Below are 54,883 nucleotides of genomic sequence, written 5' to 3'. Positions count from 1 at the left end.
AAACGCCCGTTGAACAAGGATTTCGTGCTCAACGCCGAGCGTTATCAAGGCGCCAGCGTGTTGCTGGCCCGCGAGAACTTCGGTTGCGGCTCCAGCCGTGAACACGCGCCGTGGGCGCTGGAAGAATACGGTTTTCGCAGCATCATCGCGCCGAGCTACGCCGACATCTTCTTCAACAACAGCTTCAAGAACGGCTTGCTGCCGATCATCTTGAGCGACGCTGAAGTCGATGAGTTGTTCAAGCAGGTCGAGGCCGAGCCTGGTTATCAATTGCAGGTTGATCTGCAAGCGCAGACCGTGACCCGTCCGGATGGCAAGGTTTACAACTTCGAGATCGACGCGTTCCGCAAGCATTGCCTGTTGAACGGTCTGGACGATATCGGTTTGACCTTGCAGGACGGTGATGCGATTGCGACGTTTGAAGCAAAGCACCGTGTGAGCCAGCCTTGGTTGTTCCGCGACGCATAATTTGCGTATGGCGAATGGCGCCATCGCGAGCAGGCCCGCAAAGGCAACACAAGACTCCAACCAAAAAGGAAGTGACCATGACCAGCACCGCCCAACACACTCAGGTCGTCCAAAAGCAATTCGGTGAGCAGGCCGCAGCCTACCTGAACAGCGCCGTTCACGCTCAAGGCACCGAATTTGCGCTGCTACAGGCTGAACTGGCCGGGCAGGGCGCGGCGCGGGTGCTGGACTTGGGTTGCGGCGCCGGTCATGTGAGTTTTCATGTGGCGCCACTGGTCAGGGAAGTGGTGGCTTACGACCTGTCGCAGCAGATGCTCGATGTGGTCGCCGCTGCGGCCGTGGATCGCGGGTTTGCCAACATTGCCACGGTCAACGGCGCCGCCGAGCGCCTGCCGTTTGCCGATGGTGAGTTCGATTTCGTGTTCAGCCGTTATTCGGCGCATCACTGGAGCGATCTTGGCGTGGCCTTGCGCGAAGTGCGCCGGGTGCTGAAACCGGGTGGCGTGGCGGCGTTCGTCGATGTGTTGTCACCGGGCAGCCCGTTGTTCGACACTTACCTGCAAAGCGTCGAAGTGCTGCGCGACACCAGTCACGTGCGCGATTATTCCGCCGGCGAATGGTTGCGTCAGGTCAGCGAGGCCGGGCTGCATACCCGCAGCACCACCCGTCAGCGCCTGCGTCTGGAGTACAGCAGTTGGGTCGAGCGCATGCGCACACCTGAAGTGATGCGCGCGGCGATCCGCCAGTTGCAGCAGTCGATGGGCAACGAAGTGCGCGAATATTTTGAGATTGATGCCGACGGCTCGTTCAGTACAGATGTAATCGTATTGATGACTGAGCGATAAGAATTTTTCCGGACGCGCCCTGAGTGGCGCACCGACTGAAGACACGAGGAAAGCATGAGCAAGCAGATTCTGATTCTCCCAGGTGATGGCATTGGTCCGGAAATCATGGCCGAAGCGGTCAAGGTGCTGGAACTTGCCAACGACAAGTACAGCCTGGGCTTCGAGCTGAGCCATGACGTGATCGGCGGCGCCGCCATCGACAAACACGGCGTGCCGCTGGCCGACGAAACCCTCGACCGTGCCCGTGCTGCCGACGCCGTGCTGCTGGGCGCCGTCGGTGGCCCGAAATGGGACACCATCGAGCGTGACATCCGCCCTGAGCGCGGTCTGCTGAAAATCCGTGCGCAACTGGGCCTGTTCGGCAACCTGCGTCCGGCGATCCTCTATCCGCAACTGGCCGACGCTTCGAGCCTGAAACCGGAAATCGTTGCCGGTCTGGACATCCTGATCGTGCGTGAGCTGACCGGCGGCATCTACTTCGGCGCGCCGCGTGGCACCCGTACCCTGGAAAACGGCGAGCGTCAGTCCTACGACACGTTGCCGTACAGCGAAAGCGAAATCCGCCGCATCGCCCGCGTCGGTTTCGACATGGCCATGGTTCGCGGCAAGAAGCTGTGCTCGGTGGACAAGGCCAACGTGCTGGCGTCCAGCCAACTGTGGCGTGAAGTGGTCGAGCAGGTCGCCAAGGATTACCCTGAAGTCGAACTGAGCCACATGTACGTCGACAACGCCGCCATGCAACTGGTGCGCGCACCGAAGCAGTTCGACGTGATCGTCACCGACAACCTGTTCGGCGACATCCTGTCCGACGAAGCGTCGATGCTCACCGGCTCCATCGGCATGCTGCCGTCGGCCTCGCTGGACTCGAACAACAAGGGCATGTACGAGCCTTGCCACGGTTCGGCCCCGGACATCGCAGGCCTTGGTATTGCCAACCCGCTGGCGACCATTCTGTCGGTGTCGATGATGCTGCGTTACAGCTTCAATCTGCACGATGCGGCCGATGCCATCGAGAAAGCCGTCAGCGTGGTGCTGGATCAAGGGCTGCGCACCGGTGACATCTATTCGGCCGGTTGCACCAAAGTCGGTACGCAGGAAATGGGCGACGCAGTAGTCGCCGCGCTGCGGAATCTGTAATCTCTCGGGCCCGCTGCGAAATTCAATACAAAGCAGCGGCCCACTTTTCAAGAAGGTGTAGTTGCGATGAAACGTGTAGGTCTGATCGGTTGGCGCGGCATGGTCGGTTCCGTGCTCATGCAGCGGATGCTGGAAGAGCAGGATTTCGATCTTATCGAGCCGGTGTTTTTCACCACTTCCAATGTCGGTGGCCAAGGCCCGTCCGTGGGCAAGGATATTGCTCCGCTCAAGGACGCTTACAGCATTGAAGAGCTGAAAACCCTCGACGTGATCCTGACCTGCCAGGGCGGCGACTACACCAGCGAAGTATTCCCGAAGCTGCGCGAAGCCGGCTGGCAGGGTTACTGGATCGACGCGGCCTCGAGCCTGCGCATGAACGATGACGCCGTCATCATTCTCGATCCGGTCAACCGCAAGGTCATCGACCAGCAACTGGACGCGGGCACCAAGAACTACATCGGCGGCAACTGCACCGTCAGCCTGATGCTGATGGGGTTGGGCGGCCTGTTCGAGGCCGGTCTGGTCGAGTGGATGAGCGCCATGACTTATCAGGCGGCCTCCGGTGCCGGCGCGCAGAACATGCGTGAACTGATCAAGCAGATGGGTGCGACCCACGCTGCGGTTGCCGATCAACTGGCCGATCCGGCCAGCGCGATCCTCGACATCGATCGTCGTGTTGCCGAAGCCATGCGCAGCGACGCGTACCCGACCGAAAACTTCGGCGTGCCACTGGCCGGCAGCCTGATCCCGTGGATCGACAAGGAACTGCCGAACGGCCAGAGCCGTGAAGAGTGGAAGGCCCAGGCCGAGACCAACAAGATCCTCGGCCGCTTCAAGAGCCCGATCCCGGTCGACGGCATCTGCGTGCGCATCGGCGCCATGCGTTGCCACAGCCAGGCGCTGACCATCAAGCTGAACAAAGACGTGCCGATCGCTGATATCGAAGGTTTGATCAGCCAGCACAACCCTTGGGTCAAACTGGTGCCGAACCAGCGCGAGATCAGCATGCAGGAGCTGAGCCCGACCAAGGTCACCGGCACCCTGAACGTACCAGTGGGTCGTCTGCGCAAGCTGAACATGGGTTCGCAATTCGTCGGTGCGTTCACCGTCGGCGACCAACTGCTGTGGGGTGCGGCCGAACCGCTGCGTCGCATGCTGCGGATTTTGCTTGAGCGTTGATTGCTTGAAGTAATGAAAGAGCCCGTGCCTTGTGAGAGGTGCGGGTTTTTTTATGCCGATCGTTCCCACGCTCTGCGTGGGAATGCATCCCGGGACGCTCCGCGTCCCTTTACAAGCCGAAAGCAGAGCGTCCGATGCGGCATTGCCACGCAGAGCGTGGGAACGATCCGGGTGGGCGCCACAAATCCGGCAGAAATTGCCTGTGCGGCACTCACCCGGTAAAGTGCCGCTCCCCCCGTTTCGCCAGAGGCTCGCACCATGACCCAGACCCTAGATATTGCCGTGATCGGCGCCACCGGTACTGTCGGCGAAACCCTCGTACAGATTCTCGAAGAGCGCGACTTCCCGGTCGGCAACCTGCACCTGCTGGCCAGCAGCGAATCCGCTGGCAGCTCAGTGCTGTTTCGCAACAAGAACGTGCGCGTGCGCGAGGTCGACGAGTTCGATTTCAGCAAGGTCAAACTGGTGTTCTTCGCCGCCGGGCCGGCGATCACTCTGAGCTACGCCGCCCGCGCGCATGCCGCTGGTTGCTCGCTGATCGACTTGTCCGGCGCGCTGCCGGCCGATCAGGCGCCCCAAATCGTTCCGGAGGCCAACGCCGCTCAGCTCGCCGGTTTGAAAGCGCCGTTCCAGGTCAGCAGTCCAAGCCCGTCGGCCACTTCGCTCGCCGTGGTGCTGGCGCCGCTGCTCGATTTGATCGACCTGCAATACGTCAATGTCACCGCCAATCTGGCGGTGTCCGCGCAAGGTCGTGAAGCTGTTACCGAACTGGCGCGACAGACCGCCGAGCTGCTGAACATGCGCCCGCTGGAGCCGACTTTCTTCGACCGCCAGATGGCCTTCAACGTGTTGGCCCAGGTCGGCACCCCGGACGCCCACGGCCACACGCTGCTGGAAAAACGTCTGGTGCGCGAGTTGCGTCAGGTGCTGGCTCGGCCTTTATTAAAGATTTCCGCAACTTGCGTTCAAGCCCCGGTGTTTTTTGGCGATAGCTATAGCGTGACCTTGCAGTCAGCGAGTGCGGTCGACCTGGCAAAGGTCAACGCTGCGCTTGAAGACGCGCCGGGCATCGAACTGGTCGAGGCCGGTGATTACCCGACTGCGGTGGGTGACGCGGTGGGGCAGGACGTTGTCTATGTCGGTCGGGTGCGCAGCGGTGTCGACGAGCCGGCGGAACTTAATCTGTGGCTGACGTCAGATAACGTACGCAAAGGTGCAGCCCTCAATGCTGTGCAGGTCGCTGAATTGTTGATAAAAGACCTGCTGTAAAAGATACTTGGCAACAATTTGTCGACTGATTCTAGGTGAGCGCTATGCTTGCCCGGAGCACTCGATAACGTGTCACCCTCCGGGACTTTCCGGGGCATCAAAGAAATGATCGCGCGCGGCAGTCTGTCGTCGTCGCGCGCAATGCCTTACGGCAGCGGCAATCAACATCTTCTCGCTGGCCGAGGAACGTTCAAACAAAGGATGAGGCTATGGTTCAAGTTCGCAAACTGGTGTTAGCAATAGCGGCCGCCTCGGCGCTGTCCTCCGGTATGGCGCATGCCCTCGGGCTCGGGGAGCTGACCCTGAAGTCGACCCTGAACCAGCCGTTGGTGGCCGAAATCGAGCTGCTCGACGTCAAGGATCTCACCGCTGCCGAAGTGGTGCCGAGCCTGGCCTCGCCGGAAGATTTCGCCAAGGCCGGCGTCGATCGCCAGGCCTTCCTCAACGATCTGACGTTCACCCCGGTGCTCAACGCCAGCGGCAAAAGCGTGCTGCGCGTGACCTCGAGCAAACCGCTGTCGGAACCGATGGTGAAATTCCTCGTGCAGGTGATGTGGCCTAACGGCCGTCTGCTGCGTGACTACAGCGTGCTGCTCGATCCGTCGAAGTTCTCGCCGCAGACCGCTGACGCGGCCGCGCAACCGGCGCCGTCGCAGACCATCACTGCGCCGACCACCGGTGCCACGCACCCGAATCAATACACCACCACCCCGCGCGATACCTTGTGGGAAATCGCCGCGAAGGCGCGCACTGGCGGCTCCGTGCAGCAAACCATGCTGGCGATTCAGGCGCTGAACCCCGACGCGTTCATCGACGGCAACATCAACCGGCTGAAGACCGGTCAGGTGCTGCGTCTGCCGGACTCGGTGGAAAGCACTGCGCTGCCGCAGTCCAAAGCGATTGCTGAAGTTGCCGCGCAGAACGACGCCTGGCGTCAGGGCCGTCGCTATGTGGCCAAGCCAGGCACCGGTCAGCAGCAGCTCGATGCCACCAAGCGTAGTCGCAGCAATGCCGGTAGCGGCCAGAATGCCAAAGACAACTTGAGCCTGGTCTCTGCCGAAAGCGCCAAGGCGCGGGGCAAAGGCCCGGCAGGCGACGCCAAGGCCTTGAGCAACAAGCTGGCGGTCACTCAGGAAAGCCTCGACACGACCCGTCGTGACAACGAGGAACTGAAAAGCCGCATGACCGATCTGCAAAGCCAGCTGGACAAGCTGCAGCGCCTGATCGAGCTGAAGAACAATCAACTGGCGAAAATGCAGGCTGACGGTACGGGCGCTGCCCCTGCCGCCAATGCTGCCGTGCCTGCGATCACCGCTGAACTGGCCGCAACACCGCCAGCGACCTCGGCAGAAGCTGCGCCGACTCCGGAATCGGCCATTGCGCCACCGGTCGAGACGCCCGCCGAGACGCCAGTCGTCGCACCAAAGCCGGTTGTCGATGAAGACAAAACCTTCAACGAACTGCTGACCAATCCGGTCCTGCTGGGTCTGATCGGTGGCGGTGCGGTGGTTCTGCTGCTACTGCTGTTGCTGCTGGCGCGTCGCCGCAAAGCCCAGCAGGAAGCCGAAAAACACCTGCGCATGGCGCGGGCCCTGACTGAGGAGCAAGAGTTCTCCGCCGAGCAGGATCTGCCGGAGAGCAGTTTCGAAGGTCTGGAAGTGCCTGCCGCCAGCGTCAAACTGAATACCCCGGCACCCGCGCCTGCTCCGGCCCCGGTCGTGACGCCGGTGGTGATGGCCGAGCCGATTGCTGCGCCACTGGTCGCGCCGGCTGCCGAGCGTTCCGATGACGTGCTGGACAAGGCTCAGTCGCACATCAATGCCGGTCGCCTGAATCAGGCTGCTGCGCTGCTGGAGGAGGGCGTCAGCCTTGAGCCACAACGCAGCGACCTGCGCCTGAAACTGATGGAAGTCTACGGTCAGCAGGGCGATCGCGATGCGTTCGTCGGTCAGGAGCGTCAGCTGGTGGCCAACGGCGATAACTTCGCCAAGGTCGAAGAACTGAAAAAACGCTTCCCGACCATGGCTGTCGTCGCTGCTGCGGGTCTGGCTGCAGCGGCGGTCGCTGCCGAGCTGGACGCGCAATACGTCAAGGAGCTGCTGCTCGACGAGCCAGAGGCGCCAGCAACTGAGCCTGCGCCGGTGGCAGATGATCTGGACAGCGCGTTCGACCTGAGCCTGGACGACCTCGACAACATCACCCCGGTTGAACCTGCGCCTGTCGTTGAGCCTGAAGCACCGGTGGAGCTGGATGAGTTCCCGACAGACGACGATCTGAACTTCGAATCGGTGCTGCAACAGCAGACCGAGATCAAGGAAAACCTCGACGACCTGTCGGACTTCGACCTGGATCTGGACCTCGGTGCCGAGCCTGCGCCAGCACCTGCAGCGGACCTGGCGGACGATGACTTCCAGCTGGACTTGGACGAGGGCGTGAAAGACCTGTCGCCGGTCGAGCCTCCAGTGGTGAACGAAGTGCCGCAGGACGATCTGGAGCTGCCGGCGGATTTCGATCTGTCGCTGGCTGACGAGATGGACAGCAACCCGGCCGAACCGGATGCATTCGCCGCCGAGCTGGATGACGTCAACGCCGAGCTGGATCGCCTGTCGCAGAGCATTGCCGAGCCGACTTTCACTGAAGCCGATGCGGCCATGGGTGATGATCTGGGCGAAGACGATTTCGACTTCCTCGCCGGCACTGATGAAGCGGCCACCAAGCTCGATCTGGCTCAGGCCTACATCGACATGGGCGACAACGACGGCGCGCGCGATATCCTCAACGAAGTGTTGACCGAGGGTGACGAGAAGCAGCGTGGCGAAGCCAAGGAAATGCTCTCGAACCTGGCTTGATTCAGCGTCAGCAGTAAACAGAACGGCAGCCCATCGAGGCTGCCGTTTTTGTTTGGGTTGGATTTTGCTGCGTCTGGAGCGGCGCTTTCGCGAGCAAGCCCGCTCCCACAATGGTCCTGCGGCAGCCACCCATCCCGATCCAGCCCCCAATCCCCTGTGGGAGCGGGCTTGCTCGCGAAGAGGCCGGATCGGTCAATACAGAACTGACTGGCATCCCCGACTCACAGCCTTATAATGCCCGCCTTTGCAGATCAGCAGGCTGTCCCACCTTGGCAAACATAGATAACCCGGTCGCCGAAATGGCACCCGAAGGCTTTTACCGTGTGGCACTGGGCGTCGAGTACAAAGGCTCGCGCTACAGCGGCTGGCAGCGTCAGTTGACGGGTGTCGCGACGGTGCAGGAAGAACTCGAAAAAGCCTTGTCGAAAGTCGCCAACTCGCCGATTTCGCTGCAGTGCGCCGGTCGCACCGACGCCGGGGTGCATGCGTGCGGGCAAGTGGTGCATTTCGACACGCCGGTCGATCGCTCCCTGAAAGCCTGGGTGATGGGCGCCAACATCAATCTGCCCCACGACATCAGTGTCAGTTGGGCACGGGTCATGCCGGCGCATTTCCATGCGCGGTTCAAAGCCATCGCCCGGCGTTATCGCTACGTGATCTACAACGATCAGATTCGTCCGGCGCATCTCAACCAGGAAATCACCTGGAATCATCGCCCGCTGGACGTCGAGCGCATGGCCGAAGCCGCGCAATACCTGATTGGCACCCACGATTTCAGTGCGTTTCGCGCCGGCCAGTGCCAGGCGAAGTCGCCGATCAAGAAGATGCACCACCTGCGCGTGACCCGTCACGGCAAGATGATCGTACTCGATATCCGTGCCAATGCGTTCCTGCACCACATGGTGCGCAACATCGCTGGTGTTCTGATGACGATTGGTGCCGGCGAGCGGCCGGTGGAGTGGATGAAGGAAGTGCTGGAGAGCCGCGAACGCCGTTCCGGTGGCGTGACCGCGCATCCGTATGGGTTGTATCTGGTGCAGGTCGAGTACCACGACGAGTTCCCATTGCCCGAGCGTTTCGTCGGGCCACATTTCCTTACGGGTTTCTCTGGCCTTGACGGCTGACGCCCCCGAACGCTTTTGTTACCATCCGGGACTTTCCCGGTTTTTGCCTTGAGGTTTTTATCGACATGTCAGCCGTTCGCAGCAAGATTTGCGGGATTACCCGCATAGAAGATGCGTTGGCAGCGGTCGAAGCCGGGGCTGATGCAATCGGTTTCGTGTTTTATGCAAAAAGTCCGCGGGCGGTGAGCGTGCAGCAGGCGAGAGCGATCATTCGCGCCTTGCCGCCGTTCGTGACCACCGTCGGCCTGTTCGTCAATGCCAGCCGCTGCGAGCTGGGGGAAATCCTCGATGCCGTGCCGCTGGATCTGCTGCAGTTTCATGGCGATGAAAGCGCAGAAGCATGCGAAGGCTGGCATCGTCCGTACATCAAGGCGCTGCGGGTCAAGGCCGGCGACGACATTGCCGCCGCCGTCGATGCCTATCCGAGCGCCAGTGGCGTGCTGCTCGACACCTATGTCGAAGGCGTGCCCGGCGGAACCGGCGAGGCGTTCGACTGGTCATTGATTCCGCAGCGGTTGAGCAAGCCGTTGATCCTGGCCGGTGGTCTCACGCCGGAAAACGTTGCCGACGCCGTGGCCCGGGTCAAACCGTACGCGGTCGACGTCAGCGGTGGGGTAGAGGCGAGCAGGGGCATCAAGGATCATGCGAAGATCCGCGCGTTCATCGATGCCGTACGTAGAAGCTCACTGGGAGCGTCTACTTCGATGTGACGGCTGGCAGTCTGCCGCCGTCCATCAATGCACTTGCACAAAGCAGGCGAGGCTGAGGGTTTCTGGAGTTGCACGCAGGTCATGTTTCGCGCTGACCGCGGGGTTCCACCAACCATCGCCACACACATGAATTTAGCTGAAGGGCATACGCGGGGCTGCGAACCAGAGCGTTCGGGCCGCCGGTACTGGAGAAAGAAAGCATGAGCAACTGGTTAGTAGACAAACTGATCCCTTCGATCATGCGTTCGGAGGTCAAGAAGAGCTCGGTGCCTGAAGGTCTGTGGCACAAATGCCCGTCCTGCGAGGCTGTGCTGTATCGCCCTGAGCTGGAAAAGACCCTGGACGTTTGCCCCAAGTGCAATCACCACATGCGCATCGGCGCACGGGCGCGCATCGACATCTTCCTGGATGCTGAAGGCCGCAACGAGCTGGGTGCCGATCTGGAACCGGTTGACCGTCTGAAATTCCGCGACGGCAAGAAGTACAAGGACCGTCTGGTCGCCGCACAGAAGCAGACCGGCGAAAAAGACGCGCTGATCTCCGTCAGCGGTACTCTGCTGGGTATGCCGGTGGTGGTTTCGGCGTTCGAATTCAGCTTCATGGGCGGTTCCATGGGCGCCATCGTCGGTGAGCGCTTCGTGCGCGCCGCCAACTACGCCCTGGAAAATCGTTGCCCGATGATCTGCTTCGCCGCTTCCGGTGGTGCGCGGATGCAGGAAGCGCTGATCTCGCTGATGCAGATGGCCAAGACTTCGGCTGTACTGGCGCGTCTGCGTGAAGAAGGCATTCCGTTCATCTCGGTACTGACCGACCCGGTCTACGGCGGCGTTTCCGCCAGTCTGGCGATGCTCGGCGACGTGATCGTCGGTGAGCCGAAAGCACTGATCGGCTTCGCCGGTCCGCGTGTGATCGAGCAGACCGTGCGTGAAAAACTGCCGGAAGGCTTCCAGCGCAGCGAATTCCTGCTGGAGCACGGCGCCATCGACCTGATCATTGATCGTCGCGAGTTGCGTCCGCGTCTGGGCAATCTGCTGGCGCAACTGACTGGCCAGCCGACACCGACCTACGTCGCCGCTCCAGTCGAGCCTATCGTCGTTCCTCCGGTGCCTGCCAACGTATGACCGAGCGTACCCTTGGCGAGTGGCTCGCCTACCTTGAGCAGTTGCATCCATCGGCCATCGACATGGGGCTGGAGCGTTCGCAACAGGTAGCGTCCCGCATGGGGCTGGGCCAGCCGGCGCCTCGGGTGATTACGGTCACTGGCACCAACGGCAAGGGTTCGACCTGCGCGTTCGTGGCTTCATTGCTGCGAGCGCAGGGCCTGAGCGTTGGTGTCTACAATTCTCCGCACCTGCTGCGTTATAACGAGCGGGTGCAGCTCAATGGCGTCGAAGCCACTGATGCACAGCTGTGCGAAGCCTTCGCTGCGGTCGAGGCCGGGCGCGGCGAGACCTCTCTGACTTACTTCGAAATGGGCACCCTGGCGGCGTTCTGGCTGTTTCAACAGGCCGGGCTCGATGCGGTGGTGCTGGAAGTCGGTCTGGGCGGGCGTCTGGACACGGTCAATGTGGTCGATGCCGATATCGCGCTGGTCACCAGCATTGGCGTCGATCATGCCGAGTATCTGGGCGATACCCGTGAATCCGTGGCTTTCGAGAAGGCCGGGATTTTCCGTCAGGGCAAGCCTGCCTTGTGCGGCGATCTGAATCCTCCGCAACCCTTGCTCGACAAGGCGCGCGAACTGGCGTGCCCGTTTTTTCTGCGTGGGCGTGATTTCGACCTCGGTGTCACCGATCAACATTGGCAATGGCGCGGCACTGATGCACAAGGCCAGCAGGTCGAATTGCACGACTTGCCGCTGCTGGATCTGCCGATGGAAAACGCGGCGCTGGCCTTGCAGGCGTATCTGCTGCTCGGTCTGCCGTGGAATGCAGCGCAGATCGCCGCGGCCTTGCAGGCGACTCGTGTGGTCGGGCGTCTGGATCGCCGATCCTTCGAGTTCAATGGCAAGCGCCTGAACCTGCTGCTGGATGTGGGGCATAACCCGCACGCGGCGGAGTATCTGGCGCGGCGTCTGGCCAGTCGGCCGCCGGTGGGCAAGCGCCTGGCGGTGTTCGGCCTGCTCGCCGACAAGAATCTGGATGGTGTTGTCGGCGAATTGAATGCTAGTGTCCAGCATTGGGCGGTCGCGCCGCTGGATTCGCCGCGTTCGCGTCCGGTCAGTGAATTGCATGCGGCGCTGCAGAACCTTGGCGCATCCGTCACGTCCTATGACAGTGTCGCGGCGGCGCTGGAAGGGCAGTGCGCAGCGGCCAGCAGCGACGACGAGATTCTGTTGTTCGGATCATTTTATTGTGTCGCCGAGGCCCTTGAATGGCTGGCCCGGCGCTCCACGGAGGAAGCGGCAAATGGCTTTGCTGGATAAAGCGTACAAGCAGCGCATGGTTGGTGCGCTGGTGCTGGTGGCGCTGGCGGTGATTTTCCTGCCGATGCTGTTTTCCCGTCAGGACGAACAGCGTCAAGTGACGGTCGAGGCGCCAGCCGCGCCGCAAGCACCTGCGATGCCACAAGTGCAGCTTGAATCGGTCGCCGTGCCTGAACCGCAAACGCTGCCGCAAGAACCGGTGCCGAGCGATGACGAAGTGGCCGGGCAATCGACACCGTCGATGCCGATTGCATCGGCTCCGGCGCCAGCGCCTGCTCCAGTCGCCAAACCGGTTGCTCCAGCACCGGCGCCGGCGGCCAGGCCGACAACGGCACCGGCCCAGCCGATTGCGGCGGCCCCGACCAAGCCTGACACCACGCAAAGCCGTGTCGACGCCAATGGCCTGTCGGTCAGCTGGTCGGTGCAACTGGCCAGCCTGTCGAGTCGCGAAGGTGCGCAATCCCTGCAGAAAACCCTGCGCAGTCAGGGTTACAACGCCTATATCCGCTCTGCCGATGGCAAGAATCGGGTGTTTGTCGGCCCATTGATCGAGCGTGCCGAGGCTGATCGTCTGCGTGATGTTTTGAGCCGTCAGCAGAACCTCAAGGGCTTCGTCGTGCGCTTCCAGCCTGAGCGCGGCTAAAAACTATCGCTCAGATTGAAAAGCACTGACAATCGCAGCTTACCGACAGCGGTGCGCTCTGCTAAAATGCGCCGCCTTATCCGTCTGTAGGCTGCACTGTGCCATTTACCCTGGTTGACTGGGCGATCGTTGCAATCATCGCCATCTCCGCTTTGATCAGTTTGAGCCGCGGCTTCGTCAAGGAAGCATTATCGCTGGTGACCTGGATCGTCGCAGGAGCCGTTGCCTGGATGTTCGGTGGCTCACTGTCCGAGTACTTCGTCGGATACATCGAAACCCCATCGGCTCGCGTGATCGCGGGCTGTGCCATCATGTTTGTCGCCACACTGATCGTGGGCGCAATGATCAATTATCTTATCGGCGAGTTGGTGCGCGTGACCGGGTTGTCCGGGACCGACCGATTCCTCGGCATGGCCTTCGGCGCTGCGCGTGGCGTGTTGCTGGTGGTCGTGGCGGTCGGGCTGTTGAGCCTGGGGCCGGTACAGCAGGACGGGTGGTGGAAAGAATCACAGCTCGTGCCAAAGTTTCTATTGGTTGCCGACTGGTCCAAAAACCTGATTCTCGGGTGGAGCAGTCAGTGGCTTGCCAGCGGAATCAGCGTACCCGCTGATATTCCGTTCAAGGAGCAGCTCTTGCCGTCGGCCAAAACGCCACAGTGAGTGTTGTTCAGTTCAGATCCATTAAGTAGGGGTTGCGTCGCATGTGTGGCATCGTCGGTATCGTCGGTAAGTCGAACGTCAATCAGGCGCTGTATGACGCGCTAACCGTGCTCCAGCACCGCGGCCAGGACGCTGCCGGTATCGTGACCAGCCATGATGGCCGGTTGTTCTTGCGCAAGGACAATGGCCTGGTGCGTGACGTGTTTCATCAGCGTCACATGCAGCGTCTGGTCGGTCACATGGGTATCGGCCACGTGCGTTACCCGACTGCGGGCAGCTCGACTTCGGCCGAGGCTCAGCCGTTTTACGTCAACTCGCCGTACGGCATCACTCTGGCGCACAACGGCAACCTGACCAACGTTGAACAGTTGGCCAAAGAGATTTACGAATCCGACCTGCGTCACGTCAACACCAGTTCCGACTCGGAAGTGCTGTTGAACGTGTTCGCACACGAGCTGGCCCAGCGCGGCAAGCTGCAACCGACCGAAGAAGACGTGTTTGCCGCCGTGACTGACGTGCACAACCGTTGCGTCGGCGGTTACGCGGTGGTGGCGATGGTTACCGGTTACGGCATCGTCGGTTTCCGTGACCCGCACGGCATCCGTCCGATCGTGTTCGGTCAGCGTCACACCGACGAAGGCGTCGAGTACATGATCGCGTCCGAAAGCGTTTCGCTGGACGTGCTCGGTTTCACCCTGATTCGCGACCTGGCCCCGGGCGAAGCGGTCTACATCACTGAAGACGGCAAGCTGCACACCCGTCAGTGCGCGACCAACCCGTCCCTGACCCCGTGCATCTTCGAACACGTCTACCTGGCGCGTCCGGACTCGATCATCGACGGCGTGTCGGTGTACAAGGCCCGTCTGCGCATGGGTGAGAAGCTCGCCGAGAAGATCCTGCGCGAGCGTCCAGAGCACGATATCGACGTGGTCATCCCGATTCCTGACACCAGCCGCACGGCGGCGCTGGAGCTGGCGAACCATCTGGGCGTGAAATTCCGCGAAGGTTTCGTCAAGAACCGTTACATCGGCCGTACCTTCATCATGCCGGGCCAGGCGGCGCGCAAGAAGTCGGTTCGTCAGAAGCTCAACGCCATCGAGCTGGAGTTCCGCGGCAAGAACGTGATGCTGGTCGACGACTCGATCGTACGCGGCACCACCTGCAAGCAGATCATTCAGATGGCCCGTGAAGCCGGCGCGAAAAACGTCTACTTCTGCTCGGCTGCTCCGGCGGTGCGCTTCCCGAACGTCTACGGCATCGACATGCCGAGCGCTCACGAACTGATCGCGCACAATCGTTCGACCCAGGATGTGGCGGATCTGATTGGCGCTGACTGGCTGATCTATCAGGACCTGCCTGACTTGATCGAAGCGGTCGGTGGCGGCAAGATCAAGATCGAGAACTTCGATTGCGCGGTGTTCGACGGCAAGTACGTCACCGGCGATGTCGACGAGGCCTACCTGAACAAGATCGAGCAGGCACGCAACGATGCCTCCAAGGTCAAGACCCAGGCGGTCAGTGCGATCATCGATCTGTACAACAACTGAGTTTCTACCGGCCCTGAGGGGCCGGTTTTGTATCTGGCAAAAGACCTTTACTTATTCAGATCAGGGCAAGGAGTGACAGCATGAGTCAGGAATGGGATGCCGGTCGGCTGGACAGCGACCTCGAAGGCGTAGCGTTCGATACCCTGGCCGTACGTGCCGGTCAGCACCGTACGCCGGAAGGCGAACACGGTGATCCGATGTTCTTCACTTCCAGCTACGTGTTCCGCACCGCTGCCGACGCGGCTGCGCGGTTTGCCGGGGAGGTGCCGGGCAACGTTTACTCGCGTTACACCAACCCGACCGTGCGCGCGTTCGAAGAGCGTATTGCTGCGCTGGAAAGCGCCGAGCAGGCCGTGGCGACCGCCACCGGCATGGCCGCGATCATGGCGGTGGTGATGAGCCTGTGCAGCGCCGGTGATCACGTGCTGGTGTCGCGCAGCGTCTTCGGTTCGACCATCAGCCTGTTCGAAAAATATTTCAAGCGCTTCGGTGTGGAGGTCGACTACGTGCCTCTGGCCGAACTGTCGGCGTGGGATGCGGCGATCAAGCCGAACACCAGGCTGCTTTTTGTCGAGTCGCCGTCCAACCCGCTGGCGGAGCTGGTGGATATCGCCGCGCTGGCGGAAATCGCTCACGCCAAAGGCGCGATGCTGGTGGTCGACAACTGCTTCTGTACGCCAGCGCTGCAGCAGCCGCTGAAGCTCGGTGCGGACATCGTCGTGCACTCGGCGACCAAGTTCATCGACGGCCAGGGCCGTTGCATGGGCGGTGTGGTGGCGGGTCGCGGCGAGCAGATGAAGGAAGTCGTCGGCTTCCTGCGTACCGCCGGGCCGACCCTGAGCCCGTTCAACGCGTGGATCTTCCTCAAGGGTCTGGAAACCCTGAATCTGCGGATGAAGGCGCACTGCGCCAACGCCCAGCAACTGGCCGAGTGGCTGGAGCAGCAGGACGGTATCGAGAAAGTCCATTACGCCGGTCTCAAGAGCCATCCGCAGCACGAGTTGGCCCAGCGTCAGCAGAAGGGCTTCGGTGCAGTGGTCAGTTTTGAGGTCGAGGGTGGCAAAGAGGGCGCCTGGCGCTTTATCGACGCCACCCGGTTGATTTCGATTACTGCCAACCTCGGTGACAGCAAAACCACCATCACGCACCCAAGCACCACCTCTCATGGTCGTCTGGCGCCGCAAGAGCGTGAAGCGGCGGGCATACGTGACAGCCTGATCCGCATTGCGGTCGGTCTGGAAGACGTGGCGGACCTGCAGGCCGACCTGTCGCGCGGTCTGGCGGCGTTGTGATCGAGTTGTCTACTCCGAAGGCGGGCACCCATGGCCGCGTTGCGTTGGTCACCGGTGCCGCGCGCGGCATCGGTCTGGGCATTGCCACCTGGTTGATCAGCGAAGGGTGGCAAGTGGTGCTGAGCGATCTGGATCGGGTGCGCGGTTCGAAAGTGGCGAAGGTGCTGGGCGAGAATGCCTGGTTCATCGCCATGGACGTGGCGGATGAAAGTCAGGTCGCGCTCGGCGTCGCCGAGGTGCTTGGGCAGTTCGGTCGTCTGGATGCGTTGGTGTGCAATGCGGCAGTCGCAGACCCACACAACATCACGCTGGAAAGCCTTGATCTGGCGTACTGGAATCGCGTGCTGGCGGTAAACCTCAGTGGGCCGATGTTGCTGGCCAAGCACTGTGCGCCGTATCTGCGCGCGCACAACGGTTCGATCGTCAATCTGGCTTCCACCCGAGCACGCCAGTCGGAGGCGGACTCAGAAGCCTATGCGGCGAGCAAGGGAGGTTTGTTGGCGCTGACGCATGCGCTGGCTATCAGCCTTGGGCCGGAGATTCGCGTCAATGCCGTGAGTCCGGGCTGGATCGATGCTCGCGATCCGTCCGCGCGTCGTGCCGAACCTCTGGCCGATACCGATCATGCTCAGCATCCGGCGGGCAGGGTAGGGACGGTCGAGGATGTGGCGGCCATGGTTGCGTGGCTGCTGTCGAGGAATGCCGGGTTTGTCACTGGGCAGGAATTCGTCGTTGATGGCGGGATGACCAAGAAGATGATTTACAGCGAATAGATCGCGTTCTTCCGCTGAATTTGCGTTTGATGAGCTGCCGCCTTCGCGAGCAAGCCCGCTCCCACATTTGGAATGCATTCCCCTGTGGGAGCGGGCTTGCTCGCGAAGGCGGTATTGCAGGAGAGAAACAATTTCGTCTTTTTCAGAAAAACTTCAATCCTGCTATTGACTTAGGTTCGCTACCTGCGTAAATTTCGCGGCCTCGGAGATGCAAACGGGTGATTAGCTCAGCTGGGAGAGCGTCTGCCTTACAAGCAGAATGTCGGCGGTTCGATCCCGTCATCACCCACCACTCCCCGAGAAACTTGCGAAAGCAAGAGGTAGGCTGAAAGTGCCTCCACCGACGCGCAGCGGTAGTTCAGTCGGTTAGAATACCGGCCTGTCACGCCGGGGGTCGCGGGTTCGAGTCCCGTCCGCTGCGCCATATTTTACGAGTCAGGCAATGTCTGGTTCGCGATTGCAAAGCACCGAAGCTTGCAGTCAAAACGAGTTACTTGAGCGCAAGCTCAAAGCGATACGCAGCGGTAGTTCAGTCGGTTAGAATACCGGCCTGTCACGCCGGGGGTCGCGGGTTCGAGTCCCGTCCGCTGCGCCATATCTGTTTCAAGGACCACTGAACGCCTTGAAACACCGAAAGCAACCTTGGTTGATTCGGATCCGATAGCAAAGACCCTGGTCGAAAGACCGGGGTTTTTTGTGTCTGAAATTTGGTTATTCCTCTCTTTTCTCCAGCCCAACACAAATCACCTGTAGGAGTGAGCCTGCTCGCGATGACGGAGTGTCAGTCCCCAGATGTATCTGCTGAACTGGCGCCATCGCGAGCAGGCTCACTCCTACAAGGAGAACCTTCATCGTGTCTGCCCGTCTGCTGTGGTGCCACGCCGCATTGATTTTTTGATTCTTTAGTCAAATTTTTGTAACTGGTTGTTTGCTGCGAGCCCGGAAACCTTTAAAGTTAACCTTTCGGTCAGCTTTGCACTGTCATTACGCCCTTTGTTTAGCCAAAAAGGGCTTCTGCAAGACTCGAGATTCCCAGTAGATAACCAGAAGGGCGGACACATAACCGCCCAGAGGATGATCCATGTCCAACCGTGATATATCCCGGCGCTCGTTCCTCCAGGGCGGGCTGGTGGCGGGTGTGAGCGTCACGCTCGCGCCGCTCAGCAGTCAGGCGCTGGCTGCCTTGATGGAAAACAGCGTCACTGTGCCGTCCGAGAAGTGGCTCGGCAACAACGGCAAGGCGCGCCAACGTAACGACGCATTGTCCAAGGTCTGCGGCAGCAAAGTATTCGCCCGCGACATTCGCTCCAGGGACATGCCGGGCTGGCCTGAACAGCAAGGCCACGCCATGCTGCTCAAAACCATCAAGGCTGACCGTATCTACGACGGCTACGACCTGTCGTGGCTCGGCGCCGACCTGCAACCTGACCGTATCGTCACCGCGGCCGACCTGGACAAGGACGGCATCGTGTTTCCGGAAGAGCATGCCCCGGACCCATTGCTGCCGGAAGGCAAAGTGCCGATGTTCATCGGTCACCCGGTAGCGATCCTGATCTGGAACGATTTCGAGCGTTTCCGCCAGGCCAAGAACAAACTCAAATTCAATGACAAGGCGATTCGTTACGGTGCACAAGTGCCGTACTACGAAGGCGACCCCTATGGCAGCTTCCGCTACGTGCGCGTGGGTGGCCCGACCTCGGCTGATGAAGACGAATTCGCCAGCCTCAAGGACTCGATCCTGTTCCCGATGCTGAAAAACCGTCGCCCGGTGTGGAATTCCCAGCCGAACCTGCACGGCAACCTGACCGAGCGTGGTCTGTTCTACGCCGACCGCATGAAGCAGGAGATCGACACGCCGCCGGACAATTGGCTGGTGTTCGACGAACGTTACAAGACCCCGTCGATCGAGCCGGCCGCGATGGAGCCGGACAACGGCAACGGCTGGTACGACCCGAAAACCAAGACCCTGCACTTCGTGGTGGCTACCCAGTGCCCGCTGGAAGCTGCGACCGAGACTGCGAAAATGATCGCGCCGTCGCGCTTCGGCCTGGCCAACCTGAACATGCACCCGGGTTACACCGTGGGTTACGGTTCCAAAGACCACAACATCTTTGTCTACTACGCAGCCCTCGCGGCGTTGTACGGCGCCGGAGTGCCGGTGCGTCTGGCCAACGATCGCTACGAGCAGTTCCAGAGCGGCATCAAGCGTCACCCGTTCGACATCCGCTACCAGCTGGCGGTGGACAAGAACGATTACAGCTTCAAGATTTTTCGCGCTGAAATGAGTGTTGATGGCGGCGGTCGGATCAACTACAGCCCGTCGGTGGCTGCGGTTGGCGCCACGGCTGCACAGTCGATCTACTACATGCCGCAGAACGATCTGCAGGTCACCGCTTACCACTCGCGTGGTGTTGAAGCGGGTTCGATGCGCGGCTACGGTACGCTGCAAAGCATGGCCTCGACCGAAATGATGGTCGACGAAATCGCCAATCGCCTCGGTGTCGACGCGATCGACCTGCGTCGCAAGAACGCTCTGCGTTCGGGCATGAAAAACACTCAGGGTGCGATCCCGGCCGGTGCCTTGCGCCTGCACGAGATTCTCGACAAGGCTTCGGTGCACGAAGTCTGGAAAAACCGCGACGCGATCAAGCAGCAGCGCGAAGCCGCCGACCCGGACAACTGGTACGGCATCGGTTTTGCCATTTGCCAGAAAGACTTCGGCACCGGTTCGGAAGCGCCGATGGCCAGTATCGAATTCACCGCTGAAGGTCGCATTACCCTGCGCCACATCGGTATCGAAATCGGCACCGGCATGTCCACTTCGCAAGCATTGGTGGTGGCCGATTTCCTCGGCAGCCCGGCGCATGACGTGAAGACTGGTGAAACCGAATGGAAGGAAATGCAGCTGATCACCAGCGGCAACCCTTACATCATGAGTCAGGCCGAGCAGGACAACCTGCTGCGCAACCCGCGCTGGGTCGGCAAGCTGGCCTCGGCGTCGTCCGCGACCAACTCGGCTTATTACTTCAGCCACGCCACCCGTGAAGCGGCGCGCGTGCTGTTCAACAACGGTTTGTGGCCGGCGGCCATGGAGATCTGGCGTCAGGGGCCTTACGGCGGGCAAGCCAACCCTTACGTCGTGCGTCGTGAAGATGCGCATTGGGTCGACGGCAAGCTCACTGCCAACGGCATGCAGCCGCTGACCTTCGAAGAGCTGGCCAGGCGCGCTCACGAGCGTGGTCTGGTGACCGGCGCCACCGTGCACGCGTTCAACCGCTGGAGCTGGGCCGAGGCCGAATACAGCATCGACGGCGTGCGCGAGCGTCTGCCGCTCGACGGTCTGGCGGTGAAGTACGGCGATGGTGCGCCGAAGGCGAAGAAAGCGCTGATGAGCACGGCGGGTTTCCACCTGCTGGATCGCCAGAACATCAACTACCCGGTTGTCCAACTGAACAATGCTGCGGTGACTTACTACAGCCCGGTGGCCACGCTGGTAGAACTGAAGGTCAACAAAGGCTCGGCGGAAGTCGAAGTACTCAACCACCACTCGTGGGTCGAGTGCGGCCGGGTGCTGGTCGAAGAACTGGTCAAGGGCCAGCTCGAAGGTGGGATCGCCATGGGCATCGGTCACGCGCTGATGGAAGAGATGCCGCTGTACGAAGGCGGACCGGGGGAGGGTGACTGGAACTTCAACCGTTATCGCCTGCCGATGGCTCGCCACGTGGCGGTGTGGAAGCAAACGGCAGAGATTCTGCCGCCGCTGTCGCCAAGCGATCCGTCCAAAGGCATCGCCGAAGTGGTGATGATCCCGGTGGTCGGTGCCATCGGTAACGCTGTGGCGCACGCCATCGGTAAACGTGTTCGCGATCTGCCAATCACTGCTGCGCGCATCAAGGAGGCCCTCAATGGCTAACCGTCCGCTTCAACTGACCCTCAATGGTCAATCCGTCGGCCCGGTGGACATCCCTGATGACCTGCCGATGATCGACTACCTGCACGAATACAAGAACCTCACCGGTTCGCGCCTGGGCTGCGGCCAGGGCATCTGCCACGCCTGCGTGGTGATCGTCGACAACCCGGACGGCACCAGCGAAGAAGTGCGCACCTGCATCACCGGCGCGCATTACTTCGAAGGCAAGAAAGTGCGCACCATCGAAGCTCACGCCAAGCGTGACGAGCAGGGTCAGGTCACTGAACTGAACCCGATCCAGCAACGCTTCGTCGACGAATTCGCCTTCCAGTGCAGCTACTGCGCGCCGGGTTTCGTCAACGCCGCGACGGTGCTGGTGGAGAAGCTGCAGCGCCAGCCGATCGCCAAGAGCAAGCTGGAACAGGTCATCGAGGACAGCCTCGGCCATCACGTCTGCCGTTGCACCGGGTACGTGCGTTACTACAACGCCACCCGCAACGTGCTGACCGATCTCGGCCTGGTCAAGGAGGGTTGAGCATGAAGCATCTACTGACCCGCCTGACTCTGGCGGTCGGGCTGGCTGCGCCGGTGTTGTTTGCCCACGCCGATGATCAGGTCAAGCGCGGCGAATACCTCGCCCGCGCGGCCGACTGCATGGCGTGCCACACCGCACCGGGCGGCGCGCCGTTTGCCGGCGGGCTGCCGATCGTGTCGCCGTTCGGCACGATCTACGGCACCAACATCACCCCGAGCAAAGAGTACGGCATCGGCCTGTACAGCGATGACGAATTCTTCGCTGCGTTGACCGAAGGCAAGCGTCGCGACGGCGCTAATCTGTACCCGGCGATGCCGTACACCTCGTATCACCTGGTGCCGCGTGAAGATTCGGACGCGATCCACGCCTACCTGAAAACCATCGAGCCGATCGAGCGTGCGGCGCCGGTCACCAGCCTGAGCTTTCCGTTCAACGTGCGTCTGGGCCTGATGGGCTGGAACATGCTGTACGGCAAAGCCCTGAAACTGCAGCCGGCCGAAGGTAAAAGTGAATCCTGGAAGCGCGGCCAGTACATGGTCGAAGTGCTCGGTCACTGCGGCGAATGCCACACGCCACGCGGCCTGCCGGGCGCGATGCAACTGGACAAGCGCCTGACCGGCGGCATCCTCAACGGTTATCTGGCGCCGAGTCTGCTCGCCACCGATCTGGCGGCGCGCGGCTGGAACCAGCAGGATCTGAGTACGTTCCTCAAGCACGGCATGAGTGCGCAGGGGACGATGTTCAACGAGATGTTCCCGGTGTTCCACAACAGCACCCAGGGCCTGAACGATCAGGATCTGGCAGCGATGGCGACGTTCCTGCTCGGCGACAAGCCGCCAGCAGCCAAAGAACTCGTTGAAGTGCCGGTGGACAAGCTCAGCCCGAGCGCCCAGCGCGGCCGTCAGGAATATTTGAACGTCTGCGCCGGTTGCCATGCCGCCGGTGGTGAAGGCAAACCGCACATCGCCGTGGCCATGCGTGGCAATACCACGCTGCGCCTGGAAGATCCGCGCAACCTGGTGCGGGTGATCGAGGACGGCATCGGCGAGCAGAAATTCGCCGGGTTCGAGCACATGCAGCCGATGCCGGGTTTTGCCGACAAGCTCAGCGCTGAGCAGCTTACTGATTTGATGAACTATCTGCGTCAAGGCTGGGGTGGTCAATCGGCAGCGTTGGCGGTCAGCGACGTGCAGAAGCTGCAAGCGGAAGTCCCGGCCGTCGAGCACAAGGCGCACTGACATGCAGCATCTCGATCTGCAAGTGGTACGGCGGGCGCTGGAGTGGTCGGTGGCGGGGCAGCGCCTCTGGCTCTGCACCGTGTTGACCACCTACGGCTCGGCGCCGCGCGCACCGGGTTCACTGCTGGCAGTGAACGATGGCGGGCAGTGGATCGGGTCGCTGTCCGGTGGCTGCGTCGAGGAAGACTTTCTCGAGCGCGTGGCGGAAGGTGCGTTTCTCGATGCGGTCAACGTGGTGCGTTACGGCGAAGGTGATGATCCGCGCTCGCGGGTCAGCCTGCCCTGTGGCGGCATTCTCGACGTACTGGTAGAGAAATTTGACGCCGGCTGCGAGGTGCAGGCGCATCTGCGTGAGCTCGAATCGGCGCTGCTCGGTCAGCGCCGCTTGATTCGCGAAGTCGATCTGGCCAGTGGTGCGCGCAGTCTGTTCGCTGATCGCGAGCAGGGTGCGCGCATCGAGCGCGAGATCGACCGGGTGCGGATTCGCATTGGAGCCGCTCAGCGTCTGTTGCTGGCGGGATATTCCAGCGTGGCGCAGGCGTGCGCCGAGTTCGCGGTCGGTCTCGGCTTCGAAGTGATTCTCTGCGATCCGCGTGATGACGTGCTCGAAGGCGTGGTGCTGAATGGCGTGGAGATTCGTCGACAGTTGCCGTCAGTGTTCATCGCCGACGGCGGCTGTCACCGTGATACCGCGGTGGTGGCGTTGACCCACGATCCGCGTATCGACGACCTGGCGATGATGGAGGCGGTGCGCACCGAGGCGTTTTACATCGGCGTCATGGGCTCGCAGCAGACTTCGCAGAAACGCTTCGAGCGCTTGCGCAGAATTGGCGGGCTGGGGGAGGTTGAACTGGCGCGGATTCATGCGCCGATCGGCTTGAACCTGGGCAGTAAGACGCCTGCGGAAATCGCCTTGGCGGTGCTCGCTGACATCTTGCGGATCCGTAGCGGGATCGCTCGGGACCAGCTCTGAAACAAGCTGGTAGCGTACTTTTTGTGGCGAGGGGATTTATCCCCGATAGGTCGCGTAGCGCCCCCTTATTTAGAGGGAGTTGCTACGCAGCCCATCGGGGATAAATCCCCTCGCCACATGTGTTTCTGCAGTCAGAATCCGAATTTGTCGCGCAACCCGTAGTACCACGCGCCCAACGCGGCAAACGGCGTACGTAGCATCTGCCCGCCCGGGAATGGGTAGTGCGGTAAATCAGCAAACGCATCGAAACGCTCAGCCTGACCGCGCAATGCTTCAGCCAGCACCTTGCCGGCCAGGTGCGTGTAGGTCACGCCGTGGCCGCTGCAGCCTTGTGAATAATAGATGTTGTCGCCCAGACGCCCGACCTGCGGCAGGCGCGACAGGGTCAGCAGGAAGTTGCCAGTCCAGGCGTAGTCAATCTTCACGTCTTTCAGCTGCGGGAAGGCCTTGAGCATTTTCGGACGGATAATCGCTTCGATGTTCGCTGGATCCCGCGCGCCGTAAACCACGCCGCCGCCGAAGATCAGGCGCTTGTCGCCGGTCAGACGGTAATAGTCGAGCAGGTAGTTGCAGTCCTCAACGCAGTAATCCAGTGGCAGCAGGGATTTCGCCAGCTCTTCGCCCAGCGGTTCGGTGGTGATCACCTGCGTGCCGCATGGCATGGACTTGGCCGCCAGTTCCGGTACCAGATTGCCGAGGTAGGCGTTGCCGGCGACGATGATGAACTTGGCCCTGACCTTGCCTTGCGGCGTGTGCACCACCGGGTTGGTGCCGCGCTCGATGCGCACGGCGGGCGATTGCTCGTAGATTGTACCGCCGAGGGATTCCACGGCGGCGGCCTCACCCAGCGCCAGGTTCAGCGGATGGATGTGGCCACCGCTCATGTCGAGCATGCCGCCGACGTACTGATCGCAGGCCACCACTTCGCGAATGCGGCGCTCGTCGAGCAGCTCCAGTTGCGTATGGCCGAAGCGTTCCCACAGGCGCTTCTGTGATTCCAGGTGACCCATCTGCTTGGCGGAGAGGGCGGCGAACACGCCGCCGTCCTTCAGGTCGCACTGGATGTTGTACTTGGCGACGCGCTCGCGAATGATCCGGCCGCCCTCGAACGCCATCTGCCCGAGCAATTGCGCCTGCTTGGGCCCGACGCTGCGTTCGATGACGTCGATGTCGCGGCTATAGCTGTTGACGATCTGCCCGCCATTACGCCCCGAGGCCCCGAAACCAACCTTGGCCGCTTCCAGCACCGTCACGCGAAAACCGTTCTCCAGCAGAAACAACGCCGAGGACAGCCCGGTGTACCCGGCGCCGATCACACAGACATCCGTCTCCACATCGTCCTGCAAGGCCGGACGTGGCGGTACGGCATTGGCCGACGCAGCGTAATAAGACTCTGGGTAAGGGGTGTTCGCCATCCTGCAGCCTCTGTTTAATATATTTTACGAGTGCGCCGATCCTACCCGAGTTGAAAAACCTCCGCCAGCCACCGGAAAAATCTTCTTCACCGGCCCGAAATTAAATATTTTGCATATTCATAGGGTTAGGTGAAAAAAAGGTGTTGACACCCCTCCGGAATTCCGTAGAATGCCGCCTCACAGCAGGCACGTAGCTCAGTTGGTTAGAGCACCACCTTGACATGGTGGGGGTCGTTGGTTCGAGTCCAATCGCGCCTACCAAACAAAATCCGCTCTGCTGGGCGGTCTAGAAGGGCTCACCGAAAGGTGAGCCCTTTTTTGTTGTCTGCGATTTGCAAAACTTTTGCAAATCCACCATGTGTCGCAATAATCGACTCATTTTTCCATGGGTCGGCAAATGAAAAGCTTGGATGACCTGATAGACAGTCACGCCCCCGCGTTACCTCTTGTTGAAAAAATGTTGGCAGAAACAACCCGCAATTATGAGTTGCTGTCACCGTCCACTGATAACTCAAGAGTGCTCTGTACTCTACAGGTCACGACGAGATCAACGTTGGGTGCAATCGCTTGCGAAACGGGGGGGGCTACTGATCGATCATGGGTGGTTGCGAGTACTTGGTTCTGGGCATGCGCAATTACCTCGAAATCTCTCTGATTGGAACGACGGTCGAGCGGAGGGTTATTTGCTGGTCGCTGATGACGCTGCTGGAGGGTTCTTTTCCATCAATGGACGTGGGGGAGATGTATTACTGGGCGCCAGATACGTTGCAGTGGGAGCAGTTGAGCATTGGTTAACCGACTTCCTCTGCTGGGCCTTGAGTGATCGGCTTAATGCCTTTTACAAGGGCTTGCGTTGGGACGGTTGGCGCAAGGAGCTGAGTGGGCTGGGGGCGGATCAGTGCTTTTCTTTCTACCCGTTTCTTTGGGCGCGGGAAGGCTCAATCGAAGGAGGTCGCCGTACGATGGTCGATGTAATTGAGCAGTTCGAAATGAATGTCGACCTGGCTCACAAACTCGATTACGGTTCTGAGCAGCCAGAGACTGGCTAAGTGGCTTGGTTTCAGCATTCAAGGCTTCTGCTTGCCAGCCAAAAAGACGCCAGTGAGCGGGATTGGTCATTTCTGAAAGAAACAAAAAACCATGGCCGACCTTCAAATGCTGGCGGCGCAACGTTCGAGATTTTTTTGCAGGATCTGTCGCGGGTAGGGCGGCTCGCTCGAGCCGAACCCCTTTTCCTGGACTTCGTGAAAAAATCTTCGTGATTGGAGCAGGCCTGAAAAGACTGAATCACTCCATGAGTTTTTTGCCATATTTGTAGGCAAGGTAGCCCCCAAGGCCAACCGCAATAGTTCCACCGACCACCCAGCCGACGACGGGGACTGCGCTTGCAGCTGCCGCAGTACCGGCGATTGCAGAAACTCCGCCTGCCATGCCTGCTCCACCCGCTGCAACTGCTCCACCTCCTGCTGTTGCCAATGCGGCTGTTGTTGCTGCCGCCCCAGCACCTGCGGTGCCAAGCGTTGCTGCAGCTGTGGCAGAGGCGGCTGTCGCCGCTCCTGACACGCCAATAAAACCGCCGATTCCTGCTCCAGTTGCAGCGCCCACTCCCGCAGCAATTGCGTCGTCCGTTTCAATAGCCATGCGTACCTGCCATGTTAATGTCATTTGAAGTGCGGATGACGTCATAAAGCCATCAATCTGTGAAGAGGTCTTGAACTCCAGGCCGAAAATTCACCTTAATCCTGTGGGTTATGAGAGTGGGCTGGAAGTGAAGATCAAGCGGCCGCAGGCCTGGCTAATGTTGATTTGTTATGGGCACCTAAAGTCCCAAGCATCAATAATCAGGTCTGCTACCTCTTCACCAGTCGTTGTGACGCCTAAACATTGCTTGTTTTTCTTGTAATGCAATTCGCAATATTGCACGCCTTGGCTGCATCGTTCGATTTCAATGATACCCATGTTTTGAAGTTCTATTGCCGTACCAACGGGCTGCATCTCTTTCGATACGCTGGGTTTCCAGCCGTGTTTGAGTAATGCCTTTCGTGCTGATAAGAAAGGCATTCCTTCCTTGATGGGAATGTCTGTTGCGCTGGCAATGGTGCTGGCGCAGCAGAGCAAAATACATGCAATCAGATGTGGTCTCATTTGGTAGTCCCAGCAGATTTCTTGTCGGTGGCCTCCATGCGGCGGGCGGTGGCCCATCGGTAAAGCTTCCCATTGTCCGGATGCCTTGTGTTGCATCTTCAATGTCGACCGAAAAAAACACCGCTCGTCGCCAGCGCCCTTTAAAATTGTGTGGATATTGAATGACTTACGAGCGTTACGAACCAGCCGGTTATCAAAAAAACGTTGTTACTGGCCGTGGATTTCAGTAACATTCGCCCCGCGTTCACCACCACGGTTTATGCATTTTTAAGTCCCAAGCTTCCATCAGCTGCTTGGGATTTTTTTTGCCTGCGATTTGGCGATTCCCACTTTCTGTCTCCCTGCTTCCTTCGCGAAACTTTCTAGCCCCACGATGCTGTGTGGGCGTAACTGACGTTTTTCGACTACTACTGACTGGCGTTTTCCAGGGCTTTTTCAAAGGAGTTCGTTGATGCTGGTTCACTGGTTGCTTGCCGCTATCCATCTATTGGCTTTCGCCTTGGGCTTTTGGGCCGTGTTGACCCGTGGTACGGCGTTCAGTCGTCTGGCTGCTGGCGTCGGCGAGGCGAAGCGAGTTTTGCTTGCCGATAATCTGTGGGGGATTGCTGCGCTGGTGCTGCTGGTGACCGGCGGCATGCGCGCCTTCGGCGGCTTTGAAAAGGGCACTGACTATTATCTGCACCAGCCGCTGTTTCACTTGAAGATGACGCTGTTCGTGCTGATTCTGCTGTTAGAGCTGGCGCCGATGATTACGCTGGTCAAATGGCGGATCGCATTGGCGCGGGGCAAGGCGATCGATACCGGACGTATAAAGCTGTATGCGCGGATCAGCCACGTCGAGGCGCTGCTGTTGGTGCTGATGGTGATCGCCGCCACCGGCATGGCGCGAGGCGTGACGTTCGGCTAACAGGGGGCAATTCCCTGTGTTCTCTCGGAAACGTCTGACAGCCAGGCTTGGCAGTCGCAGGTAGTATCGCGCTGCAGGAGAGGGAAGGGAGCGAGTGAAGCGGAGGGGGGATGTGTCAGGCGCCGTGCCCAGTGGGCTGGGGAGCGGATGGCAATACGGCGCGTGAATCTTTAGCCAGTCATTACGCTGAGCAAACGAACTGGCTACTGACTGCAATGCGGCTCAGGGTGTTTGTGGCTTGTCCGGGGCGGTCAGGCCAGCCTGAATACGCTGATAAATCTCTTCGCGGTGTACGGCGACGTTTTTCGGGGCGTTGATGCCGATGCGGACTTGCTGACCGCTTACGCCGAGGATGGTGATCGTAATGTCATCACCAATGTTTATGCTTTCACCGACTTTGCGGGTGAGTATCAGCATGGTCTTCTCCTTGATTGCTTTGTAGGGCACCTGATTCAGACAGTGCAGAGGTCGGTGGTACGTATAGATTAGTGCGAAGTCTCACGGTTTGGGTGCCTCTTTCTGACGCGCAGATGCGGCATTAATTCCCAGGGCGTAACTATACAGAGGCTGCAATCATCAATCTCGTTGTTTTGTGCCCATTTTGCGGGCCTCGCGAAGTATTTATGAATGTTAAGATTGCCGCTTTGAGATTTTCGAGGAAAGCGTTGTGCGCAAATTGGTCTGGATGGTCGCGGCACTGGCATTGGCAGGATGTGGTGAAGGCAAGAGTGTAGACGTGCAGAAGCCGAAAACGGCAGTCGCGGCCGCCCCTGCGGCAGTGTCCGCCCCGCAGTGGGACCTCGAAGTGCGTGGCGAAACGCCTCAGGCTGTCAGCGACCTGAGTGGCTGGTTGATCGAGCATGCTTTCGTGCCGACCGTGATCAAGGACAGCAGCGGCAAGACGCGGATCCTGATTGGCCCGTTCAACTCTCAGGCCGAGGCTGAAGCGCGCAAGGTGCAAGTGGACGCGGCCTTGGTGAAGGCCAAGAAACAGAACGTTGAATCGGTGATCGTGGAGCATCCGCTCGCGCCGTAAGCAGCGCTTTCAGCGGAGCGGCCTAAAGGACATCGCAGGCGATTCGTCTTATACGAGTCAATCACGATTTTCTGCAGGAGCTCCGCATGGCCTCCACCGCTCCCTATAAACTTTTCAATGCAGTGCTGCAGCGCAAGACGCTGTTGAGCCCGCACATGATGCGGATCACGCTGGCTGACCCTTCAATCAGTGGCATGGCCACCTGGGCGCCGGACCAACGCGTCAAACTGTTCTTCCCTGCTGAAGATGGAACCCCCGCAAAGCTCGCGCAGGAGGAGGGTTGGTACGCGCGTTTTCGTTCGATGCTCGCGAACCGTCGACCGGCAATGCGTACTTACACCATTCGTCATCTGCGCGCCGATCAAGGCGAAGTCGACATCGATTTTGTCCTGCATGGCGAGACCGGTCCTGCTTCGCGTTGGGCGCTGCATGCGCAGCCGGGTGCCTCGATGCAGATTCTCGCTCCCGACCGCGGATTTTCCGCGCAGGACGCCGGAGGGTTTGAATGGAAGCCGCCGCAGATACTCCAGCAGGTTTTGCTGGTGGCCGATGCGACGGCATTGCCAGCGGCCATGGGCATTCTCGAAGAGTTGGCCGCCCTGGCCGAACCGCCCCAGGTTCAGGCGTACTTTGAAGTGGACAGCGCCCCAGACATGCTCTCGGTACCAGACTGGCCCGGGCTGTCGGTGCAGTGGCTGGTTCGCGATCAGGCGCCGGCAGCGGTTGCTGGTGCGTTGATGGCAGAGGCAGTGCAACGGGCGTTCCTGCCGGCAGATGATTCCTCAGCCGGGCAAGCTGCCGAACTGGCTGAAGTCGATATCGACAAGGACATTCTCTGGGAGATCGCCAATACCGCCCCTGAAGGGTTCTATGGCTGGATTGCCGGAGAAAGCGCTGCGGTGATGCGCCTGCGCAAGCACCTGATCAAGGCATGCGGCATCCCGAGAGAATCGCTGAACCTGATGGGGTACTGGCGCTACAACAAGGCCGGCAGCTAGGCACAAAAAAGGCCTCGAACACCACGTTCGAGGCCTTTTCTTTTGGCTGGAGGATCAGCCGCAGGCTTTCAGGTTCACCGGGCCGACAAACTCATTGCCGCGTCCCATCACGCACGCCACGCTCTGGTTGCGCTGGCGTTCCCAGTCTTGCACCGGGTAGGTCTTGTCCCACGCCTCGTACAGTTGCCGATCCTGTTTCGACAGGCGCAAGCCGTACTGCTTGCTCATGTAGAAGTAGGTGCGAGCGATCATGCCGCGAATCGACGGGCGGGGCATGACCTTCTTGGCCTTGAAGTCGACCTGGGTCAGGCACGAGCCGTACTGGCCGGATTGCACCGGCAGCCAGCCATAACTGAAGTTGCTGCGATCACCGTTGACCTCGCCGATGCTCGGCACCAGATTGTGCAGATCGGCTTCGGCTTTCTGATAGCTCGGGTCATAGCGCGTGCAGTTTTTGCGCCCGCCCGACTGCCAGCATTGACGCTGATGGCCGAACTCCCACGCCGGCACAATGTGCTCCCACTCAATGCGCGAAGCGCGCTTGGCATTTTTGCGCGGCACGTAGCCGCAAGCCTTCAAGTCCACCTTGTTGCCGGTGTACTTGCACCCGCAGTAAAACTCGGTGGACTGTGGTGCATACAGTTTCCAGGCGACCTTCTTGGCTTCGGTAAAGGTGCGGGGTGCGCCAGCCTGGGCACCACACGCGATGAACAGCAACAGCAAAGCAAAACAGCGGACACTCATTGAATCAATCTTCCTTCGGCACAACCCAAAAAATCTGCACGCCGCCATCGTCGCGATAGGCGAGAGTGACGTTATCGTTCTCGTCGATTTCCTCGAGCAGTTGCTCCCAGGCATCCATCGGCTCGTCCGGTAAACGGAAGATCAAGGCGGCTTTGGCTTTTTGTGCGGTGGGAGAATTGATGATTTTCTGAACGCGCATGCCCATGCGTTCGTAAGCGTCAGGAGCATCAGGAGAGGTGGCCACGAGGTTATCCTTATTAAGCTGTACGTGCATACAGTATTTAACTGTAGGCATTTTCGCAACTGCTTAAAATTCAAGAAAATCCTCTGACAGCGCTTTTCCGGTTTTGGTGTAAGTCGGGTCGATTATTTTGTGCGAAAAAGTCGCGCTCGGCGTAGGTGGCAGCACCACCCGCCGCGCGGGCGAGTGGTGAGCAGGCTGCCCGACCCGGAAGGGTCAGGCGAGGGTCAATCAATATTCCCAGAACATCCGTTGCAGCTCTTTGCTGTCGTTGGTCTTGGTCAGGGCGACCATGGCCAGGATGCGGGCTTTTTGCGGGTTCAGGTCGTGAGCGACAACCCAGTCGTACTTGTCGTCAGGCTGTTCGGCGTTACGCAGGACGAAACCACCGGCGTTGACGTGGGACGAGCGGATGATCTGCACGCCATCCTTACGCAGGGCTTGCAGGGATGGGACTACGCGGGAGGACACCGAACCATTGCCGGTACCGGCATGGATGATCGCTTTGGCACCGGCCTGGGCCAGAGCCTTGTAGGCGGTGTCGTCGACGTTGCCGTAGGAGTAGGCGATTTCTACGTCAGGCAGGCTCTTGATGTTCTTGATGTCGAATTCCGAATCCATGGTGTGACGCTTGGCTGGCAGGCGGAACCAGTAGGATTTGCCTTCGACCACCATGCCCAGCGGACCCCAAGGGCTTTTGAACGCTTCAGTCTTGAGGTTGATCATCTTGCTGACATCGCGACCGGACTGGATTTCATCGTTCATGGTCACCAGCACGCCTTTGCCGCGCGCTTCTTTGCTGCTGGCCACGGCAACGGCGTTGTACAGGTTGAGCATGCCGTCCGCCGACATGGCGGTGCCCGGACGCATAGAGCCAACCACGATGATCGGCTTGTCGGTCTTCTCGACCAGGTTCAGGAAGTAGGCGGTTTCTTCCAGGGTGTCGGTACCGTGGGTAATGACAATGCCATCGACGTCCTTGCTGTCGGCCAGTTCGGACACGCGACGGCCCAGTTGCAGCAGGTTTTCGTTGGTGATGCTTTCGGAGGCGATCTGCATGACTTGTTCGCCGCGCACATTCGCCAGTTTGCTCAGCTCGGGGATGCCGGCGATCAACTGTTCAACGCCTACCTTGGCCGCTTGATAAGTCGCGCTGTTGGCTGCGCTGGCGCCAGCGCCGGCAATGGTGCCGCCGGTCGCGAGTACCACGACGTTGGCGAGTTTGGTCTGGGTTTCGACTTCTTTTGCCTGGAGGGCGGTCGGCAGAAGCAGGAGGAGGGCCAAAGCGCCCGGTGCCAAGGTGTTGAAAGCAGATTTCATTATTTTTCTCTCTAGTAGTGAGACGGTGCTGATGCAGGTTCATCTAGATGCGCCCCGAGCTGATCTGAATACTCGGGGTACAGGCTAGGGAGCAGGATCTGTACCAGCCGTACTTTGCTTTAGAGAAATGTTTAACTTCATGATTTACATCAAGATTTTATGGAATGGCAAATAGTTGGGCAAATCGCCTGTCCGGTTTTCCGAACATTGGAAGCTTTCGCGTTCGGTTCGCCGAAAAAGATTACGATCGCTGTCGAACGAAACGGCTTTCCAGTTTCAGGTTTTCTGCTAAAGAAACCCGTCAGCAGGCCGATGGGTGTTCAAGGAAACGCTTATTTAGGGAGTTCACATGTCACTGACGATCGGTTTTTCAAACCCTGGTGCAGTCACCATCGGCGGTAAAACCGCAGCGACGATCAATGCAATGAATCAGGCGGAAGCGGACGCTGCTGACGAGGCACTTGGCGTTGAAAAAGAGCCGAGCAAACAGGTCCGAACCGGTGGTCCTGCGCAAGAAGCCAACAAGGCTGATAGTGGCGACAGCGGCGATAGTCTGAGCGTCACCGTGAAAATGCTGCTGAAGCGGATGAAGGAATTGCAGAAGCAACTGCAGGAGCAACAGCAGCAATTGGCGGCTGCACAAGCTGCGAGTTATCCGACGCCGGAGGCCAAGTCGCAGGCGGTCATGTCCATTCAGGGGCAGATTGCACAAACCAGCGGCGCATTAATGGAGGTCGCGGCTGCGTTGCTCAAGGAAATGTCCCAGGGGCCCACCAGCGGCAGCATGGTCAACACCACTGCCTGAGCATCGAAGGGCGAATCGACGGATTCGCCCTGCACTCGATACCGATTTCTGATTGTTGACAAATGTCGGCGGGATTCGCATAGTTCGGTCTACGCAAACGTTTGCGCGCCTTTTCCGATGCACTATTGCCCGGAGGAAAGCGATCAAGCTTACGCCAGCGCGAGCGTTGCTCACAATAATCATAAGATCGGAGTGAACCCATGAAGCTGCCATTTGCTGGACGTCTTCTTGCTGTCGCTATGCTGGCTGCCGCAGCCGCCGCACTACCTGTCTCTTCGGCCTTCGCCGAGTCTCCTGAAAAACCCAAAGTCGCGCTGGTCATGAAATCCCTGGCCAACGAATTCTTCCTGACCATGGAAGACGGCGCCAAGGCCTACCAGAAAGAACACTCCGCCGATTTCGACCTGATCTCCAATGGCATCAAGGACGAGACCGATACCGCTGGCCAGACCCGCATCGTCGAGCAGATGATTCTGGCGAAGGTCAATGCGCTGGTCATCGCACCGTCCGATTCCAAGGCCATGGTGCCGGTGATCAAGAAAGCCGTCGATGCCGGTATCACCGTGATCAACATCGACAACCAGCTCGATCCGCAAATCGTCAAAAGCAAGAACATCAGCGTGCCATTCGTGGGGCCGGACAACCGCAAGGGTGCACGTCTGGTTGGCGAGTACCTGGCCAAGCAACTGAAGGCCGGTGACGAAGTCGGCATCATCGAAGGTGTGTCCACCACCACCAACGCCCAGCAGCGCACCGCCGGCTTCAAGGATGCGATGGACGCGGCGCAGATCAAGGTGGTCTCGCTGCAATCCGGTGACTGGGAGATCGACAAGGGCAACAAGGTTGCCGCGTCGATTCTCAGCGAATACCCGGATGTAAAAGCGCTGCTGGCGGGTAACGACAGCATGGCCGTCGGCGCCGTTTCCGCGGTGCGTGCTGCCGGCAAGGCGGGGCAGGTGCAGGTTGTCGGCTACGACAACATCAACGCCATCAAACCGATGCTCAAGGACGGCCGCGTGCTGGCGACTGCCGATCAGTTCGCCGCCAAACAGGCGGTGTTCGGCATCGAGACCGCGCTGAAAATCCTCAAGGGCGAGAAAGTCGACAGCGGCGTCAATGGTGTGATCGAAACGCCGGTCGAGCTGGTCACTAAGTAAGTCTTTTGGCGACACAACGGCGCTCGTCCGTCCGGGCGAGCGCATGGAGAGTTTTTTATGTCAGTTTCCGCCCCGAACGCTGTCCTCTCGGTCAGCGGTATCGGTAAGACCTATGCGCAACCGGTGCTCACAGGCATCGACTTGACGCTGATGCGCGGTGAAGTGCTGGCGCTGACCGGCGAGAATGGTGCCGGTAAAAGCACGCTGTCCAAGATTATTGGTGGTCTGGTCACGCCGACCACAGGCCAGATGCAGTTCCAGGGCAAGGACTACCGCCCGGGCAGCCGCACTCAGGCCGAAGAGTTGGGCGTGCGCATGGTCATGCAAGAGCTCAATCTGTTGCCGACCCTGTCGGTGGCGGAAAACCTGTTTCTCGACAACCTGCCGAGCAACGGTGGCTGGATCAGCCGCAAGCAATTGCGTAAAGCTGCCATCGAAGCCATGGCGCAGGTCGGCCTCGACGCTATCGATCCGGACACCCTGGTCGGCGAGTTGGGTATCGGGCATCAGCAGATGGTCGAAATCGCGCGCAACCTGATCGGCGATTGCCATGTGCTGATACTCGATGAGCCGACGGCGATGCTTACGGCTCGTGAAGTGGAAATGCTTTTCGAGCAGATCACTCGCTTGCAGGCGCGTGGCGTCTCGATCATCTATATCTCCCATCGCCTTGAAGAGCTGGCGCGAGTCGCGCAACGCATTGCCGTGCTGCGTGATGGCAATCTGGTCTGCGTCGAGCCGATGGCCAACTACAACAGTGAGCAACTGGTCACCTTGATGGTCGGTCGCGAGCTGGGCGAACACATCGACATGGGGCCACGCAAGATTGGTGCGCCGGCCCTGACGGTCAAGGGCCTGACCCGCTCCGACAAGGTGCGCGATGTTTCCTTCGAAGTGCGTGCCGGCGAGATCTTCGGGATTTCCGGCTTGATCGGAGCCGGGCGCACGGAATTGCTGCGGCTGATTTTCGGCGCCGATCTGGCCGACAGCGGCACGATCGCGCTGGGTTCGCCGGCGCGGGTGGTCAGTGTGCGCTCCCCGGTTGACGCGGTGAACCATGGCATTGCCCTGATTACCGAAGACCGCAAGGGCGAAGGCCTGCTGCTCAGCCAGTCGATCAGCGCCAACATCGCGCTGGGTAACATGCCGGAAATTTCCAGTGGTGGTGTCGTCAATAACAGCGACGAAATCGCCTTGGCAAAGCGTCAGATCGACGCCATGCGCATCCGCAGTTCGAGCCCGACACAATTGGTCTCCGAGCTGTCCGGCGGCAATCAGCAGAAAGTGGTGATCGGCCGATGGCTCGAGCGCGATTGTTCGGTGCTGTTGTTCGACGAGCCGACCCGTGGCATCGACGTCGGTGCCAAGTTCGATATCTATGCCTTGCTTGGCGAGTTGACTCGCCAGGGCAAGGCACTCGTGGTGGTGTCCAGTGACCTGCGTGAGCTGATGCTGATCTGTGACCGGATCGGTGTCCTGTCGGCAGGGCGTTTGATCGATACCTTCGAGCGCGACAGCTGGACTCAGGATGATTTGCTTGCCGCCGCGTTCGCCGGCTACCAAAAACGTGATGCGTTGCTCAATGAAGCGGCGCCTAGGGAACTCCCATGAAAACTGCATCTTCTGCCGGCAAACGTAGTGGCAATTTCTACGGTCTGGGTACCTATCTGGGCCTGGCCGGTGCCTTGTTGGCGATGGTGGCGCTGTTCTCGGTGATGAGCAGCCACTTTCTGTCCTATAACACCTTCAGCACCCTGGCCAACCAGATCCCCGATCTGATGGTGCTGGCGGTGGGCATGACCTTCGTGTTGATCATCGGCGGCATCGACCTGTCGGTGGGTTCGGTGCTGGCGCTTGCCGCGTCGACGGTCAGTGTGGCGATTCTCGGTTGGGGCTGGAGCGTGTTGCCGGCGGCGTTGCTCGGTATGGCGGTGGCGGCACTGGCCGGTACGGTCACCGGCTCGATCACCGTGGCGTGGCGGATTCCGTCGTTCATCGTTTCGCTGGGTGTGCTGGAAATGGCGCGCGGTCTGGCGTACCAGATGACCGGTTCGCGTACCGCCTACATCGGTGACTCGTTTGCCTGGCTGTCGAACCCGATCGCCTTCGGCATTTCGCCGTCGTTCATCATTGCCTTGCTGGTGATCTTCATTGCCCAGGCGGTTCTGACGCGCACGGTGTTCGGGCGCTACCTGATCGGTATCGGCACCAATGAAGAAGCGGTGCGTCTGGCCGGGATCAACCCCAAACCTTACAAGATTCTGGTGTTCAGCCTGATGGGCCTGCTGGCCGGTATCGCGGCGCTGTTCCAGATCTCCCGTCTGGAAGCGGCGGACCCGAACGCCGGCTCCGGCCTCGAGCTGCAAGTGATTGCTGCCGTGGTCATCGGCGGTACCAGCCTGATGGGCGGGCGCGGCTCGGTGATCAGCACCTTCTTCGGTGTGCTGATTATCTCGGTGCTGGCCGCTGGCCTGGCGCAGATTGGTGCGACCGAGCCGACCAAACGCATCATCACCGGTGCGGTGATTGTCATCGCGGTTGTGCTCGATACCTATCGCAGTCAACGCGCCAGTCGACGGGGCTAAGTCATGGCAACGATCAAGGATGTGGCGGCGCTCGCAGGGATTTCCTACACCACCGTCTCGCATGTGGTGAACAAGACGCGCCCGGTCAGCCAGGAAGTGCGGCTGAAAGTCGAAGCGGCGATCAAAAGCCTCGACTATGTACCCAGTGCGGTGGCGCGTTCGCTGAAAGCCAAGACCACTGCGACCATTGGCTTATTGGTGCCCAACAGTCTTAACCCGTATTTTGCCGAATTGGCGCGGGGCATCGAGGATTACTGCGAGCGTAACGGCTACTGCGTAATCCTCTGCAACTCTGACGACAACCCGGAAAAGCAGCGCAGCTATTTGCGTGTGCTGTTGGAAAAACGCATCGACGGCCTCATCGTCGCTTCCGCCGGTGGCGACATCGGCCTCGCGCAAGGGCTGGCTGGCGTGAAAACGCCGATGGTCATTGTCGACCGGGGGCTGGATGGCGTGGATGCGGATCTGGTACGCATCGACCATGAATATGGCGCCTATCTGGCGACCCGGCACCTGCTGGAGCTGGGGCATCGCGACATCGCCACCATCGGCGGTCCGTCGAGCACCAGCGTGGCGCAAATGCGTCAGGCCGGTTTTTGCCGGGCGCTGAAGGAGGCAGGCATCAAGGTGCGTCCGGAACGCATGCTGGAAAGCGATTTCACCAGTACCGGCGGCTATAACGCGGCGGCGATCCTGCTCGAAGACAATCCGCCGAGCGCGATTTTCGCCGGTAACGACATGATCGGCATCGGCGTACTCCGTGCCGCGGCCGAGCGCAATGTGCGGGTGCCGAGCGAGCTGTCGGTGATCGGCTTCGACGATATCCAGATGAGCCGTTATGTGTATCCGGCGCTGACGACGGTTGGCCAGTCGATCCTGCAGTTGGGCGAGATGGCTGCCGAAGTGTTGCTGCGAAGAATTGCCACCCCGGGCCTGGTCACCGATCAACGGATCGTGACCCCGAGTATTGTCTTGCGCGAATCGACTGCGCCGCTGTCCGGCGTATTCACCGAGTACCGCTGAAACCGAATTGACGAGTAGCGATGTATGCCAGCAAATGTAGTGGTAATAGGCAGTCTGAACATGGATCTGGTGACCCGGGCGCCACGGCTGCCCAAGGGCGGTGAAACGCTGATCGGTCATTCCTTTGCCACCGTGTCCGGCGGCAAGGGCGCCAATCAGGCTGTCGCTGCTGCGCGCCTGGGTGCACAGGTCGCCATGGTTGGCTGTGTTGGCAACGATGACTACGGTGTGCAATTGCGCGACGCATTGCTGGCCGAGCAGATCGATTGCCAGGCCGTGAGTACCGTGGAGGATTGCAGTGGGGTGGCGCTGATTGTCGTGGACGACAACAGCCAGAACGCCATTGTGATTGTCGCCGGCGCCAACGGTGCAATGACGCCTGCGGTGATTGATCGCTTTGATGGCGTGCTGCAGGCTGCCGATGTCGTGATCTGTCAGCTCGAGATTCCCGATGCAACGGTGGGCCATGCGCTCAAGCGTGCGCGTGCGCTGGGCAAAACAGTGATCCTCAACCCGGCGCCGGCCAGTCGTCCGCTGCCGGCAGACTGGTTCGCGGCGATCGACTACCTGATTCCCAACGAAAGCGAAGCCGCTGCGTTGAGCGGATTGCCAGTGGATTCGCTGGAAACCGCTGAAAGCGCCGCCAGCCACCTGATTGCCATGGGCGCAGGCAAAGTCATCATCACCCTCGGCGCGCAAGGTTCGCTGTTCGCCAATGGCCAGGGTTTCGAGCATTTCCCGGCACCCAAAGTGAAAGCGGTCGATACCACGGCGGCTGGGGATACCTTCGTCGGCGGGTTTGCGGCGGCGCTCGCCAGTGGCAAGTCTGAAGCCGAAGCGATCCGTTACGGACAGATCGCAGCAGCGTTGTCTGTGACCCGGGCCGGCGCGCAACCTTCCATTCCAACCATGTCCGACGTACAGGCGTTCAAACCCGCATGAAAAAGACTCCTTTGCTCAATGTTGCATTGTCGCGACTGATCGCTTCCCTGGGGCATGGCGACATGGTGGTCATCGGTGACGCCGGCCTTCCGGTACCGCCGGGTGTCGAGTTGATCGATCTGGCGTTGACCCATGGCGTTCCGGATTTCGTCAGCACCCTGAAGGTCGTGCTCAGCGAGATGCAGGTGGAAAGCCATGTGCTGGCCAACGAAATTCTCGACAAGCAGCCGACGGCGTTGAACGCGCTGGATGAGTTGCAGGAAGAGGGCGCCCTTGGTCGGCGCGATCTGCTGACTCATGAGCAATTCAAGGTTCTCAGCCGACAGGCGCGGGCGATTGTTCGTACAGGCGAATGTCAGCCGTACTGCAACATCGTGCTGGTGGCCGGCGTCACGTTCTAACCGGGTCTTCGACCCTTCCATTTTCATCAGCACAAGGAATGCGCCATGCACCGCTATGCTCAAAAACTGCATCAATTGCTTCGGAGTCTGCTGCTTTTGTCTTTTATCTCCGCCACCGGCGCTCAGGCCGCTGAAAAGATCGACCTGATCATCGACACCGATCCTGGTGCCGACGACGTGGTCGCCTTGCTGTTCGCCCTGGCCTCGCCGGACGAACTGAACATCCGTGCATTGACTACCGTGGCCGGCAACGTGCGTCTCGACAAGACGTCGCGTAACGCGCGTCTGGCCCGCGAGTGGGCGGGGCGTGAGGACGTCCCGGTCTACGCCGGTGCGCCGAAGCCACTGATGCGTACGCCGATCTATGCCGAGAACATCCATGGCAAGGAAGGCCTGTCGGGTGTCACCGTGCATGAGCCGAAAAAAGGCCTGGCCGAAGGCAATGCGGTCAACTACCTGATCGACACCCTGAAAAAAGCCAAACCGCACAGCATTACCATCGCCATGCTGGGTCCGCAGACCAACCTTGCGCTGGCACTGATCCAGGAGCCGGAGATCGTTCAGGGCATCAAGGAAGTGGTGATCATGGGCGGTGCGCACTTCAATGGCGGCAACATTACCCCGGTGGCCGAGTTCAATCTGTTCGCCGACCCGCAAGCGGCGGAAGTGGTGCTCAAGAGCGGCGTGAAACTGACCTACCTGCCGCTGGACGTGACCCACAAGATTCTCACCAGCGACGCCCGCCTGAAGCAGATTGCCGCGCTCAACAACAATGCGAGCAAGATTGTTGGCGACATCCTGAATGAGTACATCAAAGGTGACATGGAGCACTACGGCATCCCGGGCGGCCCGGTGCATGACGCTACCGTCATCGCTTACCTGCTCAAGCCTGAGCTGTTCACCGGTCGCTCGGTAAACGTGGCCATCGACAGCCGTGAGGGGATCACCTTCGGCCAGACCGTCGTTGATTGGTACGACGGCCTGAAACAACCGAAAAACGCATTCTGGGTCGAGAACGGCGACGCCCAGGGCTTCTTCGATCTGCTGACCGAACGTCTGAAGCGCTTGAAGTAAGGCTGCGACCCGCAGGTGCCAGCCTGCGGGTTTTTACTCTCTCTCGGTGTCCTGCACGCTCTTGTCGTCATGCTGATACCGCTCGAACACTTGAGCGATAAACGTTTGTGCGCCTTGGGTTCCCATGGTCTTGACCAGCAGATCGATGCTGATCAATGCCAGCTCCTCCGAACTGCCCGGGCTATACGAACTGTGCCCCTTCGGCCACAGGACCTTGATGTCGGCGGTGATGCTTACGGTGCTCATGAGTGCGCTCGAAAAGTCGGGAATGTCTGTGTCCGAGTTAACCACTTTGTCGGGCGTTTGGCACTGCGACTTAGGCATGAGCGCGACGCTATGCGACACTTGGTCTTTTCCGGCAGATCCAAGGAATGCGCTGTGCAGATTGATTTGAACAACCCCGACGGCCTGACACTCGACGCTGTGCGCCAGTTGCTGGCCTCGGCCAGCGATGATGTGCACACGCAACTGCGCGTGACCAAGGGCGGGATTGCCTACATCTCTTCCGGCGTGACGGGCGGTCAGGACATCGATGGTCTGCTGTTTCGGCTGGAAACCTGGGCCAAGGGTTCGGGTTATGTCGGCAACGTCGCGGCCAGTGATGAAGTCTGGGTCATGCAGATTTTCAATGCGCTCAAGGATAACTGGCCGAACCCGCCGCTCGACTACATCGACATCTACTGAGCTGCGTTAATATTCGGTGACGATTGTCTGAAGATGCATTGCCTGCTCTTCAGGCAGACTCAGCGTTTTTCCGGGTCGTGGGGTAGGGTGATGGCACTTGCTGTGAAACCAAACGTCGGATTGGCGGTCGCACGATCTCAGCTTAACCATTTGAAAGAAGGAGGCTTCATGCCTTTGAAGTTCGCGTCTCTGGGTGCACTTATGGCCGTTGCCATGTTGGCCGGTTGCAGCACAACCTCCAGCGAGTCGGCAAAGGATCCTGTGGCGACCGATGCCGGTCATAGCCGCTGTGAAGCAAAGGCAGCGGAATTTGCCATCGGTAAAAAGGCTTCGCCTGAGCTGCTGGATCAGGCCCGTGCCAAGGCAGGCGCGCAAAATGCCCGCTTCCTCAAGCCAACGGACATGATCACCCTGGAGTATCGTTCCGATCGCCTGAACCTGAACACTGACGCCAATCTGGTGGTCACCCGCGTCAACTGCGGCTGATCTCTGACGGCTTTTGTTACAGGCATAAAAAACCCCGTCACATGGACGGGGTTTTTTTAGTGCGCCGGGAAATTACTCTGGGCGAACTTGTGCAGCTTGCATACCCTTTTGGCCTTTCTCAGCCACGAAGGAGACGGTCTGGCCTTCTTTCAGGCTTTTGAAACCGTCGGATTCGATAGCTTTGAAGTGTACGAACAGGTCGTCACCGCCACCTTGAGGAGTGATGAAGCCGAAGCCTTTTTCATCGTTGAACCATTTAACGGTGCCGGTTTGGCGATTAGACATGGTGTATCTCCAAGAAACATATATTTTCAGTAGTACTGTGCTGCTCAGGCCAACTGGGCACACCCGGGTATCATAGTCGAAATGTTCGCTTTGGTAGCCCCCCGGACGTGCTGTTTGCTTTCATATTGCATTCATTTCAACCTCTGAAATGTCTGCAAGCCCCGGTTTCAGAGGCTTTCGGCCGAAAAATCAGGGCGTAAAAAAAGCTATAAAACCTGCGTAAATTATCGAAATCGGGGTCTTTTTGGCGGTTTTAAGGCTGTCTGGGACCCGAAAAAGCATTCGTCAGCGCTTATTTCTGCACGCGGCAAACCGAGATTTCTTTCAGTGCGCGCTGACCCAGTTCACCGCTTGGCGGGGTGTTCTTGTCCATCAGTTGCGCAATCTCTTGCGTGGTAAATTTCTTCTCCAGGACATCGGCACCGCAAGTGCAGTGCTGTTTGGCTACGGTTGGATTGACACTTTGGGCAGCAGCTTTGGTGCAGTCATTCATGTACTGGTCTTTGACGCCGGCAGGCCATGCCGCATTGGCGCTCAGCGGCAGCAGCAGGGCCAGCGGGGCCGCGAAAGCAAAAAGACGGATAAGGCGCATGTCTGAAACTCCTTGGTTTGATATCGGCGAGGATTCTCAGCCTATTTGAGGCAAAGCGTATATCCCAAGTTCACTTTGCGCCGCAAAAATGCACAAATCTTCAGCGCCGCAAATCGTTCGAGTCGATGACCGCTCATCTGTGCTAGCATGCCGGGCTCAAGCGTTCTCAGGCTCCGGACGGCCTTCAGCCCCGGCAGCGGTCAGCGTGCGAACATTCTGATTTGAATCCCAGTCACTCTGGTTCGGTTTTCCGGTTGGCCGCAAGGCTCCTGCCGCTGTAAGGCAGGCGTTCGTCATTGAATGGCCTGGATCGGATCTTGTACTGGCTCATCCCAACCCACGTGACCTTTGGTAGGGGTCACCACTAGGAGAGGAGGCGCCATGCCAACTATTACTCTTCCCGACGGCAGTCAACGTTCATTCGATCACCCGGTTTCCGTAGCCGAGGTCGCCGCATCCATTGGTGCAGGTCTGGCCAAGGCCACAGTGGCCGGCAAGGTCAACGGCAAGCTGGTCGACGCCTGCGACATCATCGACAGCGACGCAACGCTGCAAATCATCACGCCAAAGGATGAAGAGGGGCTGGAGATCATTCGCCACTCTTGCGCGCACCTGGTTGGCCATGCGGTCAAGCAACTGTACCCGACGGCCAAAATGGTCATCGGTCCGGTCATCGACGAAGGCTTCTATTACGACATCGCCTTCGAACGTCCTTTCACGCCGGACGACATGGCCGCCATCGAACAGCGTATGCATCAGCTGATCGATAAAGATTACGACGTCATCAAGAAAGTCACTCCGCGCGCCGAAGTGATCGAAGTGTTCAAGGCCCGTGGCGAAGACTACAAGCTGCGCCTGGTCGAGGACATGCCGAACGAACAGGCCATGGGCCTGTACTACCACGAAGAATACGTCGACATGTGCCGTGGTCCGCACGTGCCGAACACTCGTTTTCTGAAATCCTTCAAGCTGACCAAGCTGTCCGGCGCCTACTGGCGCGGTGATGCCAAGAACGAGCAACTGCAGCGCGTTTACGGTACTGCCTGGGCTGACAAGAAGCAGCTGGCGGCTTACATCCAGCGCATCGAAGAAGCGGAAAAACGCGATCACCGCAAGATCGGCAAGCGCCTGGGCCTGTTCCATACCCAGGAAGAAGCGCCGGGCATGGTGTTCTGGCACCCGAATGGCTGGACCCTGTACCAAGTGCTCGAGCAATACATGCGCAAGGTGCAGCGTGACAACGGCTACCTCGAGATCAAGACCCCGCAAGTGGTTGATCGCAGCCTGTGGGAGAAATCCGGGCACTGGGCCAACTACGCCGACAACATGTTCACCACCGAGTCGGAAAGCCGCGACTACGCCATCAAGCCGATGAACTGCCCATGCCACGTGCAGGTGTTCAATCAGGGCCTGAAGAGCTACCGCGAGCTGCCGATGCGCCTGGCCGAGTTTGGTGCCTGCCACCGTAACGAGCCGTCGGGTGCGTTGCACGGCATCATGCGTGTACGTGCGTTCACTCAGGACGACGCCCACATTTTCTGCACCGAAGAGCAGATGCAGGCTGAATCCGCTGCCTTCATCAAGCTGACCATGGACGTTTACCGCGACTTCGGCTTTACCGATGTCGAGATGAAGCTGTCCACTCGTCCGGAAAAACGTGTGGGTTCCGACGAGCTGTGGGATCGCGCTGAAGCGGCACTGGCTGCAGCCCTTGATTCTGCGGGTCTGCCGTACGATCTGCAGCCGGGTGAGGGTGCGTTCTACGGTCCGAAGATCGAGTTCTCGCTGAAAGATTGCCTCGGTCGCGTCTGGCAATGTGGTACCTTGCAGCTCGATTTTAACCTGCCTGTCCGTTTGGGCGCTGAATACGTCTCCGAAGACAACAGCCGCAAACACCCGGTGATGTTGCACCGTGCGATCCTCGGTTCCTTCGAGCGTTTCGTCGGGATTCTGATCGAGCACTACGAAGGTGCGTTCCCTGCATGGCTCGCGCCAACGCAGGCGGTGATCATGAATATCACTGATAAACAGGCAGATTTTGTTGCAGAAGTTGAAAAAACTCTCAACGAAAGCGGATTTCGTGCCAAGTCCGACTTGAGAAATGAAAAGATCGGCTTTAAAATCCGCGAGCATACTTTGCTCAAGGTTCCCTATCTTTTGGTTATCGGAGATAAGGAAGTCGAGATGCAGACTGTCGCTGTGCGTACTCGTGAAGGTGCTGACCTGGGCTCGATGCCCGTCGCCCAGTTCGCTGAGTTTCTCGCGCAAGCGGTTTCCCGGCGTGGTCGCCCAGATTCGGAGTAATTATTATTAAGCGTGAAATGAGACAAGATAAACGAGCTGCACCGAAAGCCCCGATCAACGAGAATATCTCGGCACGCGAGGTTCGGTTAATTGGCGCTGATGGCGAGCAGATTGGCATCGTCTCGATTGATGAAGCGCTTCGTATTGCTGAAGAAGCAAAGCTTGATCTGGTGGAAATCTCCGCAGACGCAATCCCACCGGTTTGCCGGGTGATGGATTACGGCAAATCGATCTTCGAAAAGAAGAAGCAGGTTGCCGCGGCGAAGAAGAACCAGAAGCAGATTCAGGTAAAAGAAATCAAGTTTCGTCCAGGGACGGAGGAAGGGGATTACCAGGTAAAACTGCGCAACCTGGTACGTTTCCTGAGTGATGGGGACAGGGCCAAGGTATCCTTGCGATTCCGCGGCCGTGAGATGGCCCACCAGGAGCTGGGGATGGAACTCCTCAAGCGGGTTGAAGCTGACCTGCTCGAGTACGGTTCGGTCGAACAGCATCCTAAGATGGAAGGACGCCAGCTGATCATGGTCATCGCCCCGAAAAAGAAGAAGTAATCAACAGGGCACGGCAGGCCTTCTGATTATGTTTATCAACTGAATGCGGAGTATCCGAACATGCCAAAAATGAAAACCAAAAGTGGTGCTGCTAAGCGGTTTCTGAAAACTGCTAACGGTATCAAGCACAAGCACGCTTTCAAGAGCCACATCCTGACTAAAATGTCGACCAAGCGTAAGCGTCAACTGCGCGGTAGCAGCTTGCTGCATCCGTCTGACGTGGCAAAAGTCGAGCGCATGCTGCGCCTTCGTTAATTTTAGTCAAGAATAGAGGAAGTAACTCATGGCTCGTGTAAAGCGTGGCGTCATTGCCCGTAAGCGTCACAAAAAAATTCTGAAACTTGCTAAAGGCTACTACGGCGCACGCTCCCGCGTATTCCGTGTTGCCAAGCAAGCGGTAATCAAGGCAGGCCAATACGCCTACCGTGACCGTCGTCAGAAAAAACGTCAGTTCCGCGCTCTGTGGATCGCTCGTATCAACGCTGGTGCTCGTGTTAACGGTCTGTCCTACAGCCGTTTCATCGCTGGCCTGAAAAAAGCGTCCATCGAGATCGACCGTAAGGTTCTGGCTGATCTGGCAGTGAACGAAAAAGCGGTGTTTGCTGCGATTGTCGAGAAAGCTAAAGCCACCTTGGCTTAAGTACCCCCGACAATCACCCGGCCTCACTTTCGTGGGGCCAGGTGGTAAACGTCTTAAATAGGGGAAGAGCCTTCAAGCTCTTCCCCTATTTTGTATCTGGAGTCTGTACATGGAAAACCTGGATGCGCTGGTCTCTCAAGCACTAGAGGCTGTGCAAAGCGCTGAAGATATCAATGCCCTGGAGCAAATCCGGGTTCAATACCTTGGCAAAAAGGGCGAATTGACTCAGGTGATGAAGACCCTGGGGAATTTGCCGGCAGAAGAGCGTCCGCAAGTCGGCGCGCTGATCAACGTTGCCAAGGAACGTGTCACAGGCGTTCTCAATGCGCGCATGGCGCTGTTTGAAGAAGCCGAACTGGCTGCCAAACTGTCTGCCGAATCCATTGATGTGACGTTGCCGGGCCGTGGCCAGACCTCCGGTGGTCTGCATCCGGTGACCCGGACTCTGGAACGAGTCGAGCAATTCTTCACCCGTATTGGCTACGGCATCGCCGAAGGCCCTGAGGTCGAAGACGACTATCACAACTTCGAGGCGCTCAACATCCCAGGCCACCACCCGGCCCGGTCGATGCATGACACCTTCTACTTCAATGCAAACATGCTGCTGCGCACCCATACCTCGCCGGTACAGGTTCGCACCATGGAATCGAAACAGCCGCCGATCCGCATCGTCTGCCCAGGCCGCGTGTATCGCAGCGACTCCGATATCACCCACTCGCCGATGTTCCACCAGGTCGAAGGCCTGCTGGTCGATCGCGACATCAATTTCGCCGATCTCAAAGGCACCATCGAAGAATTCCTGCGTGTGTTCTTCGAAAAAGAGCTGGCCGTACGTTTCCGTCCTTCGTACTTCCCGTTCACCGAGCCATCCGCTGAAGTCGACATGGAATGCGTGATGTGCAGCGGTAAAGGCTGCCGCGTCTGCAAGCAGACCGGCTGGCTGGAAGTCATGGGCTGCGGCATGGTGCACCCGAACGTGCTGCGCATGTCCGGCATCGACCCGGAAGAGTTTTCCGGCTTTGCCTTCGGCATGGGCGTCGAGCGTCTGGCGATGCTCCGTTACGGCGTGAACGACTTGCGTCTGTTCTTCGACAACGACTTGCGGTTCCTCGCGCAATTTCGCTAGTCGTAACGAATTCTTAGGAGAGCAGGATGAAATTCAGTGAACAATGGCTGCGTGGCTGGGTTAGCCCGCAGGTAAGTCGCGACGAGCTGGTTGCTCGTCTGTCGATGGCGGGCCTGGAGGTCGATAGCGTGACCCCGGCCGCCGGTGTTTTCAGCGGCGTGGTAGTGGGCGAGGTGCTGAGCACCGAGCAGCACCCTGACGCCGACAAGCTGCGTGTGTGCCAGGTCAGCAATGGCGCGGAAACCTTCCAGGTCGTGTGCGGTGCGCCAAACGTGCGTCCGGGCCTGAAGATTCCGTTCGCCATGATCGGCGCCGAGCTGCCAGGCGACTTCAAGATCAAGAAGGCCAAGCTGCGTGGTGTCGAGTCCAACGGCATGCTCTGCTCGCAAGCCGAGTTGCAGGTCGGTGAAGGTAACGACGGTCTGATGGAACTGCCGGCTGATGCGCCGGTGGGCGAAGATTTCCGCGTGTATCTGGACCTGGAAGACGCCAGCATCGAGGTCGACCTGACCCCGAACCGCGGTGACTGCCTGTCGCTGGCCGGTCTGGCCCGTGAAGTGGGCGCGCTGTATGCCGCTCCGGTCACCCGTCCAGTGGTCATGGCCATTCCAGCGGTGCACGACGAAGTGCGTTCGGTGGAAGTGCTGGCGCCTGCCGCCTGCCCGCGTTACCTGGGCCGTGTCATCCGCAACGTTGACCTGTCCAAGCCAACCCCGCTGTGGATGGTTGAGCGTCTGCGCCGCGCCGAAGTGCGCAGCATCGACGCTGCCGTCGACATCACCAACTACGTGATGCTTGAGCTGGGTCAACCGCTGCACGCTTTCGATCTCGCCGAAATCAATGGCGGCATCCGTGTGCGCATGGCGGAAGAGGGCGAGAAGCTGGTTTTGCTCGACGGTCAGGAAGTCAGCCTGCGTAGCGATACGCTGGTGATCGCCGACCACACTCGCGCTCTGGCGATTGCCGGCGTGATGGGAGGCGAGCACAGCGGTGTGTCCGCGACCACGCGCGACGTTTTCCTGGAAAGTGCGTTTTTCGACCAGATCGCTGTGGCTGGCAAGGCGCGTTCCTACGGCCTGCACACCGACGCCTCGCACCGTTACGAGCGTGGCGTGGACTGGCAACTGGCCCGTGAAGCCATGGAGCGCGCCACTGGCCTGCTGCTGGAAATCACTGGCGGTGAAGCCGGGCCGATCATCGAGACCGTCAGCGAGCAGCACCTGCCGTCGATCGCGCCGATCACCCTGCGTGCGCAGCGCATTACCCAGATGCTGGGCATGGAAATGGATTCGGTGCAGGTCGAGCGTCTGCTTAGCGCCTTGGGTCTGAACATTTCCGCTGACGGAGCAGGGCAGTGGCGCGTAGAAGTGCCAAGCCACCGCTTCGACATCAGCCTGGAAGTCGATCTGATCGAAGAACTGGCGCGTCTGTACGGCTACAACCGTCTTCCGGTTCGTTACCCGCAAGCACGCCTCGCGCCACAAGCCAAGGCTGAAGCGCGCAGCGATCTGCCTGAACTGCGTCGCCTGCTGGTGGCCCGTGGTTATCAGGAAGCGATCACTTACAGCTTCATCGATCCACGTCAGTTCGAACTGTTCAATCCGGGCGTCGAGCCGCTGTTGCTGGCCAATCCGATCTCCAACGACATGGCTGCCATGCGTTCCTCGCTGTGGCCGGGTCTGGTCAAGGCGTTGCAGCACAACCTGAACCGTCAGCAAGATCGCGTGCGGCTGTTCGAGAGCGGTCTGCGCTTCGTTGGTCAGCTGGAAGGCCTGAAGCAAGAGCCGATGCTGTCGGGTGTGGTTTGCGGTAGCCGTCTGCCGGAAGGCTGGGCGCAAGGTCGCGACACGGTCGATTTCTTCGACGTCAAGGCTGACGTTGAAGCGGTGCTGGGTTTCGCCGGTGCACTGGATACCTTCACTTTCGCCCCGGGCAAACACCCGGCGTTGCACCCGGGTCAAACCGCGCGCATCGAACGTGACGGGCGTGAGGTCGGCTTTATCGGCGCGATCCACCCTGAATTGTCCAAAGCCCTGGGTCTGGATCGTCCAGTCTTCGTCTTTGAGCTGGTTCTGGCGGAAGTGGCAGCTGGAAAAATGCCGCAATTCCACGAGTTGTCGCGCTTTCCTGAAGTGCGTCGTGACCTTGCACTGATCGCGCACAAAGACGTCGCGGCCTCGGCTGTGCTGGACGTAATCCGTGAAAATGCAGGTGAATGGCTCACGGATCTCAGGCTGTTTGACGTGTATCAGGGTAAAGGTATTGATCCTGATAGAAAAAGCCTTGCAGTTGGCTTGACCTGGCAGCATCCATCGCGCACTCTTAATGACGATGAGGTGAATTCGACGACGCAAAATATCCTCACCTCGCTCGAACAAAGGTTGAACGCCACGTTAAGGAAGTGACGTATGGGGGCTTTGACGAAAGCTGAGATGGCGGAACGTCTGTATGAAGAACTGGGCCTGAACAAGCGGGAAGCCAAGGAATTGGTTGAACTGTTTTTCGAGGAAATCAGGCACGCTCTTGAAGACAACGAGCAGGTCAAATTGTCCGGTTTCGGCAATTTCGACCTTCGGGACAAACGCCAGCGGCCTGGCCGCAACCCGAAAACGGGGGAAGAAATCCCGATCACGGCTCGCCGTGTGGTCACCTTTCGTCCAGGGCAGAAGTTGAAAGCCCGAGTTGAGGCTTATGCTGGAACCAAGTCATAACGACGAACTACCCGTCATCCCGGGCAAACGCTACTTCACCATTGGTGAAGTCAGCGAGCTGTGTGCCGTAAAACCACACGTGCTGCGCTACTGGGAGCAGGAGTTTCCTCAACTCAACCCCGTCAAACGCCGCGGAAACCGCCGGTATTATCAGCGCCAGGACGTGCTGATGATCCGGCAGATCCGCGCGCTCCTTTACGATCAGGGGTTCACCATCGGCGGCGCGCGCCTGCGTTTGTCCGGCGATGAAGCCAAAGACGACACCACCCAATACAAGCAAATGATCCGCCAGATGATTGCCGAGCTTGAAGATGTGCTGGTGGTTCTCAAGAAATAAAAAGCTGCGTTTGAATACTTCCAGTTTTCAAAAGCTTGCGCTATATTCTTGAGCGCTCTTCGAGACGAAGAGCAGGTTTCAAACCAGTCGGGGCGTAGCGCAGTCCGGTAGCGCACTAGCATGGGGTGCTAGGGGTCGAGTGTTCGAATCACTCCGTCCCGACCATAATTCCTTAGTAAAATCAGACACTTAAGCCGATCATATGGATCGGCTTTTTTGTGCCTGCGCAAAACCCGCGCAAAACTACCCGGTAATTTCGCTGATATTCAGACCTGGAATTACCTCCTCTTTCCATCCTCTGTAACAACCCGCCTCTTACACATCGCCATATTGATACACGGTCGCATTCCAGTACTGGCTGCCGTTACGTTTTTGGCGCGCCCATCCATCGGCCATCAGTTGTTTGGCGATCATTCGGTTCATCAAGCCATGGCCGAGCAGCAAAACCGGTCCATCGCTGGCAATGGACTGCAATCGCTTGGCTGCCGTGCTGGCGCGCCTCCTTGCAACGCCGGCGGATTCGACATTGCGTGAGTAACCGCACAGCCATAAAACTCGAAGGATAATTGCCCAGGTAAACGGCGATAGCCGTGGCAGTTTCCAATGGCCTGAAGGTAGTTGTGCTTCGCAGAAAAGCGCGTCGACCAGTGCAGGCTTCAGGCCGAGCGCCTGGACGGAACTCAGCGCACGTGGCGCGCTGCTTGAAACAATCACCTTGGCGGTTGCGGCGAGTTGCAGGCTGGCATGTGGGACCGGGTGATGGGTAATTTCGGATCGGTCGTATTGTTCGATCCAGTCTTTCATCTCGAACACTGAAATTTTGTCCGTTGCGGCCAGTTTTGGCTGACCGTGACGCATCAGGATGATTTCCCTTTTCAACATTTTACGTCCTTGTTTTTTCCGAGCGTCAGATGTCGATCATGGCGGATGAGTTTTTTTTCTTCGAGGCACTGTGGCTTTCAAACCAGCCATGATCACGGTACCACGCCACGGTGTCAGTGATTGTCAGCTCTAGCGACCTGAAACTCAGGCCAAGCTCCTGTTCACTCTTGCGGTGGTTGAAACAGGAACGGTCCTCCTCTCGTATCAACAGGCGCAACGTGGCCATGCTCAGCAGAATCGGCTTGCCGGTAAGGCGCGCATAGATCTCCTGCACAGCCGCCAAAGTGTATAGAAGGGGGAGCGGTAGTTGTCGAACGGGTGTCTTGACGCCCGCTATACGTCCTAGAACAGGAACCAACTGACGCATCGTCATATGCCGGCCCGCCGCGAGATAGCGTTCACCGCGTCGGCCATGTTTGGCCGCAGCAATCAGCGCGAATGCCACATCACGTGCATCGACGACGGAGAAACTGCCTGGGATCAGCCCGGGTAACTTGCCGTGTACGACATCGTTGACCAACTGCCCCGAGGAGGTCGGGCCAATGTCGGCAGGACCCCACATCCAACCGGGCAGCACCATGCAGGCATGCATCTCGGGATGTGCTTGCAGGAACGACAGGATGACGCGGTCGGCGAGGATCTTGCTGCGGTAGTAGTCATCCGCATCGGCGTCGGCCCGCAGACATGTCTCATCAATGAGCGAGCCAGGTACGCCATCGAGCACGGCTATGGAGGACGTATGGATGAACCGCCGTATGCCGGCGCGGTAGGCCTGGTGAATCAGGTCGCGCGTACCGGCGACGTTGATCTTTTCGAGTTCCTTCCAGTGGTTGCCGCCCTTGTAGTTGTCGCGAAAGAACGCCGCAGTGTGAAACACCGTATCGCAACCTTGCAGTGACGCTGCGAATGCGTCGACATCGGCCATGTCCCCGACGATGAGTTCGACACTGGGCAAATTGTCGAACTGCTGTTGTCCTTTGGCTTTTGAACGGACCAGGGCTTTGACCGAGTAACCACGAGCGACCAGTTCACGTACCAGGTTGTTACCCAACAAACCGGTCGCACCGGTAACGAATACACTGTACATGGCTCAATCCTCTGCCGGATGGGTTAACGGCAGCAGCACTGCACTGTCGAAGAAGGCCTCTTCACGAATGACCAGCCCGTTTTTGAAGGTGAAGTGTGCGGCGTAGTACGCGGTGATATGGCGTCCATGAGGTGCAATCACCCGGCCTGGCAGCACCAAGGGGGCGGCGAATGTGCCGGTCAGGAAGGCAGTCAGCGCCAAACGATCGTTACTGACGGCGAATGGGCTGTAGATTACGTGGGCATCGGGGAGCGCTTCTAACAATGCACTCTCCCGTTTGCGCAGGGCTTCGCGACCGGTTTGTATCCCCATGCTGTCGAGGTAGATGAAGTCTTCGCAAACCAGCGCAAGCATCGCCTCCACATCATGGCGATTGAAGGCGCTGGCGGCGCGTTCCGCAAAGTCGTTGGGGCCAGTAGTCATATAGTCCAGTCCATTCGTGTTCGAGGGCCTGCAGATATACCTTTGAGGCCGCGGCCGAAAAACAGCGACTACTGCATAATGGCTTTGCACATATGCAGACCAGGGAGGACAGGACGCATGGCGTTGCAAGCAAATTGGGACGATCTTCGTCTGCTGTTGGCAGTTTCTCGGCGTGGCAGCTTCCTTCAAGCTGGTCAGTTCCTGGGAATCGCGGCGTCTACCGTGTCCCGCCGGCTGACCCAACTTGAGATCGCACTGGGCGAGCCACTCGTCGAGCGGGGCGTTGAAGGATGCTGGTTGACCTCGCGGGGCCAATCTCTCGTTGAAGTCGCCTTGGCGGCGGAAGCGGGCTTGAGGCGTCAAACCGTTGCGGGCATATCCGAGCTCAACACAGCGCTGTCTGGCAGTGTCCTGGTCAGTGCCGGAGAGGGGTTCTCGTCATGCGTGCTGGAGGCCGCGAGTCGTTTCACTTCTCTGCACCCGCGTTGCTCGGTGGAGTTGATGGTAACCAGCGACTTTCACAAGATCGTTCGCGGCGTGGCAGACATTGCTGTACGCACTGCTCATCTGGGCGAACCGTCGCTGATTTATCGACCCATAGGCAGGCTCGCTTATGGTGTCTTCGCCGATGCAGATTATCTGAAACGGCATCCGCGGGTGACGCCGGGCACTGCGATCAACATTGCCTTGCTTCCGCCGCTGGACATGTTGCCGCAAATGCGAGCGGCAAAGGCCGCGGGCCTGGAGCGCGCGCAGATCAGTGTGAATTCGTTCGTCGCGCAACTCGAATCGGTGAGGCGAGGTATGGGGGTGGCGGTATTGCCCCGTTTACTGGCGAAGGATCTGATCGAGCTGTTCCCGGATATCCACCTTCCCGACATGGAGGTCTATCTGGTGACCCGGCCTCAGGCATTGAAGCAGGCCCACATCAAATGTTTCTTTGCCATCCTGGAGCAGGTAATGCTCGAAGCCCTGTCCGTGGAAAACGTCGAGGGCTGCCGCTTGGAAGGGGACCTGTAAAATATCGGCAGAACAACGATCTCTGCCGTGTACGGGGCGTCGTCTATGGCAACTCGAAGGAACGCCATCGGGTGAAACCCGTGTTGGAGTATCAAAAATCTTGATTTTCGAGGCGTCGTTTAAAGGCGCCGAGTGCAGTAACGATCTTTGGTCCCATCACCGGGTCGGTGGCGATGCTTTCGGCGCTCAGTTGGCTGGACAGGAGGTTAACAGTCATTGACGCTTCCTCGATGATGCGAGCGGACATCGTATCCAGTACCAGGCGTAATGCAGCTTGCGCGTGACTGGCTCTGGGTGACGCGTTGAAAAGCGCGACAGGCTTGCCCGGAAACTCTGCACTGCTCACGAGCCAATCGAGCATGTTTTTGAATGAACCGGGAATACCTCGCGCGTATTCGGGGCATGAAAACAACAGCCCGTCCGCTTGCCCGATAATTGAGCATAACGCGATGACTGCCTCAGGGGGATCTTCGAGCAGATCCGGGTTGAAGTGAGGCAATGCACCTATACCGTCGTAATGCATGACCAATGCCCCTTCAGGGCATAGACGCTCAGCTGCTCGGAGCAAAATTGAGTTGGAGGAGGTCTGGCGCAGACTTCCAGAGACAGCAAGCAGGCATACCATTTCAACACCGTCCGTGATTCGTGAGTCGGTGAAGTTTCGCACGAGCCTGACCTCACACACCATTGCTGCAGGGCAATGCAGCAATGGACATGTTCTTGCATCTTGTTGCTACGAACGAATGAACACGGCACTCGCTGAAACACAGTGGGTGATCCTCTGAAGGATCCAGCTCTGGATGCCAGGTTTTACCGGCGCTGCTGTTTTGGGGAGACGTTCAACAGGCGGCGCATAAGTCGCCGCAGGGCGGTGGCATCCTTGTATCCCACCTGCTCGGCAATGGATTCAACGGAGTATCGGCTGGTTTCCAGGAGCACGCGGGCCCTGTTCAGTTGCATACGCTGGACCGGGTTCAAAGGCCGGTTGCTTTTCGAAGGTGCCGCATTGCCATTGGCCTTTTTCATTCGCGTGAGTTTTGCGCGGCGGCTCAGAAGTTGCTGCGCGCAGGCAGGGCTCAATGCAGAACCCTGCGGCTCTCACCAATCCTGATCCGGTCCAGCGCCCGGTTCAGTGCATCCAGTGCATCCAGAAGCGCCTTTGCCTCAGCTTCCCGGCCGTCGCCCCACAGGCGCTCGGCCATTTTGTTAAGCGCCTGGATCGAGCGTTCGATGTCAGCGGCGGTGGTCGCTGTGACTGGAGTTTGCGCTGGTTTTTTCGGCATTCGCTCATTCATCTGCAGGAAATTGACAATCTCCAGCATGATCGGCGTTCACTGCCGTTCAATCCAGTGGTTACTGTTTTGGCTTGCTCTGAATGTCTTCCGA

Annotated in this window: 59 protein-coding genes, 5 tRNA genes and 1 pseudogene (2 of these 65 running past the window's edge); 47 read left to right on the top strand and 18 right to left on the bottom strand. The window is 59.2% G+C overall.

The features are described 5' to 3' along the window. From leuD to QMK55_RS03270, 22 genes are all read left to right on the top strand, one after another. Positions 1–468: the 3' portion of a 3-isopropylmalate dehydratase small subunit gene (gene leuD, locus QMK55_RS03375; protein ID WP_038363635.1), read on the top strand. The gene continues 177 nt to the left of window position 1, outside the view; the window shows 468 of its 645 coding nt (coding positions 178–645); its start codon lies beyond the left edge, outside the window; the stop codon is at positions 466–468. 77 nt (positions 469–545) lie between these two features. Next, entirely contained in the window at positions 546–1,313 is a 768-nt protein-coding gene (locus QMK55_RS03370) for a class I SAM-dependent methyltransferase (RefSeq protein ID WP_102354456.1), read from the top strand. Between the two features lie 54 nt (positions 1,314–1,367). Then, positions 1,368–2,450 (top strand): 3-isopropylmalate dehydrogenase, encoded by a 1,083-nt coding sequence (gene leuB / locus QMK55_RS03365; RefSeq protein ID WP_102354457.1) that lies wholly within the window; start codon positions 1,368–1,370, stop codon positions 2,448–2,450. Positions 2,451–2,516: 66 nt separating this feature from the next. Beyond that, complete coding sequence (asd, locus tag QMK55_RS03360) at positions 2,517–3,629, top strand: aspartate-semialdehyde dehydrogenase (RefSeq protein ID WP_007956451.1); 1,113 nt, start codon at positions 2,517–2,519, stop codon at positions 3,627–3,629. 258 nt (positions 3,630–3,887) lie between these two features. Then, positions 3,888–4,898 (top strand): aspartate-semialdehyde dehydrogenase, encoded by a 1,011-nt coding sequence (locus QMK55_RS03355; protein WP_320328666.1) that lies wholly within the window; start codon positions 3,888–3,890, stop codon positions 4,896–4,898. Positions 4,899–5,107: 209 nt separating this feature from the next. Continuing rightward, positions 5,108–7,747 (top strand): FimV/HubP family polar landmark protein, encoded by a 2,640-nt coding sequence (locus QMK55_RS03350; RefSeq protein ID WP_320328665.1) that lies wholly within the window; start codon positions 5,108–5,110, stop codon positions 7,745–7,747. Positions 7,748–8,046: 299 nt separating this feature from the next. Then, positions 8,047–8,871 carry a tRNA pseudouridine(38-40) synthase TruA gene (gene truA / locus QMK55_RS03345; RefSeq protein WP_178082083.1) on the top strand — a complete coding sequence of 275 codons (825 nt, stop codon included), beginning with the start codon at positions 8,047–8,049 and terminating at the stop codon, positions 8,869–8,871. Between the two features lie 65 nt (positions 8,872–8,936). Next, complete coding sequence (locus tag QMK55_RS03340) at positions 8,937–9,581, top strand: phosphoribosylanthranilate isomerase (RefSeq protein ID WP_320328664.1); 645 nt, start codon at positions 8,937–8,939, stop codon at positions 9,579–9,581. A 200-nt stretch (positions 9,582–9,781) separates the two neighbouring features. Beyond that, positions 9,782–10,702, top strand: coding sequence for an acetyl-CoA carboxylase, carboxyltransferase subunit beta (accD, locus tag QMK55_RS03335; RefSeq protein ID WP_027611535.1), 921 nt, complete (start codon positions 9,782–9,784; stop codon positions 10,700–10,702). After that, entirely contained in the window at positions 10,699–12,006 is a 1,308-nt protein-coding gene (folC, locus tag QMK55_RS03330; RefSeq protein WP_320328663.1) for a bifunctional tetrahydrofolate synthase/dihydrofolate synthase, read from the top strand. Before accD ends, folC begins: the two co-directional genes overlap by 4 nt. Further along, the gene (locus QMK55_RS03325) at positions 11,990–12,649 is read left to right on the top strand and encodes an SPOR domain-containing protein (protein WP_102354463.1); all 660 of its coding nucleotides are present in this window, start codon (positions 11,990–11,992) and stop codon (positions 12,647–12,649) included. Before folC ends, QMK55_RS03325 begins: the two co-directional genes overlap by 17 nt. Positions 12,650–12,747: 98 nt before the next feature. Continuing rightward, positions 12,748–13,308: a CvpA family protein gene (locus QMK55_RS03320; RefSeq protein ID WP_320328662.1), complete on the top strand. Its 561-nt coding sequence runs from the start codon at positions 12,748–12,750 to the stop codon at positions 13,306–13,308. Positions 13,309–13,349: 41 nt separating this feature from the next. Beyond that, positions 13,350–14,855, top strand: a complete 1,506-nt coding sequence (purF, locus tag QMK55_RS03315) for an amidophosphoribosyltransferase (protein ID WP_102354465.1) — start codon at positions 13,350–13,352, stop codon at positions 14,853–14,855. Positions 14,856–14,935: 80 nt separating this feature from the next. Beyond that, entirely contained in the window at positions 14,936–16,147 is a 1,212-nt protein-coding gene (locus QMK55_RS03310; protein WP_102354466.1) for an O-succinylhomoserine sulfhydrylase, read from the top strand. Further along, positions 16,144–16,920 (top strand): SDR family oxidoreductase, encoded by a 777-nt coding sequence (locus tag QMK55_RS03305; protein WP_102354467.1) that lies wholly within the window; start codon positions 16,144–16,146, stop codon positions 16,918–16,920. The genes QMK55_RS03310 and QMK55_RS03305 overlap by 4 nt, the downstream gene beginning before the upstream one ends. A 216-nt stretch (positions 16,921–17,136) precedes the next feature. Continuing rightward, positions 17,137–17,212: transfer RNA gene (locus QMK55_RS03300), tRNA-Val, on the top strand. 55 nt (positions 17,213–17,267) lie between these two features. Further along, positions 17,268–17,344 (top strand) — tRNA-Asp (locus QMK55_RS03295). A 94-nt stretch (positions 17,345–17,438) separates the two neighbouring features. Further along, positions 17,439–17,515 (top strand) — tRNA-Asp (locus QMK55_RS03290). A 486-nt stretch (positions 17,516–18,001) separates the two neighbouring features. After that, the gene (locus QMK55_RS03285; protein WP_320328661.1) at positions 18,002–20,833 is read left to right on the top strand and encodes a xanthine dehydrogenase family protein molybdopterin-binding subunit; all 2,832 of its coding nucleotides are present in this window, start codon (positions 18,002–18,004) and stop codon (positions 20,831–20,833) included. After that, complete coding sequence (locus QMK55_RS03280) at positions 20,826–21,365, top strand: (2Fe-2S)-binding protein (RefSeq protein ID WP_025111196.1); 540 nt, start codon at positions 20,826–20,828, stop codon at positions 21,363–21,365. The genes QMK55_RS03285 and QMK55_RS03280 overlap by 8 nt, the downstream gene beginning before the upstream one ends. A 2-nt stretch (positions 21,366–21,367) precedes the next feature. Continuing rightward, positions 21,368–22,603, top strand: coding sequence for a cytochrome c (locus QMK55_RS03275; protein WP_102356760.1), 1,236 nt, complete (start codon positions 21,368–21,370; stop codon positions 22,601–22,603). 1 nt (position 22,604) lies between these two features. Then, on the top strand, positions 22,605–23,576 hold the full coding sequence (locus tag QMK55_RS03270) for an XdhC family protein (protein ID WP_320328660.1): 972 nt from the start codon (positions 22,605–22,607) through the stop codon (positions 23,574–23,576). A gap of 131 nt (positions 23,577–23,707) precedes the next feature. Here the strand turns inward: QMK55_RS03270 and QMK55_RS03265 are convergent, their stop codons facing one another. Continuing rightward, entirely contained in the window at positions 23,708–24,991 is a 1,284-nt protein-coding gene (locus QMK55_RS03265; protein WP_320328659.1) for an FAD-binding oxidoreductase, read from the bottom strand. A 184-nt stretch (positions 24,992–25,175) separates the two neighbouring features. Between QMK55_RS03265 and QMK55_RS03260 the strand changes: the two genes are divergently transcribed. After that, a tRNA-Val gene (locus QMK55_RS03260) sits at positions 25,176–25,252 on the top strand. Between the two features lie 35 nt (positions 25,253–25,287). Here the strand turns inward: QMK55_RS03260 and QMK55_RS03255 are convergent. Beyond that, positions 25,288–25,506 carry a hypothetical protein gene (locus QMK55_RS03255; RefSeq protein WP_320330283.1) on the bottom strand — a complete coding sequence of 73 codons (219 nt, stop codon included), beginning with the start codon at positions 25,504–25,506 and terminating at the stop codon, positions 25,288–25,290. Here QMK55_RS03255 and QMK55_RS03250 point away from each other — a divergent pair. Next, a pseudogene (locus QMK55_RS03250) lies at positions 25,449–26,040 on the top strand (DUF2625 family protein). The gene QMK55_RS03255 and the pseudogene QMK55_RS03250 overlap by 58 nt on opposite strands. A gap of 102 nt (positions 26,041–26,142) precedes the next feature. Here the strand turns inward: QMK55_RS03250 and QMK55_RS03245 are convergent. Both QMK55_RS03245 and QMK55_RS03240 read right to left on the bottom strand, forming a co-directional pair. Next, on the bottom strand, positions 26,143–26,625 hold the full coding sequence (locus QMK55_RS03245; RefSeq protein WP_320328658.1) for a hypothetical protein: 483 nt from the start codon (positions 26,623–26,625) through the stop codon (positions 26,143–26,145). A gap of 175 nt (positions 26,626–26,800) precedes the next feature. Then, positions 26,801–27,136, bottom strand: coding sequence for a hypothetical protein (locus QMK55_RS03240; protein WP_256588180.1), 336 nt, complete (start codon positions 27,134–27,136; stop codon positions 26,801–26,803). Between the two features lie 451 nt (positions 27,137–27,587). Between QMK55_RS03240 and QMK55_RS03235 the strand changes: the two genes are divergently transcribed. Continuing rightward, positions 27,588–28,043 carry a DUF2214 family protein gene (locus tag QMK55_RS03235; RefSeq protein WP_102356755.1) on the top strand — a complete coding sequence of 152 codons (456 nt, stop codon included), beginning with the start codon at positions 27,588–27,590 and terminating at the stop codon, positions 28,041–28,043. A gap of 222 nt (positions 28,044–28,265) precedes the next feature. Here QMK55_RS03235 and csrA read toward each other — a convergent pair whose 3' ends face one another. Further along, a complete protein-coding gene (csrA, locus tag QMK55_RS03230) occupies positions 28,266–28,460 on the bottom strand; it encodes a carbon storage regulator CsrA (RefSeq protein ID WP_003179932.1) in 195 nt (64 codons plus the stop codon). A 250-nt stretch (positions 28,461–28,710) separates the two neighbouring features. Here csrA and QMK55_RS03225 point away from each other — a divergent pair, with 250 nt between their 5' ends. Together QMK55_RS03225 and QMK55_RS03220 are read left to right on the top strand one after the other, a co-directional pair. Beyond that, on the top strand, positions 28,711–29,079 hold the full coding sequence (locus tag QMK55_RS03225; protein ID WP_102356754.1) for an SPOR domain-containing protein: 369 nt from the start codon (positions 28,711–28,713) through the stop codon (positions 29,077–29,079). Between the two features lie 86 nt (positions 29,080–29,165). Continuing rightward, the gene (locus QMK55_RS03220; RefSeq protein WP_320328657.1) at positions 29,166–30,077 is read left to right on the top strand and encodes a siderophore-interacting protein; all 912 of its coding nucleotides are present in this window, start codon (positions 29,166–29,168) and stop codon (positions 30,075–30,077) included. Between the two features lie 54 nt (positions 30,078–30,131). Here the strand turns inward: QMK55_RS03220 and QMK55_RS03215 are convergent, their stop codons facing one another. The 3 genes from QMK55_RS03215 to QMK55_RS03205 form a co-directional block, all read right to left on the bottom strand. Next, positions 30,132–30,821: an endonuclease gene (locus QMK55_RS03215; RefSeq protein WP_007961223.1), complete on the bottom strand. Its 690-nt coding sequence runs from the start codon at positions 30,819–30,821 to the stop codon at positions 30,132–30,134. Positions 30,822–30,825: 4 nt separating this feature from the next. Continuing rightward, a complete protein-coding gene (locus QMK55_RS03210) occupies positions 30,826–31,095 on the bottom strand; it encodes a DUF1654 domain-containing protein (RefSeq protein ID WP_371262577.1) in 270 nt (89 codons plus the stop codon). Between the two features lie 198 nt (positions 31,096–31,293). Next, positions 31,294–32,382: an asparaginase gene (locus QMK55_RS03205; RefSeq protein ID WP_102356750.1), complete on the bottom strand. Its 1,089-nt coding sequence runs from the start codon at positions 32,380–32,382 to the stop codon at positions 31,294–31,296. 349 nt (positions 32,383–32,731) lie between these two features. Here QMK55_RS03205 and QMK55_RS03200 point away from each other — a divergent pair, with 349 nt between their 5' ends. The 8 genes from QMK55_RS03200 (at position 32,732) to QMK55_RS03165 (ending at position 40,369) form a co-directional block, all read left to right on the top strand. Beyond that, positions 32,732–33,187, top strand: coding sequence for a hypothetical protein (locus QMK55_RS03200; protein WP_102356749.1), 456 nt, complete (start codon positions 32,732–32,734; stop codon positions 33,185–33,187). A 200-nt stretch (positions 33,188–33,387) separates the two neighbouring features. Next, positions 33,388–34,344: a sugar ABC transporter substrate-binding protein gene (locus QMK55_RS03195; protein WP_320328656.1), complete on the top strand. Its 957-nt coding sequence runs from the start codon at positions 33,388–33,390 to the stop codon at positions 34,342–34,344. A gap of 57 nt (positions 34,345–34,401) precedes the next feature. After that, positions 34,402–35,955: a sugar ABC transporter ATP-binding protein gene (locus QMK55_RS03190; RefSeq protein ID WP_102356747.1), complete on the top strand. Its 1,554-nt coding sequence runs from the start codon at positions 34,402–34,404 to the stop codon at positions 35,953–35,955. After that, positions 35,952–36,929 (top strand): ABC transporter permease, encoded by a 978-nt coding sequence (locus tag QMK55_RS03185; RefSeq protein WP_025111208.1) that lies wholly within the window; start codon positions 35,952–35,954, stop codon positions 36,927–36,929. The genes QMK55_RS03190 and QMK55_RS03185 overlap by 4 nt, the downstream gene beginning before the upstream one ends. A 3-nt stretch (positions 36,930–36,932) precedes the next feature. Further along, complete coding sequence (locus tag QMK55_RS03180) at positions 36,933–37,952, top strand: LacI family DNA-binding transcriptional regulator (protein WP_102356746.1); 1,020 nt, start codon at positions 36,933–36,935, stop codon at positions 37,950–37,952. A 24-nt stretch (positions 37,953–37,976) separates the two neighbouring features. Next, the gene (gene rbsK, locus QMK55_RS03175; RefSeq protein ID WP_320328655.1) at positions 37,977–38,894 is read left to right on the top strand and encodes a ribokinase; all 918 of its coding nucleotides are present in this window, start codon (positions 37,977–37,979) and stop codon (positions 38,892–38,894) included. Next, positions 38,891–39,295, top strand: a complete 405-nt coding sequence (rbsD, locus tag QMK55_RS03170) for a D-ribose pyranase (protein WP_102356744.1) — start codon at positions 38,891–38,893, stop codon at positions 39,293–39,295. Before rbsK ends, rbsD begins: the two co-directional genes overlap by 4 nt. 45 nt (positions 39,296–39,340) lie before the next feature. Further along, positions 39,341–40,369, top strand: coding sequence for a nucleoside hydrolase (locus QMK55_RS03165; RefSeq protein WP_025111212.1), 1,029 nt, complete (start codon positions 39,341–39,343; stop codon positions 40,367–40,369). A gap of 33 nt (positions 40,370–40,402) precedes the next feature. On the opposite strand, the gene QMK55_RS03160 is transcribed toward QMK55_RS03165, so the two are convergent. Beyond that, positions 40,403–40,615, bottom strand: a complete 213-nt coding sequence (locus QMK55_RS03160; RefSeq protein WP_102356765.1) for a hypothetical protein — start codon at positions 40,613–40,615, stop codon at positions 40,403–40,405. Between the two features lie 132 nt (positions 40,616–40,747). Here QMK55_RS03160 and QMK55_RS03155 point away from each other — a divergent pair, with 132 nt between their 5' ends. Together QMK55_RS03155 and QMK55_RS03150 are read left to right on the top strand one after the other, a co-directional pair. Next, positions 40,748–41,053: a hypothetical protein gene (locus QMK55_RS03155; protein WP_102356742.1), complete on the top strand. Its 306-nt coding sequence runs from the start codon at positions 40,748–40,750 to the stop codon at positions 41,051–41,053. Positions 41,054–41,221: 168 nt separating this feature from the next. Then, positions 41,222–41,539 (top strand): I78 family peptidase inhibitor, encoded by a 318-nt coding sequence (locus tag QMK55_RS03150; RefSeq protein WP_102356741.1) that lies wholly within the window; start codon positions 41,222–41,224, stop codon positions 41,537–41,539. A gap of 72 nt (positions 41,540–41,611) precedes the next feature. Here QMK55_RS03150 and QMK55_RS03145 read toward each other — a convergent pair whose 3' ends face one another. Together QMK55_RS03145 and QMK55_RS03140 are read right to left on the bottom strand one after the other, a co-directional pair. Continuing rightward, positions 41,612–41,824 (bottom strand): cold-shock protein, encoded by a 213-nt coding sequence (locus QMK55_RS03145; RefSeq protein ID WP_003179963.1) that lies wholly within the window; start codon positions 41,822–41,824, stop codon positions 41,612–41,614. Between the two features lie 292 nt (positions 41,825–42,116). Next, positions 42,117–42,416, bottom strand: a complete 300-nt coding sequence (locus tag QMK55_RS03140) for a hypothetical protein (RefSeq protein WP_320328654.1) — start codon at positions 42,414–42,416, stop codon at positions 42,117–42,119. Positions 42,417–42,797: 381 nt separating this feature from the next. Here QMK55_RS03140 and thrS point away from each other — a divergent pair, with 381 nt between their 5' ends. From thrS to QMK55_RS03095, 9 genes are all read left to right on the top strand, one after another. Next, positions 42,798–44,720: a threonine--tRNA ligase gene (gene thrS / locus QMK55_RS03135; protein ID WP_003226368.1), complete on the top strand. Its 1,923-nt coding sequence runs from the start codon at positions 42,798–42,800 to the stop codon at positions 44,718–44,720. Then, entirely contained in the window at positions 44,720–45,271 is a 552-nt protein-coding gene (infC, locus tag QMK55_RS03130) for a translation initiation factor IF-3 (protein WP_171057393.1), read from the top strand. The genes thrS and infC overlap by 1 nt, the downstream gene beginning before the upstream one ends. Before the next feature lie 60 nt (positions 45,272–45,331). After that, the gene (rpmI, locus tag QMK55_RS03125) at positions 45,332–45,526 is read left to right on the top strand and encodes a 50S ribosomal protein L35 (protein ID WP_002553160.1); all 195 of its coding nucleotides are present in this window, start codon (positions 45,332–45,334) and stop codon (positions 45,524–45,526) included. Positions 45,527–45,554: 28 nt separating this feature from the next. Continuing rightward, positions 45,555–45,911 carry a 50S ribosomal protein L20 gene (gene rplT, locus QMK55_RS03120; RefSeq protein ID WP_007913489.1) on the top strand — a complete coding sequence of 119 codons (357 nt, stop codon included), beginning with the start codon at positions 45,555–45,557 and terminating at the stop codon, positions 45,909–45,911. A gap of 109 nt (positions 45,912–46,020) precedes the next feature. Next, positions 46,021–47,037 carry a phenylalanine--tRNA ligase subunit alpha gene (gene pheS / locus QMK55_RS03115; protein ID WP_003226365.1) on the top strand — a complete coding sequence of 339 codons (1,017 nt, stop codon included), beginning with the start codon at positions 46,021–46,023 and terminating at the stop codon, positions 47,035–47,037. A gap of 26 nt (positions 47,038–47,063) precedes the next feature. Then, positions 47,064–49,442: a phenylalanine--tRNA ligase subunit beta gene (pheT, locus tag QMK55_RS03110; RefSeq protein WP_102356739.1), complete on the top strand. Its 2,379-nt coding sequence runs from the start codon at positions 47,064–47,066 to the stop codon at positions 49,440–49,442. A 3-nt stretch (positions 49,443–49,445) separates the two neighbouring features. Next, a complete protein-coding gene (gene ihfA / locus QMK55_RS03105) occupies positions 49,446–49,748 on the top strand; it encodes an integration host factor subunit alpha (RefSeq protein WP_002553164.1) in 303 nt (100 codons plus the stop codon). Further along, positions 49,729–50,085, top strand: a complete 357-nt coding sequence (locus QMK55_RS03100) for a MerR family transcriptional regulator (RefSeq protein ID WP_003179985.1) — start codon at positions 49,729–49,731, stop codon at positions 50,083–50,085. Before ihfA ends, QMK55_RS03100 begins: the two co-directional genes overlap by 20 nt. Before the next feature lie 88 nt (positions 50,086–50,173). Then, a tRNA-Pro gene (locus tag QMK55_RS03095) sits at positions 50,174–50,250 on the top strand. Positions 50,251–50,400: 150 nt separating this feature from the next. Here the strand turns inward: QMK55_RS03095 and QMK55_RS03090 are convergent. Genes QMK55_RS03090 through QMK55_RS03080 form a run of 3 tightly spaced genes read right to left on the bottom strand, consistent with a single transcriptional unit; the run spans position 50,401 to position 52,477 of the window. Beyond that, a complete protein-coding gene (locus QMK55_RS03090) occupies positions 50,401–50,943 on the bottom strand; it encodes a histidine phosphatase family protein (RefSeq protein WP_320330241.1) in 543 nt (180 codons plus the stop codon). Between the two features lie 49 nt (positions 50,944–50,992). Next, on the bottom strand, positions 50,993–52,054 hold the full coding sequence (locus QMK55_RS03085; protein ID WP_320328653.1) for an SDR family oxidoreductase: 1,062 nt from the start codon (positions 52,052–52,054) through the stop codon (positions 50,993–50,995). 3 nt (positions 52,055–52,057) lie between these two features. Further along, the gene (locus tag QMK55_RS03080; RefSeq protein ID WP_320328652.1) at positions 52,058–52,477 is read right to left on the bottom strand and encodes a nuclear transport factor 2 family protein; all 420 of its coding nucleotides are present in this window, start codon (positions 52,475–52,477) and stop codon (positions 52,058–52,060) included. Positions 52,478–52,594: 117 nt separating this feature from the next. On the opposite strand from QMK55_RS03080, the gene QMK55_RS03075 reads away from it, so the two are divergent. Further along, the gene (locus QMK55_RS03075) at positions 52,595–53,497 is read left to right on the top strand and encodes a LysR family transcriptional regulator (RefSeq protein WP_102356729.1); all 903 of its coding nucleotides are present in this window, start codon (positions 52,595–52,597) and stop codon (positions 53,495–53,497) included. A 91-nt stretch (positions 53,498–53,588) separates the two neighbouring features. Here the strand turns inward: QMK55_RS03075 and QMK55_RS03070 are convergent, their stop codons facing one another. From QMK55_RS03070 to QMK55_RS03055, 4 genes are all read right to left on the bottom strand, one after another. Further along, entirely contained in the window at positions 53,589–54,122 is a 534-nt protein-coding gene (locus QMK55_RS03070) for an NADPH-dependent FMN reductase (protein WP_256588181.1), read from the bottom strand. Positions 54,123–54,307: 185 nt separating this feature from the next. Then, on the bottom strand, positions 54,308–54,523 hold the full coding sequence (locus QMK55_RS03065; protein ID WP_413787266.1) for a helix-turn-helix domain-containing protein: 216 nt from the start codon (positions 54,521–54,523) through the stop codon (positions 54,308–54,310). 50 nt (positions 54,524–54,573) lie between these two features. After that, positions 54,574–54,780: a hypothetical protein gene (locus QMK55_RS03060; protein ID WP_102356762.1), complete on the bottom strand. Its 207-nt coding sequence runs from the start codon at positions 54,778–54,780 to the stop codon at positions 54,574–54,576. 70 nt (positions 54,781–54,850) lie between these two features. Beyond that, positions 54,851–54,883, bottom strand: the 3' portion of a protein-coding gene (locus QMK55_RS03055) for a hypothetical protein (RefSeq protein WP_102356727.1). 243 nt of this gene lie beyond the right edge of the window; only the last 33 of its 276 coding nucleotides appear in the window; its start codon lies beyond the right edge, outside the window — the gene reads right to left on this strand; it ends in the stop codon at positions 54,851–54,853.

The sequence above is a fragment of the Pseudomonas sp. P8_229 genome (assembly GCF_034008635.1).
GTDB lineage: Bacteria > Pseudomonadota > Gammaproteobacteria > Pseudomonadales > Pseudomonadaceae > Aquipseudomonas.
The sequence above is the reverse complement of the archived record's forward strand: the minus strand, read 5'-3'. Positions and strand labels throughout refer to the sequence as shown.

What these genes read in the sequence shown, in the direction of transcription:
- QMK55_RS03370 (WP_102354456.1), top strand. Translation starts at nt 546, where the DNA reads ATGACCAGCACCGCCCAACACACTCAGGTCGTCCAAAAGCAATTCGGT.
- leuB (WP_102354457.1), top strand. Translation starts at nt 1,368, where the DNA reads ATGAGCAAGCAGATTCTGATTCTCCCAGGTGATGGCATTGGTCCGGAA.
- asd (WP_007956451.1), top strand. Translation starts at nt 2,517, where the DNA reads ATGAAACGTGTAGGTCTGATCGGTTGGCGCGGCATGGTCGGTTCCGTG.
- QMK55_RS03355 (WP_320328666.1), top strand. Translation starts at nt 3,888, where the DNA reads ATGACCCAGACCCTAGATATTGCCGTGATCGGCGCCACCGGTACTGTC.
- QMK55_RS03350 (WP_320328665.1), top strand. Translation starts at nt 5,108, where the DNA reads ATGGTTCAAGTTCGCAAACTGGTGTTAGCAATAGCGGCCGCCTCGGCG.
- truA (WP_178082083.1), top strand. Translation starts at nt 8,047, where the DNA reads ATGGCACCCGAAGGCTTTTACCGTGTGGCACTGGGCGTCGAGTACAAA.
- QMK55_RS03340 (WP_320328664.1), top strand. Translation starts at nt 8,937, where the DNA reads ATGTCAGCCGTTCGCAGCAAGATTTGCGGGATTACCCGCATAGAAGAT.
- accD (WP_027611535.1), top strand. Translation starts at nt 9,782, where the DNA reads ATGAGCAACTGGTTAGTAGACAAACTGATCCCTTCGATCATGCGTTCG.
- folC (WP_320328663.1), top strand. Translation starts at nt 10,699, where the DNA reads ATGACCGAGCGTACCCTTGGCGAGTGGCTCGCCTACCTTGAGCAGTTG.
- QMK55_RS03325 (WP_102354463.1), top strand. Translation starts at nt 11,990, where the DNA reads ATGGCTTTGCTGGATAAAGCGTACAAGCAGCGCATGGTTGGTGCGCTG.
- purF (WP_102354465.1), top strand. Translation starts at nt 13,350, where the DNA reads ATGTGTGGCATCGTCGGTATCGTCGGTAAGTCGAACGTCAATCAGGCG.
- QMK55_RS03310 (WP_102354466.1), top strand. Translation starts at nt 14,936, where the DNA reads ATGAGTCAGGAATGGGATGCCGGTCGGCTGGACAGCGACCTCGAAGGC.
- QMK55_RS03285 (WP_320328661.1), top strand. Translation starts at nt 18,002, where the DNA reads ATGTCCAACCGTGATATATCCCGGCGCTCGTTCCTCCAGGGCGGGCTG.
- QMK55_RS03280 (WP_025111196.1), top strand. Translation starts at nt 20,826, where the DNA reads ATGGCTAACCGTCCGCTTCAACTGACCCTCAATGGTCAATCCGTCGGC.
- QMK55_RS03275 (WP_102356760.1), top strand. Translation starts at nt 21,368, where the DNA reads ATGAAGCATCTACTGACCCGCCTGACTCTGGCGGTCGGGCTGGCTGCG.
- QMK55_RS03270 (WP_320328660.1), top strand. Translation starts at nt 22,605, where the DNA reads ATGCAGCATCTCGATCTGCAAGTGGTACGGCGGGCGCTGGAGTGGTCG.
- QMK55_RS03265 (WP_320328659.1), bottom strand. Translation starts at nt 24,991, where the DNA reads ATGGCGAACACCCCTTACCCAGAGTCTTATTACGCTGCGTCGGCCAAT.
- QMK55_RS03240 (WP_256588180.1), bottom strand. Translation starts at nt 27,136, where the DNA reads ATGAGACCACATCTGATTGCATGTATTTTGCTCTGCTGCGCCAGCACC.
- QMK55_RS03235 (WP_102356755.1), top strand. Translation starts at nt 27,588, where the DNA reads ATGCTGGTTCACTGGTTGCTTGCCGCTATCCATCTATTGGCTTTCGCC.
- csrA (WP_003179932.1), bottom strand. Translation starts at nt 28,460, where the DNA reads ATGCTGATACTCACCCGCAAAGTCGGTGAAAGCATAAACATTGGTGAT.
- QMK55_RS03220 (WP_320328657.1), top strand. Translation starts at nt 29,166, where the DNA reads ATGGCCTCCACCGCTCCCTATAAACTTTTCAATGCAGTGCTGCAGCGC.
- QMK55_RS03215 (WP_007961223.1), bottom strand. Translation starts at nt 30,821, where the DNA reads ATGAGTGTCCGCTGTTTTGCTTTGCTGTTGCTGTTCATCGCGTGTGGT.
- QMK55_RS03210 (WP_371262577.1), bottom strand. Translation starts at nt 31,095, where the DNA reads ATGCACGTACAGCTTAATAAGGATAACCTCGTGGCCACCTCTCCTGAT.
- QMK55_RS03205 (WP_102356750.1), bottom strand. Translation starts at nt 32,382, where the DNA reads ATGAAATCTGCTTTCAACACCTTGGCACCGGGCGCTTTGGCCCTCCTC.
- QMK55_RS03200 (WP_102356749.1), top strand. Translation starts at nt 32,732, where the DNA reads ATGTCACTGACGATCGGTTTTTCAAACCCTGGTGCAGTCACCATCGGC.
- QMK55_RS03195 (WP_320328656.1), top strand. Translation starts at nt 33,388, where the DNA reads ATGAAGCTGCCATTTGCTGGACGTCTTCTTGCTGTCGCTATGCTGGCT.
- QMK55_RS03190 (WP_102356747.1), top strand. Translation starts at nt 34,402, where the DNA reads ATGTCAGTTTCCGCCCCGAACGCTGTCCTCTCGGTCAGCGGTATCGGT.
- QMK55_RS03185 (WP_025111208.1), top strand. Translation starts at nt 35,952, where the DNA reads ATGAAAACTGCATCTTCTGCCGGCAAACGTAGTGGCAATTTCTACGGT.
- QMK55_RS03180 (WP_102356746.1), top strand. Translation starts at nt 36,933, where the DNA reads ATGGCAACGATCAAGGATGTGGCGGCGCTCGCAGGGATTTCCTACACC.
- rbsK (WP_320328655.1), top strand. Translation starts at nt 37,977, where the DNA reads ATGCCAGCAAATGTAGTGGTAATAGGCAGTCTGAACATGGATCTGGTG.
- rbsD (WP_102356744.1), top strand. Translation starts at nt 38,891, where the DNA reads ATGAAAAAGACTCCTTTGCTCAATGTTGCATTGTCGCGACTGATCGCT.
- QMK55_RS03165 (WP_025111212.1), top strand. Translation starts at nt 39,341, where the DNA reads ATGCACCGCTATGCTCAAAAACTGCATCAATTGCTTCGGAGTCTGCTG.
- QMK55_RS03160 (WP_102356765.1), bottom strand. Translation starts at nt 40,615, where the DNA reads ATGAGCACCGTAAGCATCACCGCCGACATCAAGGTCCTGTGGCCGAAG.
- QMK55_RS03150 (WP_102356741.1), top strand. Translation starts at nt 41,222, where the DNA reads ATGCCTTTGAAGTTCGCGTCTCTGGGTGCACTTATGGCCGTTGCCATG.
- QMK55_RS03145 (WP_003179963.1), bottom strand. Translation starts at nt 41,824, where the DNA reads ATGTCTAATCGCCAAACCGGCACCGTTAAATGGTTCAACGATGAAAAA.
- QMK55_RS03140 (WP_320328654.1), bottom strand. Translation starts at nt 42,416, where the DNA reads ATGCGCCTTATCCGTCTTTTTGCTTTCGCGGCCCCGCTGGCCCTGCTG.
- thrS (WP_003226368.1), top strand. Translation starts at nt 42,798, where the DNA reads ATGCCAACTATTACTCTTCCCGACGGCAGTCAACGTTCATTCGATCAC.
- rpmI (WP_002553160.1), top strand. Translation starts at nt 45,332, where the DNA reads ATGCCAAAAATGAAAACCAAAAGTGGTGCTGCTAAGCGGTTTCTGAAA.
- rplT (WP_007913489.1), top strand. Translation starts at nt 45,555, where the DNA reads ATGGCTCGTGTAAAGCGTGGCGTCATTGCCCGTAAGCGTCACAAAAAA.
- pheS (WP_003226365.1), top strand. Translation starts at nt 46,021, where the DNA reads ATGGAAAACCTGGATGCGCTGGTCTCTCAAGCACTAGAGGCTGTGCAA.
- pheT (WP_102356739.1), top strand. Translation starts at nt 47,064, where the DNA reads ATGAAATTCAGTGAACAATGGCTGCGTGGCTGGGTTAGCCCGCAGGTA.
- ihfA (WP_002553164.1), top strand. Translation starts at nt 49,446, where the DNA reads ATGGGGGCTTTGACGAAAGCTGAGATGGCGGAACGTCTGTATGAAGAA.
- QMK55_RS03100 (WP_003179985.1), top strand. Translation starts at nt 49,729, where the DNA reads ATGCTGGAACCAAGTCATAACGACGAACTACCCGTCATCCCGGGCAAA.
- QMK55_RS03090 (WP_320330241.1), bottom strand. Translation starts at nt 50,943, where the DNA reads ATGCGTCACGGTCAGCCAAAACTGGCCGCAACGGACAAAATTTCAGTG.
- QMK55_RS03085 (WP_320328653.1), bottom strand. Translation starts at nt 52,054, where the DNA reads ATGTACAGTGTATTCGTTACCGGTGCGACCGGTTTGTTGGGTAACAAC.
- QMK55_RS03080 (WP_320328652.1), bottom strand. Translation starts at nt 52,477, where the DNA reads ATGACTACTGGCCCCAACGACTTTGCGGAACGCGCCGCCAGCGCCTTC.
- QMK55_RS03075 (WP_102356729.1), top strand. Translation starts at nt 52,595, where the DNA reads ATGGCGTTGCAAGCAAATTGGGACGATCTTCGTCTGCTGTTGGCAGTT.
- QMK55_RS03070 (WP_256588181.1), bottom strand. Translation starts at nt 54,122, where the DNA reads ATGGTATGCCTGCTTGCTGTCTCTGGAAGTCTGCGCCAGACCTCCTCC.
- QMK55_RS03065 (WP_413787266.1), bottom strand. Translation starts at nt 54,523, where the DNA reads ATGAAAAAGGCCAATGGCAATGCGGCACCTTCGAAAAGCAACCGGCCT.
- QMK55_RS03060 (WP_102356762.1), bottom strand. Translation starts at nt 54,780, where the DNA reads ATGCCGAAAAAACCAGCGCAAACTCCAGTCACAGCGACCACCGCCGCT.